Here is a 57,671-nt window from a genome sequence, read left to right as displayed (position 1 = left end):
ATAACTTCCCATAACTTGTAAGTAACGATCTATGATGAGCTCTTAGCTTATTTAGTATTAGGTCATAGTAGTTGTCCATTTTTTATTCCTTTATATGAATTGGATCTATATCAATTAGCCTGTCTTGTTGACTGATTTGTATAAACGTATTTTTTTAAGATTCATAGTGATTTTCCAAAATGAAGGAAATGTTTTTTTGGGGTTACTAAATAGGGGAAGAAATTAAAAATTTATTCAGACCAAGTGTTCTAGGTTTTCCTCGATGACTTGGAGGTGGGACTTCACTTAAAAATAGACAATCGCTATAACACTTTTTAAAAAATGATTTTTGTTCTGTTTTAGCTAAATAACTAAGCATATAACAAACCGAATGAAACGCTTCATCATCGTGATGATTTATCATCCTTAGCCCATTAATACGATAATTATTCCGCTGGCAATCATACAAATAACCTTTAGTCAGTTCATACCATGCACGTTCCAGTGCAACGTAAATAGGATAGTATTTTTGTCTTTTTTGACCATTTACATAAAAAACAGAATGAAAATGGATATGTTCATTCTGATTAAATTCCATAACAACAGCATACCCTACAATATCAAGTTCAAGTTGCATAGCTTGATAGAGGAAGTACATTATTTCTTTTTTGGTTGTTTCAATATCAGTATTGAACTCATCATCCTTAGCATAATGAATGTCGATTCGGATTGGTAAAATTTTTGAGTATCTATCTTGTAGCTTATTTAGGTGTGTAATTAGTTTCTGATTGAGCTGTTTATTAATAGTAAAGTTTTTATTTTGCATGTAGTTGCCCTTATCAAATTAGAGTTATTTGATAAGGAGCAAGATTATTTTTTTACTGTTTTAGTAACTGATGGTTTACTCAGATAGGGTACTACTGACTTCTATATAATAATATTAATTAACCTTAATTCAGTATATATTCAATTTTTCGTTGTTAATACAAGTAAGTAAGTCTAAAATTTGCTTCAAAAATACTTCATTATATATTCATTTTTACTTCTTTTTTACTTCTTTTTTACTTCATTAATTTAGGTGGATAGAAAATGGAAAAAACAATTATAACTAGAGACCATGAAGGTAAATTAATTGTACATACGAAGAATTTTTACACTTGTTTTATTATTTATGATTATTTAATAAATAAAGTAAATGATTTTTATATTGTTCTTAATGGACAGAAAATAAAAAGCATGTTACCTATTAATTTTTGTAAATTAATTAATGAAAATCTCTATTTAAAGGTTATAAAGGAATCAGATGAAAAAAAAATAATATTATTTAAACAGTATATTGAGAATAAATTAAAAGAATTACAGCAATATTACGAAAAATATCATTTCAACAAAATTGATTTTTCATGGTTAAAAAATAATAAAATGGCATGTATGGACCTTTGGTATAAATTACGTACAATATATCAAAATCATATAATATTACCTGCATTTACTGATAATCCTACTAATCAAGATGGGAAATCGATCGATTGGTTACCTAAACATAAGAGGTATATTACACAGTACAGAAAGTATATTGATATTGTCATCTGCTATTTTTTTGAAAATCAAATCCAAAATCCAACCTCTCACAAAGAAAGGTTGGATTCTATTCAACTGATGTTTAATTATCTTGCATATCATGAGACAACTCGCATAAGAATAGATACATTTTATAAATGTTATGCTTTCGATTTAACAAATATCAATCTAGAGTATTTCTATCCAAATGATTTAATTGAATGTTATAAAAAAGATTGGATAAAGATATATAATTCAAAAAATACTCTAAATTGGATAAATAAATCTAATGAGGAGCAATGTCGTTGGATATGGGAATTTTTGCAAAAAGAACACTCAATTACAATCCTTCAGCATAAAAAGAATTATAGACTTAATCAAAATTTTTGTTTTAATTTTTTTGAATTTACTAATAATGAAGAACGCTATTTAGCTATTTTTACTGCTATATATACAGCTCCAAAAGATGGAATAACAGACAAATTACTCAAAACAATGAAAAAACTATGGTTGCAAAAAGAGAGAAGATCTTCAAATAGAGCAAAAAATAACAAAATTTTAAAAAAACAATGTAAGCGTATTACGAAAGATACAGCAGAAAACAATGAAAATGATTTAAATAAAATAGTATAGATTTAAACTTATCTAATAATAGTAATTAGGCAAGCAATTCTCTATAACCCTTGCAAACAAAGGCTTTAAAGCCATTTTATGGATACACGCCATTATCGAACCAAATGTATCCGGGTTTGTATCCGATTTTCCACTTGATTTGGGGTAATTTCAGTTGAATTCGGTTGAGTAGTGAAACAAGGTGAAAGGCTTATTTGAAAAGGCTTTAGATATAAAAAAACCTGCTAGAAGCAGGTCTTAGAATTTGGTGATTGGTGCCCGGACGCGGAATCGAACCACGGACACGGGGATTTTCAATCCCCTGCTCTACCGACTGAGCTATCCGGGCAACAATGGATGCACATTAAACACGATTCGTGATTATCAGTCAATCCCTTTTGTAATATTTTTTTTAAAATATATATTGTTTGGTTGAAAAATAGCTAATCATCTTCATATTAAAAGATAATTTTTAATAATATGTTTTTATCCTTATAGGAATTATATATGCGATTTGTTGGCTTTATTATCTTCTTTATTTATGTTTATTTTGAACTCACCTTTTTCATAGCTGTTGCCAATTCTATTGGTATTTTTCTTGCTTTAATTTGTATTATTGCAACATCTATTCTTGGTTTCTCGTTAGTTAAAACTCAGGGTTTGAAAAACCTTAGTATTATGCAACAAAAAATAGCTAATAATCAAAGCTATAAAAATGAAGTAATTAGAAGTGTAGCTTTGCTTTTTGCCGGTTTTTTCTTGCTTATTCCAGGGTTTTTAACTGATATTTTAGGTGCAATCTTATTAATACCCCATGTACAAGATCATATCGTGGAATTTATTGTTCGAAAAATACCAATAAGATCAAAATTTTCTTCATCACAAATGCACTATCAAGAGGGTGATATTATTGAAGGTGAATTCAAACAGAAGAATGATGAATAAATAATCAGTTGGACTTTTTTTTAAATTTGTTCTCTTGAAGAATTTAAAATAATCCCCATATATTGTGCACTACATTGAAAAATCATAATTCTATGATTTCTGTTAATAATTATCTTAATTAAAAAATTAGTGCTAGGAGATAACTAATGAAAATTCGTCCATTGCATGATCGTGTGATCATTAAACGTAAAGAAGTAGAATCAAAATCAGCTGGTGGTATTGTTTTAACTGGTTCGGCAGCAGGTAAATCAACTCGCGGAGAAGTTTTAGCTGTTGGTAATGGTCGCATTTTAGAAAATGGTCAAGTACAGCCGCTAGATGTTAAAGTGGGAGATATCGTAATTTTTAATGAAGGATACGGCGTTAAAACAGAGAAAATCGATAATGAAGAAGTGCTTATCTTATCTGAAAGCGATATTTTAGCGATTGTACAAGCATAACTGACAACTAATTTAATTTATATACAGAATTTAGGAGAAATACGAAGATGGCAGCTAAAGATGTGAAATTTGGTAATGACGCTCGCGCCAAAATGCTTAAAGGCGTTAATGTATTAGCCGATGCAGTTAAAGTAACATTAGGTCCAAAAGGACGTAATGTAGTATTAGATAAATCTTTTGGCGCACCAACCATTACTAAAGATGGTGTTTCTGTTGCTCGTGAAATCGAATTAGAAGATAAATTCGAAAATATGGGTGCGCAAATGGTTAAAGAGGTCGCATCTAAAGCAAATGATGCAGCAGGTGATGGTACAACTACTGCAACTGTTCTTGCTCAAGCGATTGTTAATGAAGGTTTAAAAGCTGTTGCTGCTGGTATGAATCCAATGGATTTAAAACGTGGTATTGATAAAGCAGTTGTTGCAGCTGTTGAAGAGCTTAAAAAATTATCTGCACCATGCGCTGATTCTAAAGCCATTGCTCAAGTAGGTACAATTTCAGCTAACTCTGATGAAACTGTTGGTACTTTAATTGCTCAGGCAATGGAAAAAGTAGGTAAAGAAGGTGTTATTACAGTTGAAGATGGCACTGGTTTACAAGATGAGCTTGATGTTGTTGAGGGTATGCAGTTTGATCGTGGTTACCTATCACCATACTTTATCAATAAACCTGAAACTGCAACTGTTGAATTAGATAGCCCATATATTTTATTAGCCGATAAAAAAATCTCTAACATCCGCGAATTATTACCAGTGCTTGAAGCTGTAGCTAAAGCAGGTAAATCTTTATTGATTATCGCAGAAGATGTTGAAGGCGAAGCACTTGCAACATTAGTTGTGAATACTATGCGTGGCATTGTTAAAGTTGCAGCTGTTAAAGCTCCTGGCTTTGGTGATCGTCGTAAAGCAATGTTACAAGATATTGCAATCTTAACTGCGGGTACTGTAATTTCAGAAGAAATTGGTTTAGAACTTGAAAAAACAACTCTTGAAGATTTAGGTCAAGCAAAACGTGTTGTAATCAATAAAGACAACACAACTATCATTGATGGTGTTGGTGAGGAGTCATTAATTAATGCTCGCGTTGAACAAATTCGTAAACAAATCGAAGAATCAACTTCTGACTATGATAAAGAGAAACTTCAAGAACGCGTTGCGAAACTTGCTGGCGGTGTTGCTGTAATTAAAGTTGGTGCGGCAACTGAAGTTGAAATGAAAGAGAAAAAAGCTCGTGTTGAAGACGCATTACATGCAACTCGTGCAGCTGTTGAAGAAGGTGTTGTAGCCGGTGGTGGTGTTGCTCTTGTTCGTGCCGCAACTACTATTTCAGAACTTAAGGGTGCAAATGAAGATCAAAACGTTGGTATCAAAGTTGCACTTCGTGCGATGGAAGCTCCATTACGTCAAATCGTTACTAACTGCGGTGAAGAAGCATCTGTTGTTGTTAATGCAGTTAAAGGTGGTAAAGGTAACTATGGTTACAATGCCGCAACTGAAGAATATGGCGATATGATTGCAATGGGTATTTTAGACCCAACTAAAGTAACTCGTAGTGCATTACAATATGCTGCATCTGTTGCTGGTCTTATGATTACAACTGAATGTATGGTAACTGATTTACCTAAAGATGATAAGGCTGACTTAGGTGCCGCTGGTGGTATGGGTGGCATGGGTGGTATGGGCGGAATGATGTAATTCTCTTCGTCAGTACGAAATAATCTTATCAATACAGACCACTCGTTTATGCGAGTGGTTTTTTTATGGATTTTTTCTTTAGTTATATTTTCTCTTTATCAAATAACTGCAAAATAAAAATATACAATTAATTAAAAATACCAATAATAATTTAAATTTTTAATCGATTAAATAAAGTATAAATAATAATTTGTTATACCAGCAAAAAGCTTGCTCTATACTTGATGATTATCATTTATTCTTTAATTTTTTGATTTTGGATGACTGTTTTACTTGTCAAAATCAGATGTTAAATAGATAATAACATGATGAAAAGATGAAATTTATCTTTTCTATAAGATCAAATTATTGTTCCAAACTTTATTTTTTATTTAAAATAGAATTTAAAGTAATTAAATAATAAGTGAATATAGAAATAAGCAATTAAGGAAAGAAATAATGGGTGTAGCTCCAAGAAAAAAATTAGCCAGTACAGAAGAAAAAGACTATTCGGTTAGACAACGTGAAAAAAAAGTAAAAGTAGAAACTCCACTTGCTAATATTCAAGAAAATACTTTTTTTAAAGTTATATTTTCAGATAGCCTTTCATTGGAACAAAAAGTAGAAGAAGTTACTAATATTTTAGAATTTTCTGACAATAAGGAAATTGATCGGGCCAAAATTCAAGAATTTGATACATTTAAAGAATATCTTCAATCAATTTCTGAAGAGATGTCTAAACAACGTATTGAGATGACTGATACCGAAGTATTTGCTGAATTACAACGAGTGTATGCTGATTTTAATAATGATCTTAATGATTTTATCGAAAAAATAAAACCACTTACCGAACTCACTGATGCTTTATATAACTTACGCCAAAATGGTGAAACCCGAAATGCATTAGCTCAAATTAAAGCCGATCAAGAATGGGACGAAGAAAAAGTAACGCAAAAAGCAAATGTGCAAAGTGAAATTATTAATATTGAAAAACAAATATCTGAATTAAAAAAAGAAATAGAGTTATTACAACAGGATAAAAAGTTTTTTGGCCTAGGGAAAATTAAAGCCGCATCAAAAGCTAAAATTGTGACTAATGAAGAAAAAATAGCTAAATTAAATCAACAAATAAAAAACAAAAATAAAGAATTAGATGATATTCAGATAGAAATTACAAAGCGTCACGAGCAACGCTCTGAATCAATCGATGTTGAAAAATTAAAAGAGTTGCTAAATTTAACTTCAGAACAGCATACATTACGTCAAGCTGATATGGTTGAATCGGCATTAAAATTTGTGAATCAAGGTAAAGAGCGTTTTGGTGCAATTCGTAATCATCTTGAAAAAATGGTTAAACAGATTGAAGGACTTAGTGACAATAATGGCAATATGATACAAATTTATGCCATTATGAACGAAGCGACCAAAAAAGTAGAGAAAGTCCATCGTGAACGTAGACAAGAGCTTGAGAGTAAAGATGTTGGTGATAATTTGTTAGAGTCAATGAAGCTTGATGAAACACGCCGTAATTTGGATGAACACATTGATACTGTATCCACAGCAACTGTCGATACTATGCAAACCTATGGTGAATTAACAACTGAAGCTATTAAAATTCGTAATATGCAAGCAGCAACCAAAAAACAAGTTGAAAGTGCAAGAGCAATGCATTCAAGAGGCATCGCATCGGTTGCTTCACAACTCAGTGTTGTTGTAACAGCAGTTAACTCAGCTGCAATTAATGAAGCACAATCAATGGCCGGTAATACTTTAGCCGAAATGACTCGAGTAACAAATGATATTGCTAAAAATGAAGCTATTCGAATTGCAACTGGTCGTGATGAAATTAATAATGATTTAGAAGCAATGCTACAAAATTTAGCTGAATTTGGTGATACCCAAAAAGAAGCGACTGAAATCACCCGTGCGGCACTAGAAACAATGCGAGCAAATTTGGAAGAAATTGAAAAAATGTCCAAAGATGTTCAAAATGATACACGAGAATTTATTGCGGTGACAGGTGATGTTTTATCAGAAAAATCTGAAACCAAAAAAGATAGCTCACATACTACTTCACCCTTTAAACTATAACAAAGGAATGCACAATGTATTTAGTTAGAGGGCGTGAATATTTAGCGCAATACCCTAATTTTACTTTAGTAGGAAGGGAACATGATTTAGAGAGAATATCGTCTATTCTCATACGAAAATCATCAAATTCTCTTTTGTTGACAGGGCCTGCAGGTGTAGGTGTTTCAATGCTTAGTCTTGGTTTGCAGGCGGCTAAAAATAACCCAGATACACCATTTGATTTGATTGTAAAAAAATTATTTTGGTTAAATTGTGATGCTCTTTTTTCTAGCGGTGATAGTAATAAGATAAATAATGAGTTTCAAAGTATTTTAAAAAAGCTAATGCAAACTCCTGAGTCAGTGCTGATTATTACTGATACGGCTAATTTTTTAGAAGCAGCACATAATACAGGTAATGCTCATTTTATTAATGCTCTAAATAACGCCGATAAATCAAATAATTTTCAAGTTATCCTCGAAGTTCGTGATGATAAACTTAGTAGTGTGCTAAAGGCTAGCACGAATATGCCTGAACTTTACACACTTTACGATGTCAAAGAACCTACTGGGGATAATTTAAATTCCATTGTTACTACTGTTGCAAAGGAGTTATCTGGATACCACAAAATTGAAGTGGATAAAGATGCTATTGATGAAGCGATACATTTAACCTGTAAATATCGTGATAGTTTAGGTTTAGGTGGGGCACAGCCTCAACGTGCTATTTCATTACTTGATCGTGCGCTTGCTAGTTATCGTCAACTTACACATAAACAGCATCCAAAAATTGCTGAGTTAATGGGTAAGATCGAAAAAAGTACCAGTGAAACAGAACAATATGATTTGCGGCAGCAGCTTGAACAATGGCAGCAAGATTGGCAGAATTTAAAGTCTGAAATTAGTAAAACATATCAATATCAACGTGATGCTGAAACGTTACGCTTCAAACTGCAAGATGAAATCACTCAGTTACAAGAAGAAGAGGACAATAATAAAAATTCAGAATCAGTTGCTATAAAGACATTCGCGCAATTAACGGCTGGAGGATTTGACTCTCCAGCAGTCGCTAAATTAAAGGAAAAAATTCGACAAATTGATGCTGAAATTGCACAAAATAATGAACAACATCAAAAATTGGTGATGTTAGCCAATAAAGATTTGCGACTAAATCGCCAAGAAGTGATTGCTGAATTTAGCAAAGTTTCAGGTATATCAGCAAACAAATTAGATGAGAATGAAGTTGAAAACTTGATTAATTTGGAGGCAAATTTATTATCGCGAATTTTTGGTCAAGATAACATTGTTAAACATGTCGCCAATTCGGTAAAGGTGGCTAAAGTTGACACGCTTGAAGAATCAGGTCCTGCAATGTCTTACCTATTTTTAGGTCCATCTGGTGTAGGTAAAACTGAAATGGCCAAAGCTTTAGCGGAATATGTTTACGGTGACGAAAAATCGTTGGTTCGTTTTGATATGTCAGAATACATGGAAAAACATGCTGTTGCTAAATTAATTGGTGCACCTCCGGGATATGAAGGATTTGAAGCAGGTGGAATTTTAACAAACTCAGTTAGAACAAAACCGGTTGGAATCTATTTATTTGATGAGATTGAAAAAGCACATCCTGATGTCTTTAATATCTTTTTACAGATCTTATCGGATGGAAGATTAACCGATAATGTAGGTCGAACTGTCGATTTTTCTGATATCATGATTATTATGACCTCAAATATTGGACAATCTTACTATTTGGATCCTAACCTTTCTGACGAAGTTGCATGTGAATTAGCGACAAATGAACTGAATAATACTTATCGTTCAGAACTGCTTAATCGTTTTAATGGACGAGAAAATATTCTTCATTTTAAACGTTTACCAATGGAAGTTATTGAACGGATTATTCGTCGAGAAATTGACAAATTAAATCAATCATATAGTCATCGAGGCTATACTATCGAAATAAAAGATTCTTGTATCAGTACATTCTGTCACGATCATTATGATATCATTCGTGGTGCCCGAGGATTGCCGGGTTATATAAAAACCAATGTTAGGCCATTTATTGTTAATCATATTTTGCAGAATCCTCAAGATCAAGGAGTGTTTAAAGCAATTTATAACCAGCAGACACATAGTTTTGATATGGAATTTTACAAAAATTAAAGGAAGATAAAATAGAGTTAGTTTTCTGTAACCTTTATTAAGGAAAGTGATTGGTTTCGGACGTTATTTAAATTTGGATAAAATATATCAATCAATAAAACGTTCGAAACCTAACAGTATAGAAAGTAATTTTATTTGAAATATTAAACTGAAAGATGTTGATAAAGAGTTATTACTCCAATAGAAATAAGTACTAACCCGCCCAAAAGCTCAGCCCGTTTACCAATTAAACAGCCAATTTTATTACCCAATAATAACCCAATAGTAACCATTGTACAGGTAGCGAGTCCAATCATTGATGCAGCAAAAAAGATATTAACACTTGCTAATGCTAAGCCAACACCAACGGCAAATGCATCTATACTGGTTGAAATTGCTGTGAAAATTAGCATTAGAAAAGATTTTTTTGATGATGTTAATTCATCTTCTTGGCAATTTCCATTTGACTGTTTCTGGCTGTTATATATCATATTAATGCCTAAAAATAGCATGACAGCAAATACAACCCAATGATCCCATTGTTCAATATATTGCAACGCAATATAACCAACTAACCAGCCAAGCAATGGGGTAATAGCCTCAACAACACCAAATAGAATACCAATTTTGAATGCGCCTAAAATTGGTGTTGATTTAAGTGAAATCCCACGACAAACGGCGACAGCAAAGGCGTCGGTTGACATTGCTAGTGCTAATAATAAAATAGCCCAAAAATTCATGACATATACTCTTGCTTATAATTATTAAAAATTTATTAATATTATAATAATGGATGATGATTTATTTATTTGTTACTGAAAATAGATAATTTGCTATTTTTTTATCACCTTTGTTTTTATAAAGTTCAGCTGTTTTTATAACGTTGTTTCGACGATTAACATCATATTGAAAAAGCTGCTTAAACATTAAGTCAGCTGTTCTTTTATCATTATTTTGGATTGCACAATAACCATATTGTTCATAAGCATCAGCTTTCCAACGATGACGATCGAACTCAATACTCTGTTCAAATTGTTTTTTTGCTTCTTGATAACGATCTCGACCACATAAAAAAGAACCATAATGGATATGATATAATCCATAACCTGGTTGCATTAGAGTAATACGTTTGTAAATTATCTCGGCTTCGTTGTATTCACCAACATGTTGATCAAACATTGCCATGGCTAACATAACTTGGGGATTATTTGGAGAGTATTGTGCAGCTAATTTTAGATTATAATGTGCTACTTTGATATTTTCTTCTGACTCATTTGCTTTAGCAAGATATCCTAATCCAAGTCGCATCCTAGCCAAAGCGGCTTTTTCTGGATCAAATTCATTGTTGTTTTTCATTTGGCAACCCGCTAGTACTATCATCAAAAAATAGCTAGTTATAACTAACAATTTCTTCATCTATCTCTCCTTTTTATAAAGATTTATCCTTATGCTGTTTGCTTAACAAGGTTCTGCTTTTTGTAAAGAGTTCTTTTAGTGCGATCAACAACTTCACCAGCTAACTGGCCACATGCAGCATCGATATCATCCCCCCGTGTTTTACGAACTATTACGGTAAACCCATATCCCATCAATGTTTTCATGAAGCGATCAATTCGTGTATTTGAACATCTTGAATAAGGCGCACCAGGGAACGGATTCCAAGGAATTAAATTAATTTTGCTAGGTACATTTTTTAGGAATTGTGCAAGCTCATGAGCATGTTCAACGCCATCGTTAATTTGATTAAGTAATACATATTCAATAGTTACTTTTCCGTGATTTGCGTTTGAAGACGAAAGATAACGCAGAATTGAATCACGTAGCATAGACATATTGTATTTTAGGTTAATTGGCATAATTTCACTACGAATAGTATCATTAGGTGCATGAAGTGATATCGCTAGCGCCACATCAATCATACCAGCTAGCTTATCTAAAGCGGGAACAACTCCTGATGTCGATAGTGTTACACGCCTTTTTGATAAACCATAGCCAAAATCATCTAACATAATTTCCATAGCTGGTGCAACATTAGATAAATTAAGTAGCGGTTCACCCATACCCATCATAACTACATTAGTAATGGGCCTATCTGCTAATTTTCCGGTGACACCAATTGCATTTGATGCACGCCATACTTGGCCAATAATTTCAGAAACGGTTAAATTACGATTAAATCCTTGTTGGGCAGTAGAACAAAATTTACACTCTAGTGCGCAACCAACTTGAGATGAAACACATAATGTTGCACGATCACGTTCAGGAATATAAACAGACTCAATCAGTTGGTTATTACCAACATCAAGTGCCCATTTTATTGTGCCATCAGAAGAACGCTGTTCTATGGCAATCTTAGGAGCTTTAATTTCTGCTAAAGTCTTTAGTTGTTCACGTAGTTTTTTATTGATATCGGTCATTTGATCAAAATTATCTACACCAAAATGATAGATCCATTTCATTACTTGATCAGCTCGAAACGGTTTTTCACCAAGTGATATAAAAAACTCTCTCAATTGTTGGCGTGTGAAGTTTAGTAAATTTATTCTTTCGTTTATGGAATTAGTTTTATTAAGATTCATTGTATTGGTAGCGTCTAAACAATTTTCAGACGTATTAGATGTAGATGTTGTTAACATAAGGCCTCGTTTTTACACATTATGGCTATTTCTTTTTTTAGGAAAAGGATTATACTGTTTTTAACTTAATCTGGCTATATAGAATATTGGCAACGCTTGAAAGATGAAGAAATCAACAATGTTAAAAAAAATAGGTGGTTTAACTTTAAACTTATCTTTACTTCTATTTCCTACTTTTACCATGGCACAACAGATCACATTAAATAAACTGATTGGACAGTTTGACGAAAAAAAAGATAATGGTTTTATTGCGTTAGATTCAACTATACTACCTGTTAATAAAAAAGGAATGTATCTGCAAAAAGAGCCAACCGAACAACTTATAAAAGCCTACAATGATTTTAAAAAAGTTCATCCAGATGTTCCTTTTATCATAGTAAGTGCAACGCGGAATTACACTTACCAAAACGGTATTTGGCAACGGAAATGGGATGCTTTATCAGCTAAAATAAATGATCCAGAAAAAATTGCTGAAGAAATTCTAAAATTTTCGTCAATGCCTGGCACATCAAGGCATCATTGGGGAACAGATATTGATATTACCAGCGTTTCATCAAAATATTTTAAGTATGATAAAAAAGGCATCATTTTATATAAATGGCTTCAAAAAAATCTGCCTAAATATGGATTTTGCCAAGCTTTTAATGAAGGACGCAAAGGAGGGTATCAACCTGAAGAATGGCACTGGTCATATAAACCTATTGCTAGCCAATATATTGACCAATACAAAAATATATTGAAAAGTGATCCAGAAGTTATTATGAGATCTTTAAATTTTATAGGGCGCGATAAAATCAAGCTGGAAAGCCTAGTTAAAGAGTATGTATTAACGGTGAATGCTGATTGTTATTAATATATTTTTATTATTAATGTTTTCTCCAATAAGGCAAGCATATTGTTACAATAAGGCCTCCACCATCACGATTAGTTGCTTGGATAGTACCGTTATGCATAATGACGGTCTTTCTGGCAATTGCTAGTCCTAGACCATAACCTTTACCTAATTGTGGAGACTGAATACGGACAAATGGTTCAAAAATACTTGATAACTTATTTTCTTCAACACCAGGACCTCGATCTTTAACTTCAATTTGTAAATACTTACCTGTTTCTTTTAGTGAAACTTCTACGGCTTGCTCAGCTTTTGAAAAGCGAATAGCATTTCGGATAATGTTTTCAACAGCACGACGTATTTGTTCTGAATTACCTTTAACAATTGGATGAGTAATAGATGATAAAGTAAAATGTACTTCAATTAACTGGTGATTAGCTTCATAATTAGCATCATTGATTACTACACTTATTAAGTCTTTTAAATCAAAATATTCATCAGTGCGATTATTCATTTCAGCACGAGAATAATTTAGAATTTCGCCAATTAACTGATCTAAACGTTCTGACTCTAACTCTATTCTAGCTAAAGATGTATCAATATTTTGTTTATTTTGTTGAGCAAGTCCAATTGCTAGTTGCAATCGAGCAAGCGGAGTTCTAAGTTCATGAGAAACATCATGAAGGAGAGACTGACGATCAGAAAGTAATATATTAAGTTGCTCAACCATCATATCAAAATCTTTACCTAATTCGCTAAGTTCGTCACGCCTAGGTTTTAGTTTATTGAATAATCTGACAGAAAGATCTCCCTGAGATACCTTGAAAAAACCTTGCCTTAATAACCTCATCGGTCTAGTTAAATTCCATGCTAGAAAGAGGCTAAAAACAAGTCCAACACATATGCCCATTAATACAATGGGCAATGGCATGTTGAACAATGCCTTTTTAACATGATCCTCTTTATCCTCTTTAAATGAAACAGAATAAAGAGTTCCGTCAGGAGCGACAGTCATGCGTTGATAAGCATATGTAGGTGTTTCTAATTCATCGGTTAAAATATTAACTTGATCATTCAATGGAGAAACTAATTTTATTGACAGTAACGTTCTTTCTCGCTCAGGTAAATGTGCTATGAAATTAAGCGTTTCATCTTCACCAGCTACATGTAATAACTGGGCAATCATATCGACTTTCGTAGGCATATGATTGAGAAATCTTTGATTTTTATTTTCTACATAAATAGAAAATGCAATCCAAGTCAATTGGAAGGTAAGATAAAAGATTACCCCAAACGTGATAAGTATTTTCCAGAATAATCGATGATTCATGTCAAGCCTATTTGTTTGTTAACGAATACGGTAACCGACGGCTCTAATCGTCTCTATTGTCACATCATTTTGTGCAACTTGATGTAATTTTTGGCGAATATTGCTGATATGGACATCAACACTACGATCATAAAGTTCTCTTGCTCGACCAAGCCCAATTTCAGATAATTCTTCTTTAGTTACTACTCGCTCGCTATGTTTCACTAATAAAACTAATAAATTAAACTCGGTTGATGTCAAATCAATTACTTGTCCATTCCACGTACAAAGCCGTTGAGGTAGATCTAACATTAAACCATTAAAATGGTATTTTTTATCATCAACCATTTCGACCGAACGTTCATCAAAACGCCGTAAAACTGCACGTAATCTTGCTAATAATTCACGCGGATAACATGGTTTTGGAATGTAATCATCAGCACCTAATTCCAAACCCAAAACGCGATCAATATTATCACCCTTAGCAGTTAACATAATAACAGGCATATTACATTGTTGACGGATGCTTTTCAGGACATCAATACCATTAATATCTGGTAACATCACGTCTAAGATTGCTGCACGATATTTACCTGATAGCGCTTCATCAATACCATCTTTACCTAAATAAACACTTTTGATATTAAAACCTTCATTAGTCAAATATTCGCTAAGCATTTGTGATAATTCAATATCATCATCTATTAATAAAATATTTATCATAATCGCAATCGCCATTGTTATCTAATTATAGGTTTTTACATTATTGCAATAATAAAAAAAAAGTCAGGTTCTTTTACTAAAATATTACATATTTTAAACTATTCCTGATTATTTAATTCACTATTAAATAATGTAAAAAGGTTTAAGACATAACTATATGTATTAATATATTTTTTCACAATAACCACCATAACCATTATGCTACTTTCTAATGGTTATAAGTAGGTATTATTCAAATCTTAATTAAGATAGACTAAAATAGTCAGTTTACTTAACACTAAATGTTCCATCATTTAACATTACTAAAGTTAATATGGAGATAAAAAATAGAACAACAAGTAATCTGGCAACAATTAATTCAATTGGTAAAACATGATGTTTTACCTGCAGTTCGTTGTACAGAGCCCATATCTTTAGCTTTGGTTGCAGCTATTGCGATGCAACATAGTAGCAACAAACATTGAAAAAATTGATGCTTATGTTTCGCCTAATTTAATAAAAAATGGTAAGGTGGTAACTGTGCCAGGTACTGGTATGGTTGGATTACCTATTGCTGCTGCCATTGGCGCAATCGGTGGTTGGGTATTATGAGCCTATTGATATGGCTATTTGTAGTATGATTCGTGATTTATCTGGTATTATTTGTGATGGTGCTTCAAGCAGTTGCGTAATGAAAGTATCAACTTCAGTGTCTTCTGGATTTAAAGCAGTATTAATGGCATTAAGCCAAATTAGAGTGATAGATAAAGAAGGAAGGAATTGTTTTTTGATAGCGTGGAAACATCAATCAATAATCTTGGTACCATTGTAGTCAAAGCATGAATATTTGCTTTATGATAAAATATTAGGCTTTTAGCGATTTTAATATAAGCAATCAGCATATTTTTAAAAAAATTACTGGACAATGTTATTTTTTATGCGTAATATTTCGTCCTGATTCTATGGTGGCTATAGCTCAGTTGGTAGAGCCCTGGATTGTGATTCCAGTTGTCGTGGGTTCGAATCCCATTAGCCACCCCATTTTATTAAATAGAAAAGCTAACGGCGAGTAGCGCAGCTTGGTAGCGCAACTGGTTTGGGACCAGTGGGTCGGAGGTTCGAATCCTCTCTCGCCGACCATTTTTAAATAAAAAGCTCGTTCATTTAGTTGAGATTTTTTGTTTCAAAATAGACTATTTTTTCATCTGTTTGTTCCAATATGCACAGCGAAGTGATCCAACTAAGAAGAAAGTGTTGAGAACATATAACTTATTATAAATAAGTTGACTAATAATCCAATTATTTCAAAAAATAAAATACTGATTATTAATCATTGTGTTATGATAATTTGTTTTTCTGTTCGTTATTGTGGTTGTTTTGTCTTTTTAATATATAACGGCATGTTATTATATTCCTACCTACAAAAATTATTCTTATCTTACTTGTTTTATGGTGATATTTTGTTTTAATAGATAAAAATATCTCTTTATATAACCTCTATTTATTGGGAATAAATTATGAAAAATGTTGGTTTTGTCGGTTGGCGTGGAATGGTGGGCTCTGTGCTTATGCAACGTATGGTTGAAGAGCATGATTTTGATTATATCAATCCTGTTTTCTTTTCTACTTCTCAAGCTGGTCAAGCAGCTCCAACTTTTGGTGGAAAAACAGGTATATTACAAAGCGCAGATAATATTGATGCTTTAAAGGCATTAGATATTATTGTCACTTGCCAAGGTGGTGATTATACCTCAGAGATTTACGCAAAATTACGTGCAACAGGTTGGCAGGGCTATTGGATTGATGCAGCTTCAACGTTACGCATGGAAGATGATGCAATTATTGTTCTTGATCCTGTAAACAAAGCTAATATTCATGCTGCTTTAAATAGAGATATTAAAACTTTTGTAGGCGGTAACTGTACGGTTAGTTTGATGTTAATGTCATTAGGTGGGTTATTTGCTGAAAATCTTATAGATTGGGTTTCTGTTTCGACTTATCAAGCGGCATCTGGTGGTGGTGCTCGCCATATGCGTGAGCTATTAACTCAAATGGGCATGCTAAATGCCGAAGTAGCAAAAGAGCTACAAGATCCGCATTCCTCTATTTTGGATATTGAGCGTAAAGTGACACAAAAAATGCGTGATGGTAGTTTACCTACTGATAATTTCGGTGTGCCATTAGCAGGAAGTTTAATTCCTTGGATCGATAAGGCACTTGATAATGGCCAAAGTAAAGAGGAATGGAAAGGGCAAGCCGAAACCAATAAAATTTTGGGAACAAGTCAGATTATTCCTGTTGATGGACTTTGTGTTCGTATTGGAGCTTTGCGTTGTCATAGCCAAGCTTTTACCATTAAATTAAAAAAAGATATCAGCGTCCCTGAAATTAAAAAACTGCTTGCAGCTCATAATGATTGGGTAAAAGTCGTGCCGAATGATCGTGATCTTTCGATGCGTGAACTTACCCCAGCAGCAGTCACAGGCACTTTAACAACACCTGTTGGGCGCTTACGTAAATTGAATATGGGAAAAGATTACCTTTCTGCTTTTACTGTTGGTGACCAATTATTATGGGGGGCGGCTGAACCATTACGTAGAATGTTATGCATTTTGGCCTAATTAAAAATAAAATATAAAAAACCGATTTATCGGTTTTTTATAACAATAGATTATGGTTCTTTATCATTCAACAATGCCACTAATAGTGATCCATTAAATAAAGCTTGCTGCACTAATGCAAATGCGCCAATTGCTGAGCTATCGTTAAGGGAAGAACAAGTGATAGTCAGGTTTTTCCGTAATCCCTCTAAACTTTGAGCATTTAATGCACTATTAACAGCAGTTAATAGTATTTCGGGCGACTTGGTAAGTTCTCCTGCTAACACAATTCGTTGAGGGTTAAAGATGTTAACCATAATTGCAACTGCTCTACCAAGATTTTCACCTGCATCCTTAACTAACTTAATAGCTAGTTCATCGCCTTGATTAGCATACTGACAGATATGATATATATCACAGTTTTCTAATGTTAACTTTGATGCATAACCTTGCTCAATCATCTGTTTAGCTCGGTATTCAATTGCTTTATTTACAACTCGGTTTTCCAAGCAGCCGAAGTTACCACAATGGCAACGTTCACCTAATGTATCTACTTGAATGTGCCCAACTTCACAAGCGCTTTGATTGTGGTTTGTAAGCAACTGTTGATTAACGATAACACCAGAGCCTACCCCGCGATGTACACGGATTAAAATAGAATCATCGACATGTTGTGTTGAACCAAAATAACTTTCAGCTAATGCTAGACTTTGAATATCATTTCCTACAAAAATAGATACATTAAATTCCTTTTGCAGTATCTCGCCTAAAGCCCATTCTTCTACTTGAATATGTGGGGTGTATCGAACAATGCCATTAACTGAGTCAATCAAGCCAGGGAGTACAATAGATATTGCAACTAAGTGTTTTATTTTTTTGCTATTCAACTGAATAAATTCTTTAATTAATATAATTAGATAATCTTGAACTTGTTGTTGAGTAAAATTGGTAAGTGAGCATTTTTTTGACATAAGGCATTTAGCCCCTAAATCAAAAAGCTCTATTGTGACGTGAGATCGACTTAATTGTACGGCAATTGCTTGGTAATATTCAAACTTAGCTTCGATTGAAACTGCAGGCCGTCCCCCCGTTGATTGTTGTGCATCAACTTCTTTAATTAATTTTTTTTTAAGAAGTTGACGGGTTATTTTGGTAATGCTTGCAGGGGCTAATTGGCTGATTTCGGCCAATTGAATACGAGAAACAGGTGCTTGCTGAACAATCAAACGGTAAATCATTGCATAATTTAGCTGTTTGATTAATTCAGCGTTGCCAACTAAGTTCAGATAATTAAATTTCATATATTACTCAATATTTTTCATTAACTATCTGATATTCTAGCGACTCACTTCTCCATTAACAATAGTTTTAATTATTGTAAAGTCACGATTAAATACAACAAGGTTCGCAATTTTACCCTCACAAATACTACCAAGATCTTTATCCACACCGATTGCTTTGGCAGGATAAAGTGTTGCCATTCTTAATGCTTCATCTAATGCAATACCTACATATTCAACAGCATTTTTTACTGCATCAATCATAGTTAATGCTGAACCACCAAGTGTGCCATTTTCATCAATACAGCGGCCATCTTTATAATAAATGGTTTTGCCTGCAAATACGCCTGATTCTAAATTAGAACCTGCAAGTAACATTGCATCAGTAACTAAAATTAAATGATTTTGTTTTATTTTGTGACTATTGCGAATATTTGCCCAACTGACATGTTGACCATCAGCAATAATGCCTACATAAACTTCAGGTTCATCATAAATTGCGCCAACTACGCCAGGTTCGCGTCCAGAAATATAAGGCATGGCATTAAATAGGTGGGTACCTAAACGAATGCCATCGTTAAATCCACGACGACAATCATCGTAGTGACCATTCGAATGCCCAACAGATACATGAATACCTGCGTTAACCAATTGCTTAATGAAATGACTTTCAACTTTTTCTGGTGCTAAAGTTATAATTTTAATTACATCAGCATTTTTACATAGAAAATCAATCATTTTTTGTGATGGTTGGCGGATAATATTTTCGTCATGAATACCTTTCTTTTCAGGATTGATGTAAGGTCCTTCAAGGTGTAAACCTAGTGCTTGGTTAGGATGCAAGGTCAAATATTCACGCATCACTTCAACTGCCTTTATCATAAATTCATCAGTTGATGTAATTAATGTAGGCAAATAGCTAGTACAGCCAGAAATAAGATTTGTGGCCTGCATGGCTTCTAATGTTTCAACGCACAGTGCATCAAGCGTTTCATTAAATTGCACACCACCACAACCATTAACTTGGATATCAATAAATCCAGGTGCAACAAGTGCACCTTGTAAATTTTCAATTTTGATATCTGTAGGTAATTCGTTTTGTTTACAGACTTTTGTAATTTTATCTCCATCAATAATAACAGCGTGGCTATCAAGGATCTCATAACCTGTATAAAAACGGCAATTTGTTAATGCATACATTGAATTATCCTTTATAAAACGGTCACTTTAAGATTATCAGCTTCCATTTGTTTAAAATATTTTAGTGTTTTCACTTTAAGATCATCAGTACTTGGTTCATCACAAACAATAATTGATGCAGGATGCATTTGTAGTGCAGTGACAGTCCAAAGGTGATTAACAGACCCTTCAACACCAGCTTGTAATGCTAAACTTTTGTTATGACCACAAACTAATAAAATAACTTCCTGTGCATCCATTAAAGTTGCAACACCAATGGTTAACGCATGTTTTGGTACTTGATTCACATCATTATCAAAAAAGCGAGAATTAGCAATGCGTGTATCTTCAGTTAATGTTTTGATGCGTGTACGTGAACAAAGTGAAGATCCTGGTTCATTAAAAGCGATATGTCCATCTTGACCTACCCCCCCAACAAAAATATTAATTTTGCCGTAAGCTTTGATCTTGGCTTCATATTGACGGCACTCTTGATCAATATCTGGCGCATTACCATTTAAGATATGGATATTGTTTTTGTCAATATCAATATGATTGAAAAAATTTTCGTACATAAATGTGTGGTAGCTTTGTGGATGCTCTTCTGGAATACCAACATATTCATCCATATTAAAGGTTACAACATGTTTAAAGCTGACGTTACCTGCTTTATATTGTTTAATCAATTGTTGATACATAACTAATGGTGAACTACCTGTTGGCAGCCCCAATAAAAATGGACGATCTGCGGTAGGTTTAAACTCATTAATTTTATTAACAATGCGCTGTGCAACCCAGGCACCGACTTCTTGTGCATTTTCTAAGGGAATAAGTCTCATGTGCTGTTACCTCTTGTGATATAATTAAAAACTTTTTTCTTGAAATAAAATATGTTGTCTTTATTTTACTATATTAAACTAATTAATCAAAAAAAATGGTGATTTAAATCACAAAAAGAGAATAATTAATTTGCGAAGTAAAATAAATAATATAGAGTGGAATAATAATACTTAATTATCATCACTTAAAGATGTAAAATTTTATTACTTTTTATTATATACCCCTAATAACTATATGAGGTTAAACTTATGGGAATTTTAGCTTATATGCAACGTATCGGGCGTTCATTGATGGTACCTGTGGCAGTTCTACCAGCTGCTGCAATACTACTAGGAATTGGATATTGGATCGATCCTAATGGTTGGGGGCAAAATAGTATTGTAGCCGCTTTTTTAATTAAATCTGGCGGAGCAATTATTGATAATATGCCAATACTTTTTGCTATTGGTGTGGCTTATGGTATGTCTAAAGATAAAGATGGTGCAGCCGCACTTGCTGGGTTAGTTGGCTTTTTAGTGGTTACAACTTTACTGTCTCCTAGTTCGATTGCACTATTTAGTGGTATTGATACAAAAGCAGAAAATTGGTTAGAAAAAGTTCCTGCTGCATACCAAAAAATAAATAACCAATTTATTGGTATTCTCGTTGGTATTATTTCAGCTGAACTTTACAATCGTTTTAGTCAAGTGGAATTACATAAAGCATTAGCATTTTTTAGTGGTAAAAGGCTAGTGCCTATTATCGTATCGATAGTTATGTTATTGGTTTCTGCTGTTTTATATTTTATCTGGCCATCTATTTATGATGCATTAGTTGCTTTTGGTAAATATATTAAAGATTTAGGTTCAGTGGGTGCTGGTATTTATGGGTTCTTCAATCGTCTATTAATTCCTGTTGGTTTACATCATGCACTTAATTCTGTTTTTTGGTTTGACGTTGCAGGTATTAATGATATTCCAACTTTTTTAGGTGGACAAAAGTCAATTGATGATGGATTAGCTACAATTGGTATTACGGGTCGTTACCAAGCTGGATTCTTCCCAATTATGATGTTTGGCTTACCAGGAGCTGCGTTAGCTATGTATCATACAGCAAAAAAAGGTAATAAGGATAAAACAGCTTCAATTATGTTAGCCGCTTCATTTGCTGCATTCTTTACTGGCGTTACTGAACCATTAGAATTTGCGTTTATGTTTGTTGCGCCATTACTTTATGTTTTACATGCTATTTTAGCTGGTATTTCACTTTATATTGCCGCAGCGATGCAATGGATTGCAGGATTTGGTTTTAGTGCTGGCTTAGTTGATATGTTACTTTCTAGTCGTAATCCACTTGCTGTACATTGGTATATGCTTATACTTCAGGGTTTAGTGTTCTTTGTTGTTTATTATGTTGCATTCCGCTTTGTTATTGTGAAATTTAATCTTAAAACACCAGGTCGTGAAGATGAAGTGGAAACAACCCAAAGTGAAGCGGAAAAATCAACGCAAGGAAATACAGATACAACAAAACTTGCAGAACAATATTTAGCAGTTGTTGGAGGTAAAGAAAACCTAACCAATATTGATTCTTGTATTACACGTTTGCGTTTAGGAGTTAATGATTCGGAGCTTATTGATGAACAAGCTGCTAAAGCCCTTGGTGCAATGGCAGTAATAAAATTAGGTAAAACAGGGGTACAAATTGTGGTTGGTCAGCAAGCAGAAAAGATTGCAGATCAAATGAAAAAGTTAGTTTAGTTAATTAAAATAAGAGTTAAATCAAATTAAACCATAATCCACTCCTATTTAAGTATAATGAAAAAATAGAGTGGATTATTTATTTGATTTAATCATATACAAAATACTATTAGCTTATTTATAAATACTAGAATGTATTTATAAATAATCAGAAAAATCAGATAAAATAAATAAAACAAATAGTCTTATTGAACGATTTTTATTTAGGTATAATGCCTATTATTGCAGTGTAATATGTTGTATTTTAGTCTAGAATTAGAATCGAAAAATTACATCTTGAAGAGTTAATAATTGAGTTAATAACTGATTATTAATGACTTTACTAGGAATATTATGAGGTATTTGAATTAGATTTCTCGATTTGAGTGAAGATTCACATACGTACACATCATCAATATCATAAAGCTCAAGCATATTAAAAGTTGCAATATAATCACGCATTAAAATTTTATGGGGTTGTTGTTCTGGTAATAAATGGAATACACCATCATCAATAAAAAAAACAGAAATGTGGTTAATGACTGATATGGCCAATGCTATATCAAGAGCTTCTCGGCCTTTGGCATTTCCGTGAGGTGGTGAGCTAATAATAATTGCTAATTTTTTCATTTCAGTATCTTAAGTTAAAACTGAATAGTTCGATCTGTTGTTGCAATTGATTCACTTAGTTCTCCAAGGCCCGTTAAATGAAAATAATCCGCGAGATTATTTTTAATAACGCCACGCCTCTGAGCGGCAGCAACACAAACAGTTAAAGTTAAAGGGTATGTTTTTGCTAATTCCTGCCATGCAGAGATTAAATCAAATTCATCATTAGCGGGATCAGTATAACTGTTGCCATTATAAACACCATCAGCATAAAAAAAGATATTTTTAATGGTATGGGGAGTCTGTGACAGTAAAACTTGTGCAAATTGATATGCACAATAAGCAGATTGGGTCCCATAAGCAGGACCCATAACAACAAGAGTATAACTCAATGAATCAATCAAGTTAGTTAACTTGTTGTTCTTGATTTTGAGCTGGCTCTTGATTTTTATCATTTTTATCCCCATCAACGCCAAGCAATTCAACTTCAAAAATTAAAGTTGATGCAGGTTGGATTCCAGCTTTACCTTCTTGACCTGGAAGACTTTGGTCACCATAAGCTAAATCAGGTGGTACAACAAGTTTGATTTTTCCACCAATTCCGATCAACTGAATTCCTTCTGTCCAACCTTTGATAACAGCATTTAGTGGAAATGTTGCTGGTTCACCTCGATCATAAGAACTATCGAATTTACGTCCGTCAGTTAAAGTTCCTGTATAATGAACAATAACTGTATCTTGAGCTGTTGGATGACGATCAGAACCTTCTTGAATGATTTGATAAAGTAACCCTGATTTTGTTTGTTTTACTCCATCTTGTTTAGCAAATTCTGCACGGAATTTCTCACCAGATGCTGTATTTTCAGTTTTTTCTTTTTCAAAACGCTCTTTGCTTTCTTTTTGGATTCTTTTACCAAATTCATCTAAGATGGTTTTCACTTCATCTTTTGAAAGTTGAGAGGCATCTCGGAAAGTTTCATTAAAGCCACTGATTAAATATTCTTGGTCTGGTTTAATTTCATTTTGTTCTAAATTTGACTTCATGTATGTTGCAAATGATGAACCTAATGCATATGCTTCTTTTTGTGCATTAGTTGAAATTGTTACTTTATTTGATGAATTTTTCTCATCACAACCAGCTAATGTTAATACAATTACGCTGCTTACTAACGTCATTTTAATCAATGATTTCATTCTACTTCTCCAGATTATAAACTTTTTGGGTAATTATCTTAGTTATTATATCTGATTTGATATAAGATAATAAGGGTTTACAAATCATTTATTTTATAAATTTATAGTAATCCATTGATAATATATTAAGGAAAGCATCTTTTGCAATTTAAATCATCCTTGAGTGAAAGTGGTATCCTCAGTTATAATGTTAAAAATTTATAGTAATAATGTATAAGGATAGCTATTTTGACTACCGAACTTAATACCCTTGATGTTGAAGAAATCATCAGCCTGTTACCTCATCGTTATCCGTTTTTAATGGTTGATAGAGTTCTTAGTTACGAGAAAGGTAAAACACTAAAAGCGATAAAAAATGTTACCGTGAATGAGCCATTTTTTCAGGGGCACTTTCCAAATAAACCCATTTTCCCTGGTGTTTTGATTTTAGAAGCAATGGCTCAAGCGACTGGGATATTGGCTTTCAAAAGTATTGAAGAGCTATCACCAGGTCAACTTTATTATTTTGCTTCCATTGATAAAGCACGTTTTAAACGCCCTGTAGTACCAGGAGATCAGCTTATGCTCGATGTTGAATATATTAAAGAACGTCGTGGTATTGCATTATTCCATGGTGTTGCAACTGTCGATGGTAAGTTAGTTTGTGAAGCTGAAATGATGTGTGCCCGTAAATAATCGTTTTTTAGCATTTCCCCCAAAAACAGTATTAAGGAATAATTATGGCAATGGAGATACATCCAAGCTCAGTGATTGAAAAGGGAGCAAAAATTGGCGATAACGTCAGAATTGGTCCGTTTTGCTTTATTGGTGAGAATGTTGAAATTGGTGACGGTACTTTTTTAAAATCACACGTTGTTATCAATGGTCACACAAAAATTGGTAAAGATAACCAAATCTATCAATTTGTTTCGATTGGTGAGGTAAACCAAGATTTAAAATATCGTGGAGAGCCAACACGCACTGAAATTGGCGATCGTAATATGATTCGTGAAAGCGTAACTATTCACCGTGGCACTGTTCAAGGTGGTGAATTAACGCGAATTGGTAGTGATAATTTATTGATGATTAATGCACATGTTGCTCACGATTGTCATATTGGTGATCATTGTATTTTAGCAAATAATGCCACTTTAGGTGGGCATGTTCAATTAGATGATTATGTAATTATTGGCGGAATGACTGCCGTTCATCAATTTTGTGTGATCGGATCACATGTTATGGTTGGTGGTTGTTCAGGTGTTGCTCAGGATGTTCCACCTTATGTTATTGCCCAAGGTAATCATGCAACACCTCATGGCGTAAATTATGAAGGCTTAAAACGTAGAGGGTTTAGCAAAGATGCTTTGCAGGCGATTCGCAATAGTTATAAAATCCTTTATCGAAATGGCTTAACGTTTGAAGAGGCAAAAGTTGAAATTGAAACCATTGCCAAACAACACTCTGAAATCCAATTGTTTATTGACTTTTTTGCCCGTTCAACGCGTGGCATCATCCGTTAATGGCTAATGAAACACTAATCATTGCATTAGTCGCTGGAGAAGCCTCGGGCGATATTCTTGGCGCAGGATTGATTTGTGCGCTAAAAAATTACCATTCTAATATTGAATTTGTAGGTATAGCGGGTCCGAAAATGCAAGCCGAAGGCTGTAAAGCTTGGTACGAAATGGATGAATTATCGGTCATGGGAATTGTTGAAGTATTGGGGCGATTACGCCGTATTTTATCTATTCGCCGAGATATCACTAAACGCCTAGTTAAACTCAAGCCCGATATATTTATTGGTGTTGATGCTCCCGATTTTAATCTTTCCCTAGAAGGAAAATTAAAGCAAGCTGGCATTAAAACAATTCATTATGTTAGTCCATCTGTTTGGGCTTGGAAGCAAAAACGCGTTTTCAAAATTAAGCGTAATACTAATCTTATTTTAGCCTTTTTACCTTTTGAAAAAGTCTTTTATGATAAGTTTGATGTTCCTTGTCGCTTTATTGGGCATAAGATGGCGGATGATATTCCTTTAAATCCAGATCAAACAGCTATGCGTCAACAATTAGGTGTTCCCTTAAATAGCCTTTGTTTATCATTATTACCGGGTAGCCGTCATGCTGAAGTGACATTATTATCAGCACCTTTTTTAAAAGCAGCAAAGCTATTACGAGAGCGTTATCCTAATATACATATTCTAGTACCTTTAGTTAATGCTAAAAGACAAAAAGAATTTGAACAAATCAAAGCTCAAGTTGCACCAGAACTTAAAATACAGTTACTACATGGTCAAGCCCGTGAAGCGATGATTGCGAGTAATGCAGCAATCTTAGCATCGGGGACTGTGGCATTAGAATGTATGTTAGCTAAGTGCCCAATGGTAGTTGGGTACAAAATGAAAGCATTAACTTTTTGGTTAGCTAAAAAATTAATTAAAACGCCTTATGTGTCTTTACCTAATATTTTAGCCGGTAAAGAGATTGTACCTGAATTGTTGCAACAAGATTGCACACCAGAAAATATTGCCAACCGTATTATCCCTTTTTTAGAGGGAGATAATTCAGAACTAAAACAGACATTTTTATCTTTGCATAATCAAATTCGTTGTAATGCTGATGAACAAGCTGCTAAAGCTGTACTTGATGTATTAAAGGAGCCACATTGTTAGAGTTTACCTATCCAGATGTCACTTTAATTGCAGGTGTTGACGAAGTTGGGCGAGGTCCACTTTGTGGCGATGTTGTTACCGCTGCAGTTATTTTAGATCCTAACAAGCCCATTAAAGGCTTAACTGATTCTAAAAAACTAACCGAAAAAAAACGAGAACATCTATTTGATATTATCAAACAAGATGCTTTAGCTTGGAGTGTTGCAAGAGCATCTGTGGACGAAATTGATAAATTAAATATATTACATGCTTCCATGCTTGCTATGCAGCGAGCTGTATCTAAATTACCTATTAACCCCAATTTTGTATTAGTTGACGGTAATCGTTGCCCCGATTTTGGTATACAAACACAAGCTGTAGTTAAAGGCGATTTATTAGTGCCAGAAATCAGTGCTGCGTCTATTTTAGCTAAAGTTACACGCGATCGTGAAATGGTTGAGCTTGATAAATTATATCCACAGTATGGACTTGCTAAACACAAAGGTTATCCAACTAAAGCGCATTTAGCTGCAATAAAGGAACATGGTATTAATCATTTATACCGTAAAAGTTTTGGACCAGTTAAGAGTTTAACATTATTTTAATTCACGATTGTTTATCAACCGTTGTCAGCAATGGTGAGTTAAAAATAGAAACTGGTAAAATGACCATTTCTTGATAAGGAATTTTGTTTCCATAACATTTTTTCAATTTCTTCTTCACGGCAGACGATGAAAGATTAAAATCTTTGATAGTTTGTAATTGGCCAATTTTCAATTTAAGTGCCTTATCATAAATTATTTTCCAAACTACTTGTTTTTATTTAGCAATTTCGCTATTAGGGTCTGTTGAACTTTTGTATTCATATATTAATCAATAATACATTGGTAGCCACATAAGTATAAATGCCAGCAATAACATGCAGGCATAATTGCTTTCTAATTTATCATATCTTTTTGAAATTGAACGATACTGCTTAATTCAGTCAAACGCATTTTCAATTAAATGGCGATATTTATACAGATATCAATCCATGCTATTAACAGAAAGGTGGATTTTAGTTGAGTTTCCTCCATAGCTTTTTCCTATCTGTTCTTAATGCTGAGTTGCTGCATTTTCAGCTATGTTGATGCGCTCGTATAATAGAATCATCGAGGAAAGCCCATTCGAGATTAGCTATACTTAATAATTTTTTGATAATATATTAATATGCCTTTTCTAGACCATAAATTAAAACGTCTATAGACTGTATTCCATTAACCAAATATAGTTGATTAATCTCGCCAAGGAATACCCGTTCTCATTCGCAACAGTATTCCTTCAAATGTCATTATGCCATTTAAAAAATTACCATCAAAGATAAACCCCCATTCATTATTACTCGTTAATGGCTATCTTACTTATAAAATTGATACTAGAATAGCAACTAGATTTATTAATAACGATCAGCGATAATCTTAACCCAATCTTACTAATAATTAGTGTTGTTATGTTTACCATTTATCATTCAAATCAAGTCGATTTACTCAAAACATTATTGAGTGAATTGATGCGCAGGCAACCATTAGAGGATGTGTTTACACCTGATATAGTCATGGTGCAAAGTCAAGGCATGGCACAATGGTTGCAAATTGCGTTAGCGGATGAACTTGGTATCGTGGCTAATGTTGATTTTCTTTTTCCAACTCAGTTTATTTGGCAACTTTATCAAGTCTTGTTACCAGAGGCGCCAATTGAAAATAGCTTTAATGTTGAATCAATGAGTTGGCGTTTGTATTATTTGTTACCTCAAGTTATTAAACAACCTGAGTTTAGCGCACTTAAACATTATCTTGATATTGATAAGCAAGATAAAAAACGGTATCAGCTTGCAACGCGTATTGCACGATTATTTGACCAATATTTAGTTTACCGTCCAGATTGGCTAGCAAAATGGGAGGCAAACCAGACTGTTGCCGAATTGAATCATCATTCTGATGAAACGTGGCAAGCGGAGTTGTGGCGAAAACTAATATCAATTAGCCAACCTTATCATCGCGCTAATATTTATCAACAAATGCTTGAAATGTTATTAAATAATAACTTTGAACGTTCACGTTTAGATGCATTACCTAACCGTATTTTTATTTTTGGTATTACTTCTCTTCCTCCTATTTATCTTTCGCTACTTTCAGCACTTGGGCAACATATTGATGTCCATTTAATGTTTAATAATCCGTGTAAATGGTATTGGGGCGATATTGCTGAAAAACAGTTGTCAGATATATTAAATACACCCGATAAAATACCCAATCCTCTGTTAACCTCATGGGGAAAACTTGGGCGTGATAATCTATTTTTGTTACAAGAATTTAATAATAAGCAAGATATTGAAGCGTTTGCCGATCAGGATCGTTCTTGTCTATTACATGCTATTCAGCAAGATATTTTAGAACTGTATCAAACCGATTTTGATAATAAAACTTTTGCCGTAACAGATAAGTCGATTTCGTTTCATGCCTGCCATAGTGAACAACGTGAAGTTGAGGTATTGTATGACTACCTGCTATCGGTTTTTGATGCAGATCCTACGCTGGAGTTGCGCGATTGCATAGTTATGGTATCAGATATTGATAAGTATGTTCCTTATATTCGAGCCGTCTTTGGTAATGCTGTTGAAAAGCGCTATTTACCTTTTACTATTTCAGATCAAAAAGCACGAAATATCGATCCTATCGTTCAAGGCTTTTTTGCTATTTTAAATTTTCCAAATAGTCGATTTACAGCAGAAGAACTATTTAATTTACTTGAAATCCCTGCTATTGCCGAAAAATTCGCTATTAACGAATCTCAATTAACCTTGTTGCGAACTTGGATTGTTGAGTCAGGCATTCGTTTTGGACTTGAGAGTGCACATAGTTGGTTATTTGGGCTTGAGCGGTTATTACTCGGTTACACGATGAACAGTGAACAAGGCGGTTGGCAACAAATATTACCTTATGATGGTGCAACAGGTTTAGATGCCGAATTAATAGGCCAATTAGCCGAATTTATTAAAGTTGTAAGTAAGTGGTTTGCTATCTTAAATGAAGAAAAACCGCTAATTAATTGGCAACCTTGTTGCCTTGAATTAATCAATGACTTTTTTGTAAGTAATGTTCAACGTGAATCCATTTTATTGATGATCGAAGAAGAATGGCAAGAACTGATTAATAGTGGATTATCGGCTTGTTATACAGATAATATTTCTATCACTATTCTACATGATGCTATGCAATCACGCTTAGAGCAAAATCATTTAGCGCATCGTTTTTTAGTTGGTAAGATAAATTTTTGTACCATGATGCCAATGCGTTCTATTCCATTTAAAGTTGTTTGTTTACTTGGTATGAATGACGGCGATTATCCAAGAACGTCTCTTCCACTTGATTTTGATTTAATCGCACAACATCCAAGACGAGGGGATCGTAGCCGTCGCACAGATGATCGTTACCTTTTTTTAGAAGCAATTTTATCTGCGCAAAAACAGTTGTATATCAGTTATATTGGTCGCGATATGAAAGATAATAGTGAACGTTATCCTTCTATACTTGTTGATGAGTTTTGGGAATATATTGGCCAATATTATGGCAAGGCTAAAAATAATACAGATGGCACTACAAATAGCTTAGATTTTTTACGTGTAAACCATACACGCACACCGTTTAACCCCAAAAATTTTTTACAAGAACCCAAAAGCTATGCCGATGAGTGGTTACCTGCAGCATTGCAACAAGGTGAAAGTCAGTTATTTATTAGTGAAATACCAATTATTAGTGTAGATAATATTAATCTTGATGAATTAAAACGATTTTACCAGCACTCTATTAGGCTATTTTTACAAAAACGGTTTAATTTTTATATAAATTATATGGATGATACCTTACCAGATGCCGAAAACTTTAATCTTGATAGCTTAAAGCGCTATCAATTAAACTTACAGATTTTAAATGAATTAATTGCCAATAGATCGCAACAATCAGATGATTTCTATCAACGATTAGCGTTAACAGGTGACTTACCAGATGGTGCGTTTGGTGAAATTATTTATGATAATCAACTTGAATCACTGCAACCTTTGGCCAATAAAGTTGACCAAGAACGTTTAGTTATGACAACGCAAGAAGTTAATTTAACCATTTCATCTAATGATCAACATTACCAATTACAAGGTTGGTTAACTCACATTCAAGACGATGGTATATTGACATGGCGACCGTCAAAGCTTTCGATTCGCGATGGTATTTCGTTGTGGATTGATCATTTGATTTATTGCATTTTAAATCCTAATAAAATTGATAGTCAAAGTCGTATGTATGGTCGGGACGATAATGAATGGCGATTTTCACATTTAAATGCAGATCTGTCCTTAACTATATTAACTAATTTAGTTGAAGGCTATTTGCAGGGGATCAATGAACCATTATTAATGCCATTAAAAAGTTCGTGGAGTTGGTTAATTACAGCTTATGATAAAAAAACAGGTCAGATTATCGCTAGTGAAAGAGCTATCAATCAACTTTTAAATTCATGGCAAGGCGGATTTAACCAATCCGCCGAGTGTGACAGTTATTATACTCGTCTTTATCCTGAGTTAACCGATACACTGATTGAACAAATTATATTTACTGCTGAGCGATTTTTATTGCCAATTTTATTACATCAAAAAGCAGTAAACTAGGAGGCATAATGTTTATTGACACGCATTGCCATTTTAATTTTCCACTGTTTACACAGCATATTGCTGAGTCGATACAACAAATTCAACAAGCGAATATTACAGGATTAATTATCCCTGCTGTTTCTGCTTCACACTTTAATACAATATTACAGCTTTCTGAAACTTACGATGAAATTTATGCAGCATTAGGCTTACATCCGATTTATCAACATACTCAAGCTGATCTACAGCAATTAATAAGTATACTAAAAACTAAATCCCAAAAACTTGTCGCCATTGGTGAAATTGGCTTAGATAGACACGATCTAACCATCGATTGGCAAGAGCAACTTGCTGTTTTTAGGGAACAATTATCGCTTGCTAAACAGTTTGATTTACCTGTTTTGATTCACTCTCGTAAAACGCATGATATCATGTATCATGAACTACACCGAGCCAATTTACCTTGTCGTGGCGTCATACATGGATTTTCAGGTAGCTATCAACAAGCAATGCAATTTGTTAAACTCGGTTATTATATTGGTGTGGGTGGCATAATTAGTTATGAACGTGCTAATAAAACTCGCAATACAATTGCTCAATTACCGCTTGAAAGCCTAGTGCTTGAAACAGATGCCCCCGACATGCCATTAAGTGGGCGTCAAGGTCAAGCAAATCGCCCTGAATATATCACTGAGGTTTTTAAAATATTGACACAATTACGCACTGAATCACCAGAACACATACTTAACACAATTTTAACAAATACCTTGACGCTATTTAGTGGAATCAATAGAATAAAAATCTAACAAGCAACTAAAATAAATTTACTATTATTATGAAGTTATTTTAGTAAACCAACGACAGTAGGTTTATATGGCTAGACAATTGAATCAACTATTTGCTCAATCTATTTCCTCCCTCACCCGATTATTTCCTTTGTGGGCAGTTTTGTGTGCGGTTATGGCCTATTTTTCTCCTGATACTTTTACACCTATACGTCCCTATACATCACAATTACTCATGTTTGTGATGTTCACCATGGGAGTTACATTAAGTATTGATGATTTTAGACGTGTAGTCACCAAACCTAAAGCGGTGGTTATTTGTACTTTGTTACATTACATTGTTATGCCGTTAACTGCTCTAATTTTATCAAAACTGTTTACAATGAGACCAGAACTATTGGTTGGCATGGTGTTAGTTGGAAGCGTAGCTAGCGGAACAGCATCAAATGTGATGATTTATCTTGCCAAAGGTGATGTTGCATTGTCTGTTACAATTTCATCTGTTTCGACACTTGTGGGGGTAGTTATAACACCACTGATAACACTACTATTAGTTGGAACAACAGTTGAAGTCCCTGTTTGGGGAATGCTTGTACATATTGTACAGATTGTACTAATACCGATTATATTAGGATTAATTGTTCACCATTTCTTAAATGCTATTGTTAAAAAATGTGAGCAATTTTTACCACTTTTATCAATGATTTGTATTTTATTAATTATTTGTATTGTAGTAGCAGGTAGCCATACTCAAATTGGCCAAGTGGGGGGCACTGTTATTTTTGCAGTTGTGATTCATAATGCGTTAGGATTGCTTGGTGGTTACTGGGGAGGACGTTTATTTGGATTTGATGAATCAACCTGCAGAACCATGTCACTTGAAGTAGGAATGCAAAACTCTGCCCTTGCAGCTACTTTAGGCACCACCTACTTTTCGGCTTTATCGGCTCTGCCTGCTGCAGTATTTTCTGTTTGGCACAATATTTCAGGTTCATTACTGGCTGGCTATTGGCAAGGTAAACCAGTAAAGAATAAGAAAAAATCCAATCATTAACAAATAATATTGTAAAATAGCATTCATCAGCTCTCTTTCTTAATCAACTCTAAGTAAGAGAGCTTAATTTTCTGAGCTTATATCCAACCGCTCCACTAGCATTTAAATTAATTTTAGGCCAAATTAAAATGAATAGCGAATTACAGTTACCACCGTTTGTCTATCGTATATTACCGTGGATTGCGGCGTTTGCATTCTTTATGCAATCACTTGATACCTCGATATTAAATACAGCCCTCCCCACTATGGCTAACGACCTCAATGAGTCTCCATTAAATATGCAATCAGCCGTGATAAGTTATGCTTTGACCCTTGCATTATTTATTCCTGTTAGTGGTTTTTTATCAGATAAATTTGGCACTAGAAATATTTTTGTCATGGCCGTTTCACTATTCACACTGGGTTCATTACTTTGCGCTTTATCTAATTCATTATTTTTTTTAGATATATCACGAGTAATCCAAGGCATTGGTGGCTCCATGATGGTGCCTATATCACGTTTAGTATTGATAAAATCTTTTAAGCGTAGTGATTTTTTAGCTGCGTTAAATACAGCCACGATTCCTGGATTAATTGGTCCCGTTTTAGGACCAGTATTGGGAGGATATCTAGTTGATATGGTAAGTTGGCACTGGGTGTTTTTTATTAATTTACCCATTGGTATTTTAGGTATAATAATTAGTTGGAAATACATGCCTAACTTAAAAGGCCAACACATGCCTTTTGATCTATTAGGCTTTATATTTATTGTTATTAGCTTTATTAGCGCCACTTTGAGTGTAGAGATTTTAAACCAAAATCAGACATATTATTGTCCATTACTACTTGCGACAATTAGTCTACTTTTTTTATTTATTTATCGTGAATATGCAAAAAAGAAACAAACTCCATTATTCCCACTATCGCTATTTAAAATCCGTACGTTCAAAATAGGAATTATCGGAAATTTAATTTGCCGATTAGGTATATCAGGAGTGCCTTTTCTTATTCCACTATTATTACAAGTGGGATTTGGTTATTCAGCTATTTTTGCCGGCATTATGTTGATGCCAATGGCCATTGCTTCAATTTGTACTCGAATCTTTATTCCACGTATTTTAGCACGTTTAGGTTACCGTTTCGTACTAGTTACTAATACAATTTTAGCTGGCATAATGATTATTTTAATGTCCGTATTAAATTTATCGACACCACTTATTCTTATCAGTTTATTGCTATTTTGTATCGGTGGAATCAACTCCATGCAATACACGTCCATGAATAGCATAACCTTAGCTAATCTAGAAAACGACAATACAAGTAGTGGCAATAGCTTAATGGCAGTAAATCAACAATTAGCAATTAGTTTTGGTACCGGATTGGGTGCTGTTTTATTACGCTTAATTAGCACCACAACAAGTACTATTCACTCATTTCAGTTAACATTTGTTATACTTGGTATGATTACCGTTTTATCAAGCATTATTTTTGCACAATTAAAAAAAGAAGACGGACAAAATCTAACCAATCATCAGCAAGAAATAAGGAGATAAATCTATGTTCCAGTACCAAATCATCCCAGTTACAGCTTTCCAAGAAAATTGTAGCATCATTTGGTGCGATCAAACCATGGAAGGTGCATTTATTGATCCCGGAGGTGAACCCGAACTGCTTATAAAAGCGGTTGAAAAGCTAGGCGTTAATATTAAGCAGATTTTATTAACCCATGGACATTTGGATCATGTCGGTGCTGCAACTATATTGGCTAAACATTATGATGTGAAGATTATTGGACCAAGCCAAGAAGATGAATTTCTATTAACAAGTTTACCACAACAAAGTACACAATTCGGTTTTCCTTATACTGATAGCTTTTTGCCTGATCGTTGGTTAAAAGAAGGTGAGCAGATTCAAGTTGGTAATATTAGCCTTGATGTACTTTTTTGCCCGGGTCACACTCCGGGACATATTGTTTTTATTAACCATTTGGATAAGCTGGCTTTTGTCGGCGATGTATTATTTAAAAGTAGTATAGGAAGAACTGATTTTCCACGAGGCAACCATGCCGATTTAATTTCATCAATCACTAATAAATTATTACCACTTGGGGATGACTTTATTTTTGTACCAGGCCACGGACCTATGTCTAGTTTTGGTCATGAACGAGTTAGTAATCCTTACTTAGTTTAAGTAACAAATTATTTTAATTATCACACTCTTTATTTTAGAGTGTGATAAAAATATCCTATACTCCACTCCAATGTAAACAAATTAAAAACAAAAAAGTTTACAACAATAATAATTGCGCTATTATAGTTCTACTATTTATATAAAAGGTAGAAAATAATGAAACTTCAACCGACTTCGTATTATCCAACATTTATCACTACACTTGTAAATTTATCTTCTTGGCAACGTAAATTATTAACCACAACAAGTGCAGCATTACTTTTAGGATTAGCCGCTAACATTAGTATTCCAACTTACCCTGTTCCATTTACATTACAATCATTGGCTGTATTGTTAATTGGTGCTTTTTTAGGTCGTAAACTAGGTGCATTAGCAATAATCCAATACCTTATTTTAGGTGCAATTGGGTTACCGCTATTTGCCAATGGTAGTGGTGGAATTATGGCGTTAGCATCACCATCTTCAGGTTACTTATATGGCTATGTATTTAGTGCCTATTTAGCAGGGTTTGCAGCAGAAAGAGGTTATGATCGTCACTTTATTTTAGGTTTAATTGCATTCGCTTGTGCGCATCAATTGTTATTTGTATTTGGCGTTGTCTATTTAATGGGCTATTTACACATCACGCTAATTGATGCTTTAAAAGTGGGTTATCTGCCATTTGTTGGGGTGGATGCGCTTAAATTTATTATTGCAACTTGTGTAATGTTTTCGCTATGGCGCTATCGTGCAAAAAAACAATAATATCCAATGTGGAGATATAATCTTCCAAAGCCTAAAAAAAAATAATGCTTTTAATGGCGCTGTAAGCCTTTCAGGTGCATTGTCAAAGATAGATGAAAGAACCAAAAGTATTAATCATGTTGGTTTATATATTGGAAATAATACCGTTATTGAAGCAACGCAAAACTATGGCGTGATTGAACAATCGTTTACTAATTTTATTTGTGCAGCTAAGCACAATATCATTGGTAGAATCCATGATTTAGTTGTTATTCAAAATGCATTAAGACGGGTAAAGAAATGCTTGGGTTCACCTTACAATCACAGCTTTCATCCCAATGCAGATGGGTTTTATTGCAGTGAACTAATTACTTATGCCTTTAAAACTGAGCAAGGTAATGATTATTTCGCATTATATCCAATGAATTTTAAAGATTTAGCGACAAATGAGATTTTATCTTATTGGGTTGATTATTATCGCGATCTAAATCAGATTATTCCACAACATGAACTAGGATCGCACCCACAGCAATTACTTAGACAACGCCATTTATTCAAGACAATCCTAACACTTGAATGATAATAAAAGGAGGAAATTTTACACAAAAAAACATTTAAAATAATTTAACTATTGACATAGCGCCATTAAATCTATAATATGCGCGCTACATTTCGGTTCCTCCATAGTTCAGTCGGTAGAACGGCGGACTGTTAATCCGTATGTCACAGGTTCAAGTCCTGTTGGAGGAGCCAATATACCAAATATAATAAATTATATAGATGCTCCAAGTACTTTTTACAAAAATTTTTATTCTATTAATATCAGAAGTTCATACTGTATTTGTAAACGAATTCAACACCGAAGTATAACAGAATAAAAACTAGCTATAGTTTTATCAAGCTTAAACAATTCTAAAGATTTTGTTAGATATATATTTAATTCATATAGTTAACGTATTATCTATATCTAACGTGGACTTTTGCGTATATATTTAAGACTCGCTTTGCCATCAGGCATAAAATAAGTCCCATACTTAACTAGTCCACCTTCTTTAAAATGACAAATAAGTTCATAACCAAGCACCATTGAATCACTGCTTTCTTCTGCAATATTAACCTTAATTGATGCAAGTCTTGGTTCATAAAGAAGCAGTGTTTTCTCAATGGCTCTCATTAAAACATAAGCCGATGACGGTAAAGCTTGAAAGATCGTTGACATATCGGGTAATCCATAATCTGGCATGTGTTTTACAGTACCTGCTCGGCTATTTAAAATACGTTCAATATTATCCATTACACTGATAATTGTCTGTTCATTTTCACTTACATCTTCAAGGGCTATGCCTGATTCAAAATAACCATAAAGCTGGTCATATAATGAAGCACTCATTTATTTTTCTTCCACCAATTTTATTGTGTATTGACTTGCGATTATTTGACGTGGTTGAGTAATATTTAAGTCTCCACGTTTTAACACTAGTCGCCAGCTATTATCTTTTAAATCTGGTTCTTTATAAAGCGCAGCAATACCTACCGCCTTAGCCTTTTTATCAAATGAAACATCAATAGAAATAGCGGTATCTGGCTTTAATACTATTTCTTTACTTTCAATTAATGAATCTTTTAGTTCATCACTATCTTGATCAACTAACTCTTGATAAGCAACAGAATTAAAAACGTCAGCTTCTTTTAATTGATAAATTCGAATTACAACTGGCGAGGATCTTCCTTCGTCATCTATATTTAACTCAGCTCTTGCTATAATATCTAGATGTAAAGTTCTTACATCCCATTTAAAAATAGAGTTGCTCAAATCAGTTGCTTTTTCTGAGACACTTTGCGCAATACCGCATCCTGTTAGACACATAGTTAATAAGATAGTAATGAATATATTAATTATTTTCATATTTATTTCCTTTCTTTATATTATGCTGCATAACTAATGCCGTAATAGCAGCCTAAATTTACAGCGACTTCATCTTGAAGAGATTCACCATCTACTGTTTTTTTAGTAAATGATGCAGTTTGCCCTAATCGGCTATTTTTAGATGCCAATTGACTACGAGGTAAAAATTGGCGCTGAATATAGAGCGTCATTTTGGCATCCACTTGATATCCCAGATAAGCGCGTAATAGAGCCAATAAGTCATAGTATAATTGCCCACCAGGTAGTAAATCTGCAATCTGGCTTTCATGTTGTGGAGTAATTGCAATATGGACGGTTTGATTACATTCTCTAAAGCGAGATCCTAATATAGCACCACCATCTAAAGCAGCTTGTTCATGCCGTTTTCCCCCCAACTGTGCGGGGTTATCAATGGATTGCCAAACAGGATGAAACTCACTTACAACAACTTTTGCATCATTGACTAACACTCGCACTAACCCAACTATACCTTCGGCTGTACGTGTTTTTTGTGTAATTAAACCTAATAATGCTAAAAAACGAGATAGTGGTGTACCAATTTGTTTACTCGTTCCTTCAATACCAAATCCCGTTAATCCAAGTAAACATAGTGATATCGGATCTTTTCCGCCATCTAAAAAGCTTGCCGGATAATGATATTTCAACCAAATCCGATAAAATTGGGTTATTATTCGATGGTTAAATATATCTAAAAAGTCGGTCATGGTTTGATAGTTTTCTTCACGGCGAATAATATTATCAAGTAAGCCGAGTGGTAATGCAGCATCAACACCATACAACCCTAAAAATCGAGTTCTAACTGTAGTTGGCCGATTAATATAAGGCGCTCTCTCTATATATTTCAATTCACTTGCCGGAAAAGACATATCGATAGATGGAGCAAAACGTAAAGGATCCGCTGTTGGGGTTTCGTGTTTACCCAACACAGGACCATCTGCATAAATTTGTTCAATTAACTGACAAAAACGATAAAAATTCATTTTTGGCAGGTTCTTTTCAAGAGCCTGCATTAAAGGACTGCTTTCGATGCTTTGCTGTGATTCCATACAATTTTATTTCCTGTTGGTAAAACTATAATCGCTAATTGCGTAAATAAGTTAACATCGGCATATAATGCAAAAAATTGGTGTAACAACTCACCAAAAAGCATCACATCACCATCACCTGTAAATTGGTAACTGTTAATTGTCACCTCAATTTCTATACCGCGTTGCAACATCCCTTTTTCAATACGTTTGATCATTCGATGAGAAACCTCTACTATTCCCTCTAAACGGCGGCGATTTAATTCGTTATCAGTCCAATCATATAAAGCAAGTGTTCCACGCAACACTTCCGCATTCATTAATGACAGATAATTAGGTGCTAAATGCGATAGCACCCGCCAATAAAAACGATCTTCTGTTGGTGGATAACAAGGTAACGTTGGAGAGCATAAATTTCTCACTTTTGCGATAAAATTTTGCGAATGACACAGCTCATGAATTCGAGCATTGCGTAATGCTTTACGAGGTAACATGCCATTAGTACCAGTGATGCGTAATGATAAAGTTTCTGGCTCAAGCTCATCCTCTTTATCCCAAATCTTACCGCCCAAAATCAACCAAGTATCATGTAAACCCGATGCACCTTTACGAACTCGAGTATGATAATACCTTTCTGGAGCATCATGCCGTAACATACCACCTCGATGTTTAAAGCTCGTAAAAGGGACATAGTGGTAACGTCCATTACGAGTGATAGACTCGACATGCTCAACAGAATGAACCTCTACATGTCCACTTTGACGCAATAATGGACGAAGCAAATATTCACTTTCTAATTGATTAACAACAATAGGATCAGCTTCCATATCGAATAAATTAATGGCTGGTACACAATGCAAACGAATATTGCTATGGTCAAAAGGCATATCACTTGGCCAAGTTTGGTTAAGCAATAGTTCGATATCAATGTAATCACATTGTTCTGGAATAGCATGTTTCTCTAACCCATGCAAATCAACAAACATAAATTTTTCACGAAATGCAAAATACTCTAATAATAGTTGATACCCAGCAAAAGCATTATCAGGTTTTAGCCACAAACGCTCATCGTCACCAAAACCGACTGGGGTTATTTTACCTTGCAAATTTATGCGTTTTTCAGGTTGGGTTGCATAACGCAAGTATATTGAAGCTACCTGCTGTGTTAACGCATAATATAACGCTGATGCAATCGGTCCATCTGCATTTAAATATAATCGTAGTTGGGACAAGTCAAGTAGTTTAAGATCAGCTAACTCACCAAAACGGAGACGAAGAGTAATCATGCTTCGACCATCATAATTGATACCTATTTTTGCTTGACTGATTTTTATTGGTTGTAGCGTCACAGCTTGTGTCGTACGATATGGGCACTGTGTACCTGCCTGACCAAGTGGTTCTGTCTGTACTTGTAATCCTTTGGGAATCACTTCTGGGCAAGATAATGTCATATAATTTGGCGTTAATTCAATAATAGACAATGACGGAATTAACCGCAAATAGTGTGGCCAAAGTAGGCTTACTAAACTTTCAGTAAGTTCAGGTAAATCATCATCAATTTTTTGGCGTAGCCGCCCAGTTAGAAAAGCAAAGCCTTCAAATAATCGCTCCACATAAGGATCACGATCACCAACGCGATCTAAATTCAGTTGACTTGCTCTATCAGGATGAATTTTCGAAAATTCTTTTCCTGCATCTCGCAAGTAACGCATTTCTGATTCATAATAACGTAAAATTAAATCATCCATCGTTTATCTCTTTATTTTTTATATTATTTAGTCAGATTATTTTTTATCGTTGATAAAATTACATCACACTTAATGCCCTTGCTGGATCTAGATGAATTAGCTCTTGTTGTAATAACTCAACTAACTCTAACAAATGTGGCTTGATTATCTCTTTAGATTTCGTTTTTTGCTTGATTAATCGCAATAAACATCGCTTAACCTCAAACACCAATTCTTGCTCCCACTGTAATAATGTCAAGGATTGTTGTTGATTATTCAAACCAATAAATAGCTTTAATGCAATATCTTGCTTGCCAAGTTGCTCAGCAACTCTTGCCTGTGTATATTGCAATAAAAAGCGTTGTTTAGGGGAACGTAGCAATGGCAAGTTTTGTAGCCAATAAAACGCTTTTTCTAAACTTTCGGCATGAGCTAGTTCTAAAGCTTGTTTTTCAATTTCATTCCAATCATCAGCAGCAGATACTGCAATGGGTTGCATACTGTCACCTTCATCTAAATGATGAATACGAGCATTATTTGCAATCCAATCTAATGTTTCATCATCAGCAAATGGCATACCATTTTCAAAAAAGAGGTGCTCAACACCATTTAACCGCTCTAACATCAACCCAATATCGGTTAAATAAATATCCGCCCATGATTGATAAGGCTGTCCCATTTTTTGTAACGACATTACCGTTGCCCGTTGCAAATCTAACCAAAAATGATTAGCGCTTTCCATAAAAGCAGCTTCAACACGTTCAAAAAGCTCTGACCATTGTTGTTGAAGGATTAAACGGCTAATATGCTGTTTAAGCTCTGTTCTTGGGGCTGGTAACCGTGTTTTTCCCCGATGATCAGCTGGAGGTAAATCAATAATCGTATCCCATCTTAGCACCCTTAAAAAGCGACCAGCGGCAAGATAACCATCAGGCTTTTCACGCAAAAAAGTCGCCATTTTACGGGCCAGATCGAGCAAATCACGTTGAGAACCAATCTTCATTCCAGTTATATTTTTAGGCGAATCTAATTGTGAAGAAGGTTCTGGGGTTACTGGAGTGGCTTGTGCAAAATTGGCGGTTTTAGCTGGTTGACTTATACCACTATTAAAAAAGTGAACTAATGCTGATAAATCGGGCGAATCAATAGGTTGATTAGGATCATCACTAACAAAAAGTTTTTGGCAACTATGATCAATTTGATTTAACGCAACAATAATACGCGTCAAGCAAAGTTCAGGTATAGGGCGTAATTGAGTAAGTTGATCAACAAATTTTGCATTAGCAAGCCATTCTACCGCATTTTTACGAATATTATGCCGTGATGGGTAAATTGATGAACCAAATTTATTCAGTAACCCAGCTAACAGCTCAACGCCATCAGCAAAGCCATCCGCACCATCTACATATAAGCGTGCCAAACAATAATAAGTTGCAACACGAATATCTTTACTATTTTGTTTTAATATCGTTTCACTTTCAGTAATAATCAGTGGGTAATTAACCCCAGACAATTTTGCGATCTCTTCTTTAATTTCTTGGAATGTGTCGTGATAGGTTAAATCCTCTCCTGTAGGCTTGTCTGGTGTAATGGGTTGCAACCAGTCATTCCAACGTTGGTTTAACTCCCTTGTCATAGATTGACTAGGGGTTTGTTGCCCTAAAAAACGGCTTAATAATTGGCTAAACATAATAATAATCCAATATTTTAATTAATTGTTATTCAAATACCGTTTTCGGTAAAGTAAAATTACGTAACTTCAATAATGTTAATGGACCACCCCCTAACTGAGTACGTAAAATAAATCTTAATTTACGTTGATCTGGCGCTTTCCAAACAATTTCATAACGGCTTGAATCCAACGGTTTGACAGAAGCTGAACCAAGTAAACGGATCCACGCCCAATCACCACTATAGTATTTATAAAGCCGTAATCCTGACGTATCACTACTCCAGCTTAGCTGTGAATAAGGTGAGTATCCATCGCCTGGCCAATTAAAGCGTTTCCAAGTAGGAGACTGATTAAAATACTCCAGCTTTTGCTTATTAACCACCAATTCTGTCCGAGTAATTTTGCTACCACTACGAGGCATGATATCAAATGATAAAGCGACATCCCCTGTTGTGAGCAGTTCTGCTGATAATTCATTAAATAATTTTAGCGCATCAAGAAACTTAGGTGAAAAATTAAGACCTTGAGCATTGACTGAATTGATAACCCAACTTCCACCTTTCTTTTCCAATACTCCATTTAGCTCACTGGTGATAAAACTATCAATAATTCCTGTATCGGCACGTAAAAAACGGGCTAGCTCAGCCAATGATGCTTCGTTGTCAGTATTTTTAAAAGGATAGCGACCAGCAAAAGATTTTTCCCATTGACTAACAATGTAATTTTGCCAAACCTCATTAAAACTATTGGCCGCTGGCGCTAACACCACTTGCCATGATTGTTCTAGCGGTCGTTTAAATAAGCTATAACCAAATCCAGACCACTCTTCACCTAAATTAGCGGCAATTAAGTTTCCATAATCTCGCGTTTCGGTTAAATCAATCGAAGTACCTTTAAAAACACTTTTCGCTAATCCTTGCATCATCGCTTGGGGATCAGCACTATTGGCTATATTTTGTAATTTTAAACGAACTTGAGTAATGCGTAACAAATAGGTCTGCAAAGAAAGTCCATTCGTATTGTTATTATTAAGTAAACTGGTAACAGGTAAAAATGTTGCTGTTAATGGTCCAGAGGCCTCGTTATTTATCGGCAACCCTGTCTTTGATTTATTTCCAATCAACTCTTGGGCAGAACGAATTAAATTATCGGATAAACCATCACCTGAATAAGCGACTTCAGACTGATACTTAACCACGTTGATTAAAGCAATTAAAGGAGACTGGCGAGTATCAGCCAGTAATGTCAGTTGCTCAATAACATCTGAAACATTATTAGATGAATGCCACTGAATTGTATTTAAAAAGTTTAACCATGCAGCACCATATTCACTAAAATAACGGTCGGTTAGTTGTTTTTTTAACGTATCAGGGGAAATTGAAGCCGTTAAATCATTTTCTCCATCACTCAATACCCAATCAATTTGTTCTTTTCGATATTTTGCCACCTCAGCAATTTCATCTTTAATAGTATTATCCCAAGCTTTGCGAGTATAAACGCCAGGAATCTCGGTATCCGTTGAAAACAGCATTTGACTGTCTAACCCTTCCAGTAACTGATTCAAATTTTGATTTGCATAATGCTGGCTAGCTCGTTGAATCATCTCTTGATAAAGCGTATTAACAGCATTTTGTACACCAATTTTATTAATTAAAATTTGTCTAACGTCTTTAACTAAACGAGTATCATTACTTTGTGCCCAATCAGGATGTAAATTAAGCATCTGTCCCCAAAAACGAACCAAATCAGGCATAAGTCGTTGCCAATCTCCATCGCTCACACCTTCTGGCGCTCGCCATTTAGTTGTAGCAAACTGGCTTAAATAAAGCCCATCACTCTTATCTGGGTGTCCCATCATTAAATAAGCTTTTAATACATCATATGCAGAATCGACTAATTTTTCCCGACGAGAATCGCCTGGTGGTAATTCAGTCAATAAGTTCAAATAATCGGTCATGATATTATGAAATGGCGTAGCAATATTACGTGAATTTGTTGCACGATAGGTAAGCCACATTCTTTTAAGTACCTCATCATTATGATTTAAGCCAAACCGATTAAATAAAGGTGCACCATGTTGTTGACGATAAAGTAACTGCTCTAAATGCTGTTGTAACTGATGTTGTATTTGTAACCGTGAAGTATAATCTTGTTTAATGGAATCATCGGCTAGCTTAACAAGTTCAAAACTATCATCAATAAGCGATGCATTTCGAAAATACGAAGTACACAGCGCTATACACATTACGCCCATAAGTGAAAGTAGTGCATAACAAGACCAAATATCCCATTGGATCCCCATGCGTCGCCCCATTTGCGAATTAGCATCATCTCGAATTGATTGCCATGTCGGAGTTATGGCTAAAGAATGCTCAAAAATAGGCATATTTTCATCATTTGACTTTGATTGAGGAGGAGCAAAAAATAGTCCTCGAACATGAGGAGAATAAGGAAAAGCAATTAGAGAGGTTAAATAACGTCTAATATTCGTGATATCGCGCTTAACTAAATTCTGACTTAATTTGAGCAAAAACGAATAACAAGTATTATCTTTAAGCTGTCTTACGCCACGTTGACTACACTCTTTTGCTAATTGATTAAGAGATACAACAACCGATTCCATGTCATCTTGTTTTAACTCAGTGAAAAGCACTCCAACACTCTGCTCTATCCGTCCTGTTTGTGACCATTCACTCGACTGCCCTGCAACTAAATAAAGTGGTGCAGACCATTTTAAAACTTTATTACGAGCTTGTAGCTTTAATACTGCCTTTTCAAGTAATAATTGTTGTTGGCGGTTATCATCAAGATAATGCTTAGGTACAACCCAAATAACTGCATCAAGCGGTTTGCTAAAAAATGGTAAAATACGCGAGAAGTATTTTTTTAAGGTTTCTAACCATTGTGTATTTGGCTCATCTTGAATATCGCCACCGTACACCATGAGCGTATTATCAGACAATTGCCATTGATCTTGTGACAAATTAGGTAACAAATGCTCAACGTCAGAGTGATGCCCCAAAACTAAACATTTACAAACTTTATAACGCCAAAAGAAGCCATAACGATATCGACACTGTTTTTGAATATCCAGAAATTCAGCAAATGGAATGACTTTTTGTTGTTTTTGCTTTTTATTTTCTTTTGGGTTAAGTTTCTCATGCTTAGCTTTTTCTTGATTCCATAATTTGTATCCCATTGTGAAGATAGTAGGTAAAAATAACAAACCTAATATCAGTAACATTACTTGCACCCAAATGGTGGTTTTTTCCTTCATTGTGTCATAACCAAACTTATCACCAAAAAAAACAAGTGCTAAGGTTAATAATATGGCACCTAAAAATATAAGCAAAATATAACCAATGTTTTTCCATTTATTTTTCATTTACTATTCCCCATTTACTGCTGTCACGACTGAAAGTAACCATTGATTTTGGTTTATTGCAGCAATTAAATTATTTTTTTTTGTTTGAATTACCGTTTCGCATGTCAATGCTAGTGAAAGCCAGAATGAAAAATCTGTTTGATTACCAACAATACTTTCTAATTGATACATCTGTTCAGGTGAAATGTTCCATTCAGCCAACTGTTTAGTAACATCTACTTGTTTTTTGTTATCAAGATTTGAAAACCAAAGTTGTTTTATCTGATGAATGGCTGGTTGGATTTCGGCCATCTGTTGAACGCCTAAAGGCATATCCGAGGTTATCATTGGCCTTAAAATTTCAATTTTTGCTATGTCAATTGCTAAATCTTGATAGTATGCCTTATCCATCAATAAAAAAGCACACAAGAAAGCCGTTCCTGAAGAGTTAGCGTTATTAATAATAATTAAGTGTATGACTGATTGAGAACTATCAATCCATTCATTTAATTTATCAATATCACTATGATTCATAACATGGTGGGATACTGTATAAGGTTGTGCTATTTTTACACTACCACAGACATCATTAAACTTATTTTCAATAAGATTATATGATTCAGGTGACGAGTAAACAATAACATTGATCGGCTCCTTAATAGGAAGTTGAGATAACACATCTCGCATTGACAAAAATAAACTTTCAATAGATTCAATCAAATCAAATTTTTCTTCAAATGCTAATGATTTATTAATTTTAGAAGTCGCATCCGGATTATTTGTCAAAAGGTCTTTTAGTTTGAGTTCATTTGGTAAAACATACAAACTATCAAGAACAACTAATGATTGCATTGCCCAATTTTGCCAATTTTGCTCAACATTCTTTTGTTCATGTAGCCATAGTTCATATTCTTCTTGCGCCAGCCCATAAAGATAAAGCCGAATACTAAGTGCAATACTCTCTATTACGGTCGAAATCAATATAATGCTTAACCAAAATTGCCATTGCAAAAAATAATTGTTATCAGTCCATAATAAAGCAAGCACAATACTTGAAATTAAAATCAATATGATAAAAAAGAATAGCCACCATCCACGATGTAATGCTTTAGGTGCTTTTAAGGTATCAATGATGATAGGTTTAGGCCAAGACATAATATTATTCCATTATTGCAGAGTTAATTGTAGAAAGAACTTTACAGCCACATTCACATAAACACTGATCAATGACCACAAGCTTACCATCAGAAAAGCCCATTTTAGCTCCTTCAATAATTTTATTTATGCCATGATCTTTTTTAGGACAACTGACTAGATCACCAATCAAAGCGACAGGTTTTCCTTCAATTATTGTCTTTGAGGATGCAGATATGACCGAACCACCATGTGTTGTTGGATCGCCTAATCGAACCACATTTTTACCCATTGTTTTATTCCTTTATATTTTATATTTGAATAACTTTTAATTTTTTATGAAACAATACATTCCTATTTGTCATAAACTTATTGCCTAAACTTGATAAAACCAGTTTGGTTGATTTCCTCTATGTTGCAACTTCGTTTACATTTTTATTTTATATTTACACAATATTTTATCAGGAATTAAAAATTACTCTAATTACCCTTTTTATTAATCAATATATAAAGATATCTTGTAGAAAGAAAATCTTTCACTATCAAATGTTATTTACTTTAGAATTAACCTTAAATAACAGCTACCTTTATTATTTACATCGCTTTCTTTTTATTGTTAACCGCTATTCCCTTTTTTGCCAAGTGCGTTGGCTTATAGTAAAAAGATATCATACTTTCCCCCCCTGATTTAGCTCGTCTAATATCTAGAGTGGCGACATCATTATATTGGGTGGAATATTTACTCTACACGAAGAAATTGAGCAAAATATTGTTTGTTTATTATATATAAATTAATATTATAGGTATCTTACCGACCTAAAAGCATAAAAATTTACCTCCTGTAAGTGTAACATGTGTTGCTTAATTTTTTTATATAATATAAAAAAATCCAGAGCACAAAAAGTATCCTATTCTAATATCAACAAAAATAATATTATTCAACGTAAATTCACCAGATAAAAACAGAACAATTACTATAAAAATACATACAATAAAAGCTAATCTTCAAATTTTTTGAATTTGATTTTAATACGTTAATCTTTTGTTCTAGTAATGCAAATAAAACCATCGCCTAAGTAAGGTAAAATCGGTGGTGTGGCATGATGTTGTCAGGATTTATAGACCATTTGATTTTGAATTTTATAAAATGATTTTAGGTTCATATCAGTACACCATTTTTCTTATTCATTTTTTTAATAATAAAAAGGATTATTATCATCCAATTTGTTTATATAGTTAATTGATCCTCGCCAAAATATTAGACAGTGCCCGCCTCTATCATTTTTTCGTTTTGGTAATATTGTTGTTCATATTGTTCAGGTGATACCCAGCCATTGGCTGAATGACGGCGTATCCGATTATAATAGATTTCAATATATTCAAATAGTGCTTTATTAGCCTGCTTCCTCGTTTTATAGTAACAGTCATGAATAATATGGGTTTTGAGTGTATGAAAAAAACTCTCAACAACCGCATTATCAAAGCAGTTTCCTCTTCGACTCATGCTTTGCCTTAGTTCATATTGTAACAATAATTGCTTGAAATCAGCACTGCAATATTGGCTTCCTTGGTCACTATGAATGAGTACATTTTTAGGAAAGTGACGCCGAAATAAGTATGCTCTAATTTTCCTTGTACCTTTTTACGACCTACATAACATTGAAAACTTTTGCCTTCTAGGGTAATACTGCCTGATGTTAACGACCCGATTAAAACACCAATAAGTTCAAATGCTGCGACAATCATTAGCCCAATCATTGCTAACAGTCCGATATCATCAGAGCGTAGCCCTTTCGGGTCATCCTTTATTTGCAGGTGGTTGACGGTGCCTTTTAATAAACTGTATTTAACCATTTAAAAATCCTCTTTCATCCATATCTTGTTCAATTAATGCTAATGCTTCATCAAAATCAATAGTATAGTTGGTATTGCTATTAGCTTGTGACTCATTTTTGTTAATATCAAACATATCCTTTAATACTTCAGTTTCAAACGCGGTGGTTTGCTGTTGTGGGGTCTGATAAATATGACTTTTATTATGAGGCATTAAATATTTATCGGAACGCAAGGCGCAACGTTTAAGCCAAGTTTCAAGATTATCGTCAGATAGCATAGTAACCGCAAAATCTAATATCATGACGACTAAACCTGCCAGGCCAGCAAACCTCCATAAGACTAACTGAAAATGAAGAATATTTTGCATAATTTTTCTTTCAAGTTAATTGCACCAATCCTCTGCATTTATATTTTGGTATGTCCACACTTTTTAGTACCAAAAAGATAAGGTCATCGATTTTTTTTGTATTCAATCGGCGACTGGTAATTTAATGTTGAATGAAGTCGATTATAATTAAACCAATCCACATAGTGATTAAATTCCAATTTAAGTTGCGCCAGTGAATCAAAATATGACTGACCGACTCTTTAGTATAATCTTTGGCGACTTCGCTTAATTTCATTGAGTTATCAGAATAATCTTTTTTCAATTTTTTACGGATTTCAGGTTTAATTGCACTACCTAACCACAATATAAATTCACCAATATACATTAAAATGTCCCCTGAACTGCTTGATAAAACTCACTTAGCTCCTCGGTTAAGTCATCAAATTGATCGCGTTTAGGATCTTTACTAAAGCAGCTTTGATCTAACCTTACTAATTAATCCCCTGAGTTCTCTTTTATAGGCTTTTCAGCTTGTTTTGCTATTTTTGTTTTTCTTTTTCGGCTGGCTTTTTTCTTGGGTCTTTTAAATTGACCATAGTCAATAAGTTCGCCTGTTTCGTCATCAATCACGCCCCACTCTTGGCTACTATCTAAAATCGCCTTTTGTACCTCGGGTGGGTAATCTGATAGGGTGGTTTCTTTTGGTAGAGGTTTACCCGGTTTACCCGCTTGCCTGATCACTTTTGGCCAACGAGGCTGCCAGCATAGGCATTCCGACATAAAGTAACCCACCGTATAAAATGGCAATAAGATTAAAAAGACGGGGATTAACATTAAAAGTATGATCACACTGGGATTATTTTTTGCCAGATGGATCATAGGGCGAATATGCCCCTCAACACCGTGAAAAGGCATGGGTAAGTGGGTGCTTAGGCGTGGTTTAGGCAGGTTTTTAGGACCGTCTTCCATATAACGGCGGATAAATTCCCACTCGTCTTTATAATCTTGAGGATCATAAGTGTTTTTGCCTACGCCCACGGACTGTGCAACTGGAAAGCCAGTTTTATAAGGGTGAAAGGAGAACACATTAACTAAGTTGGTACCGCCCATATCCGAACCAGTCTCGCCAAAATTAGCGGGCATAATATGTTCCCATTTAAACACCGCAGTACCGCCACAATATTTAGGGCGTTGTACATACACTTGTCGTGTTACCCGATTAAACCGTACCCGAATATGGCGAAGCGTGAATAACTCCAAGCGACAGATATAACGGAAGTAACGGATGCATAAATACAATGAAACTAAAAAAATAATTGACAAAAATATTATTGCAAATATTCCAGAAACAATATTTACTCCTCCATCTTTATATAATTGTAAAGCAATTTGCAAACTAGCATTACAACATGAAAAAGAAACAAAAAATATAGCTAAAAAAATCCAAGTAATAATCCCCCGAAAATTTTCAAACATCCCCCCCCGTATCTCTAAATAGCGATCGTTATAGGCATAATAAGGCCCTATCGGGCGTGGATTGTTACTGACCGACTCTTTAGTATAATCTTTGGCGACTTCGCTTAATTTCATTGAGTTATCAGAATAATCTTTTTTCAATTTTTTACGTGTTTCAGGTTTAATTGCACTACCTAACCACAATATAAATTCACCAATATACATTAAAATGTCCCCTGAACTGCTTGGTAAAACTCGTTTAACTCTTCAGTTAAGTCATCAAATTGATCGCGTTTAGGATCTTTACTAAAGCAGCTTTGATCTAACCTTACTAATTAATCCCCTGAGTTCTCTTTTATAGGCTTTTCAGCTTGTTTTGCTATTTTTGTTTTTCTTTTTCGGCTGGCTTTTTTCTTGGGTCTTTTAAATTGACCATAGTCAATAAGTTCGCCTGTTTCGTCATCAATCACGCCCCACTCTTGGCTACTATCTAAAATCGCCTTTTGTACCTCGGGTGGGTAATCTGATAGGGTGGTTTCTTTTGGTAGAGGTTTTCCCGGTTTACCCGCTTGCCTGATCACTTTTGGCCAACGAGGTTGCCAGCATAGGCATTCCGACATAAAGTAACCCATAGTATAAAATGGCAATAAGATTAAAAAGACGGGGATTAACATTAAAATCATGATCACACTGGGGTTATTTTTTGCCAGATGGATCATGGGGCGAATATGCCCCTCAACACCATGAAAGGGCATGGGTAAATGGGTACTTAGGCGTGGTTTAGGCAGGTTTTTAGGACCGTCTTCCATATAACGGCGGATAAATTCCCACTCGTCTTTATAATCTTGAGGATTATAAGTGTTTTTGCCTACGCCTACGGACTGTGCAACAGGAAAGCCAGTTTTATAAGGGTGAAAGGAGAACACATTAACTAAGTTGGTACCGCCCATATCCGAGCCAGTCTCGCCAAAATTAGCGGGCATAATATGTTCCCATTTAAATACCGCAGTGCCGCCACAATATTTAGGGCGTTGTACATACACTTGCCGTGTTACCCGATTAAACCGTACCCGAATATGGCGAAGCGTGAATAACTCTAAGCGACAGACATAACGGAAGTAGCGGATGCATAAGTAAGTGGAAACTAAAAATATAATTAAAAAAAATATTATTGCAAATATACCCGAGGCAACATTACCACGCTCATGATGATATAATTTGAGTAAAATATTTAATCCCAAATCTCCACTAGAATAAGGAATAAAAAATATAGCAAAACTAATCCAAGTAATAATCCCCCGAAAATTTTCAAACATACCCCCTCGTATCTCTAAATAGCGATCGTTATAGGCATAATAAGGCCCTATCGGGCGTGGATTGTTACTGACCGACTCTTTAGTATAATCTTTGGCGACTTCTCTTAACTTCATATCACCACTAAAATAGCCCATTTTCAATTTTTTACGAGTTGCGGTTTTAATAGCACTACTTAACCAAAATAAATATTCACCAATATACATTAAAATGTCCCCTGAACTGCTTGATAAAACTCACTTAGCTCCTCGGTTAAGTCATCAAATTGATCACGTTTGGGATCTTTACTAAAGCAGCTTTGATCTAACCTTACTAATTAATCCCCTGAGTTCTCTTTTATAGGCTTTTCAGCTTGTTTTGCTATTTTTGTTTTTCTTTTTCGGCTGGCTTTTTTCTTGGGTCTTTTAAATTGACCATAGTCAATAAGTTCACCCGTTTCGTCATCAATCACGCCCCACTCTTGGCTGTTATCTAAAATCGCCTTTTGTACATCGGGTGGGTAATCTGATAGGGTGGTTTCTTTTGGTAGCGGTTTTCCCGGTTTACCCGCTTGCCTGATCACTTTTGGCCAACGAGGTTGCCAGCATAGGCATTCCGACATAAAGTAACCCACCGTATAAAATGGCAATAAGATTAAAAAGACGGGGATTAACATTAAAATCATGATCACACTGGGGTTATTTTTTGCCAGATGGATCATGGGGCGAATATGCCCCTCAACACCGTGAAAAGGCATGGGTAAGTGGGTGCTTAGGCGTGGTTTAGGTAGGTTTTTAGGACCGTCTTCCATATAACGGCGGATAAATTCCCACTCGTCTTTATAATCTTGAGGATCATAAGTGTTTTTGCCTACGCCCACGGACTGTGCAACTGGAAAGCCAGTTTTATAAGGGTGAAAAGTAAACAAGTTAACCACATTAGTACCGCCCATATCCGAGCCAGTCTCACCAAAATTAGCGGGCATAATATGTTCCCATTTAAACACTGCAGTACCGCCACAATATTTAGGGCGTTGTACATACACTTGCCGTGTTACCCGATTAAACCGTACCCGAATATGGCGAAGCGTGAATAACTCTAAGCGACAGACATAACGGAAGTAGCGGATGCATAAGTAAGAAGAGACTAAAAAAATGACTGTAAAAAATACCATTGCAAATATTCCAGAACCGATTTTATGATTATCCCATTCATTATTGTATAATTTTAAAGCCACTTTAAGTGCGAAATAACCTCCTGATGCTGTAATAAAAAATATAGCAAAACTAATCCAAGTAATAATTCCCCGAAAATTTTCAAGCATACCTCCTCGTATCTCTAAATAGCGATCGTTATAGGCATAATAAGGTCCTATCGGGCGTGGATTATGACTGACCGACTCTTTAGTATAATCTTTGGCGACTTCGCTTAATTTCATTGAGTTATCAGAATAATCTTTTTTCAATTTTTTACGTGTTTCAGGTTTAATTGCACTACCTAACCACAATATAAATTCACCAATATACATTAAAATGTCCCCTGAACTGCTTGGTAAAACTCGTTTAACTCTTCAGTTAAGTCATCAAATTGATCACGTTTGGGATCTTTACTAAAGCAGCAACGATCTAACCATTTTTGTAATGCATTATCGTCAAAAATTATCATAACGACACACACAACGATAGTAAATAAGGTTGCAAAAAAACTTACCACGCCAATTACTATAGCTACCCCTCGTTGCAATGCTATCCGTCCTAAAAATAATCCCCATTCAGCCATAGCTACCCAAATAGTTCGCTTAATACTTTCATTTACAATTCTTTCTAGCCATGGAACTAAAGAACCTAATGCTGCTAAGAATTGCGATATACTAAGCGCAAAGGTTGCCATTGCTCTAGCATAATATGCGATAGCAATCACGCCATTATTTTTATCTAGAGCGGCATTACCATCCATAATATCAAAGCACACCGACATTCCTCCTGCCATTGCCGATAAGGTCGCACCCCATAAAAATATTCGTCCAAAGGCATTACGCGTTGTAATTGCGGTCATCGATTTTGGATTGTTACCAATACAATATTCAACAACGCTGGTTCCTATTTGGAAGACTGAGGCTACGGTTGTCATCCCTGATGCAACAAGTTCGGCACGCTCTCGCCAATTTTTCCATTTGCCTTGTGTAATTTTTCGGATTGTGTCATAAGCGCTAAACCCGAAAACGATCATGGCAATTCGAGTATTAACCAGATCGGCATTTTGAAAATGTTCTTTCGCTTTACGGGTTATTTTACTAGCGCCTTTTGCTGGGTCAGCGGTAAAACTTTTTCCACAAATATTAATGCGTAAACCATACAGCTTTCGCGCCTCTTTATTAATTCTAGACAAAATCATATTTCCAAAAAAGTTAAGAACTCGCTGTTCAGCCTGTGTTGAAGTTACCTTTAAAAAATATCGTACTAAATCGGCAAATGAAATTGATAATAATGCAATAGGCAAGCCGCGTGTCGCCAAGTCATCAATTATGGGACCCGTTTGATTAATATGGTCTGTGATTTTATTAAGTAAATCAACAGCGGTATCAACCGTTGATAGGTGATCAGTATTTGTAATAGGATCATCAGTAATGATGATTTTTTCTTGTAAATCCAAATACTCATTAATTGTATCGATTATGCTTGTAATATTAAAACTATATGCACGCCAACATAAATTTTCACGGGTAATTTTGGAGGCACTCCACCACTTATCAAATTGTTTTCTTACAGAAGGCGAGCCGCTTGCACCACAGATACATGCACTGACTTGCAGAGTAAACTGAATGCCATCGAGTTTTTCGTTAGAGTCATAAAAATCCAGCGCTCGCAGCAGGTGTTTAGACTTTAACCACTTTATATAATCTTGACTATGATTTTCTGCCTTTTGTTCGGCAAATTGACTTTTTTCATCAAAATTTTTTTTAAAGGTATCGAGCTTTTCTTGCGATAATCGGTTCCAATATTTTTCTTCAAATTCATCTTCCGAGGCTTCTTGGGTATAGATATTATCAATGTTTTTCTCATACCGTTCTTGATCTTTATCAAGATTTCTAAGAAAAATTTCTTTCATCTCATCGGATAGTTCTGGATCTGATCCATATATTCTTAAGCTGTCATAATATCGATTTTGCTCGTTTATCATTTGTTTAATGCGCATTTGACGGAATGAATCTTTAAGTCCATAGAGCTGTCTATAAATGAGTAAGCGGTGTTCGTTAGGAATGCCTTCATTATCTTTAGTTTCCATCCAAGGTTTAATATTTTGTTGTAATGCTTGATTGCGACGATTATTTAAGCTTTGAGTGATGCCGATAGGATCGTTGACAACAATGGCTGCACCTTGGCGTTTCTTCAGCTTTTTGTATATCGACAAATAACGATAAAAATTCTTACCTATGGATGCATCATTAAAATTTGTACGCTTGGAGTAAACAAATTCTACATTCTGTTTTTTTTGATATGCTTGATATCGCTCACCTGATTGATTACTCCAAAAAGGCGTGTTATTTAAAAATTTCTCTTGAATTGCTAGCTTTTCTGCTGTCGAAAATTCTAAAATATTGGGTGAAAATTCATCTGGTAATATTGATTTAACTCCATTGCGAATTTCATCGGGCGTTATGCCGTAAAGTAAATAGAGATCCTGATCTTCATATTGATCTAATCGCCTTGCACTGATTTTATTAGGTGTAAATATAAAATAGATCTTAATGATATTTTCGCTTTCTTTAAAACTAATATACGATGCATCGGCTCCATCAAATGCAATATTGCAGGTATAGGTAGGGGGAATATTACTTACATTTTCAACATTTTTATGTTCAATCAAACACCCCTCTGGGCTAGAGGTAAATACACGCCATTTTTTGCCCGTGTTACGATGTTCTAAAACGTATAAATAACCTTGTCTAAGCGTTTGTAAACAATACTTAGAATGTGCTAATGGTATATCTTTAACTATTTTTTGCACAAAATTGGGTAATGGTGGTATATCGTTATGCGATAGGTAACCAGCGATAGACAAACGAGTTGGTAGCACAAATAAATTACCCTCTTTGTCTTGACAACTAGGACAACGTTTACCTGGATTTTGTTCATTTGTCTTCAATAGCCCTAGTAAATTATCAAGCGATGCCATGTTTTATTCCTTCTTGCCATTCATTAAAATATTGTTTAATTTTATTAATATCCTTATTATTAATAAGGTTAGCACATAAATCTTTATCTATTGATTGAAAAAACAATGGTGGTTGAGCCATGATATAGCTAACCATATAATTGAGCATGTGTTTATCAGGTTGCGTGTAACTTGCCATATACACCCATTCTAACAGCTGATTTAATGTTTTTTTCTGCTCTGTGGTTAATGTGTTATTTTGTTGATTTGTTGTAATGTATTCGTAATAATTATATGTCTGTGCAATATTAAGTTGTTGCCATTGGCGAGAGCTTATTTGATAGTTAATATCAGATAAGATTATTTCTGGTTTATGATGTAGTTCAATATAGTTATCATGCCAATAATACCAATACTCAATTACACCGAATAAGTTATCTAATTGTTGTTGATCAAAAATTCTAACTAAATGATTTAAAACTTTGGGGTCATAAAAACGAAAAAGATAATAGCTTCCATCATAGCGCATAAACATGGCATTACTAATTTGTTTTTGAATATAATTAATAGGATATCGTGAAAATAAGATCGCAATCGCTGCAGATTTTTTATCATTTAAGTTTTGAATAATATCTTCTAAAACCGATGTTGGCTTCGATTGCGTACTTTCGGCTATTGATTGTTTGGATATTGTGCAAAGCTGTAAGCATTCATAATCTGTCGATACGGTATCTTGCCTATCGCGAACAGGAACAATTGACTCAAAATCAAAATAATTTTTTAGAAAGAATTCATCATTGATTTTGGGATCAACTAGTAAATGTAATTTACCAAACTGCATTATGTGCTGAATAATTATTTGAGTAATTTGGTTATCAGGTATTAAATTTTTCATTATTTTCTTTCCACAAAAATAGCATGTTCATTGGTTGAGTTTTCTTGAACCCCAGAACAAATAGGTGGTAATTCTGATTTAATGTCCATATTTGCCACCCCCATCTTCTGCATCACATTACATTTAAGATAAATATTATCCTGTGTGCCAAGTTCAATGCCTTCGCTGCTGATTTTGATATAAGAGCCACCGCAGATAAGGGTGAGGTTGTCTTTGGCGGTAATAGTAACTTTGCCATCGACACTATCCACTTTGATATCTTGTTTGGCAGCCATATTGAAGTTGGCGTTTTGGGCTTGCACCTCGATATCGCCTTGGTTGGCAAATAGTTTCATCCCCGATTTTTGGGCAAATAAGCCAATCGCCTCGCCCGATGAGAGGGTGACATTTTTTAAGGCGTTGATGTCGGTTTGGTTTTCGCTGGTTAAGGTGAGGCTGTTAGCTGTTGTCAGTTGAATATTTTCAGGACTAGTTAGGGCGATGCCTTCTTGCGCATA

At 34.5% G+C, this 57,671-nt stretch carries 51 protein-coding genes, 4 tRNA genes and 3 pseudogenes; 25 read left to right on the top strand and 33 right to left on the bottom strand.

Annotated features, from left to right (window positions below):
• Positions 1-205: 205 nt before the first annotated feature.
• Positions 206-805, bottom strand: coding sequence for a hypothetical protein (locus ACGH6Q_RS04515; protein WP_411592083.1), 600 nt, complete (start codon positions 803-805; stop codon positions 206-208).
• A gap of 263 nt (positions 806-1,068) precedes the next feature.
• Between ACGH6Q_RS04515 and ACGH6Q_RS04510 the strand changes: the two genes are divergently transcribed.
• Positions 1,069-2,172 (top strand): hypothetical protein, encoded by a 1,104-nt coding sequence (locus ACGH6Q_RS04510; RefSeq protein WP_411592082.1) that lies wholly within the window; start codon positions 1,069-1,071, stop codon positions 2,170-2,172.
• Positions 2,173-2,424: 252 nt separating this feature from the next.
• Here the strand turns inward: ACGH6Q_RS04510 and ACGH6Q_RS04505 are convergent.
• Positions 2,425-2,500: transfer RNA gene (locus ACGH6Q_RS04505), tRNA-Phe, on the bottom strand.
• A gap of 158 nt (positions 2,501-2,658) precedes the next feature.
• On the opposite strand from ACGH6Q_RS04505, the gene ACGH6Q_RS04500 reads away from it, so the two are divergent.
• The 5 genes from ACGH6Q_RS04500 (at position 2,659) to ACGH6Q_RS04480 (ending at position 9,444) form a co-directional block, all read left to right on the top strand.
• Positions 2,659-3,096 carry an FxsA family protein gene (locus tag ACGH6Q_RS04500; protein ID WP_411592081.1) on the top strand — a complete coding sequence of 146 codons (438 nt, stop codon included), beginning with the start codon at positions 2,659-2,661 and terminating at the stop codon, positions 3,094-3,096.
• 146 nt (positions 3,097-3,242) lie between these two features.
• Complete coding sequence (locus tag ACGH6Q_RS04495; RefSeq protein ID WP_034915350.1) at positions 3,243-3,536, top strand: co-chaperone GroES; 294 nt, start codon at positions 3,243-3,245, stop codon at positions 3,534-3,536.
• Between the two features lie 47 nt (positions 3,537-3,583).
• Positions 3,584-5,230, top strand: coding sequence for a chaperonin GroEL (groL, locus tag ACGH6Q_RS04490; protein WP_174799282.1), 1,647 nt, complete (start codon positions 3,584-3,586; stop codon positions 5,228-5,230).
• A gap of 438 nt (positions 5,231-5,668) precedes the next feature.
• The gene (locus ACGH6Q_RS04485) at positions 5,669-7,300 is read left to right on the top strand and encodes a hypothetical protein (RefSeq protein ID WP_296317563.1); all 1,632 of its coding nucleotides are present in this window, start codon (positions 5,669-5,671) and stop codon (positions 7,298-7,300) included.
• A gap of 14 nt (positions 7,301-7,314) precedes the next feature.
• Entirely contained in the window at positions 7,315-9,444 is a 2,130-nt protein-coding gene (locus ACGH6Q_RS04480; protein ID WP_296317561.1) for an AAA family ATPase, read from the top strand.
• Between the two features lie 143 nt (positions 9,445-9,587).
• Here ACGH6Q_RS04480 and ACGH6Q_RS04475 read toward each other — a convergent pair whose 3' ends face one another.
• The 3 genes from ACGH6Q_RS04475 to ACGH6Q_RS04465 all read right to left on the bottom strand — a co-directional run bounded on the left by ACGH6Q_RS04475 (position 9,588) and on the right by ACGH6Q_RS04465 (position 12,002).
• Positions 9,588-10,163: a manganese efflux pump MntP family protein gene (locus ACGH6Q_RS04475; protein WP_296317559.1), complete on the bottom strand. Its 576-nt coding sequence runs from the start codon at positions 10,161-10,163 to the stop codon at positions 9,588-9,590.
• A gap of 61 nt (positions 10,164-10,224) precedes the next feature.
• Entirely contained in the window at positions 10,225-10,839 is a 615-nt protein-coding gene (locus ACGH6Q_RS04470) for a hypothetical protein (RefSeq protein ID WP_411592079.1), read from the bottom strand.
• 29 nt (positions 10,840-10,868) lie between these two features.
• Positions 10,869-12,002 carry a bifunctional tRNA (adenosine(37)-C2)-methyltransferase TrmG/ribosomal RNA large subunit methyltransferase RlmN gene (locus ACGH6Q_RS04465; protein ID WP_411592134.1) on the bottom strand — a complete coding sequence of 378 codons (1,134 nt, stop codon included), beginning with the start codon at positions 12,000-12,002 and terminating at the stop codon, positions 10,869-10,871.
• A gap of 175 nt (positions 12,003-12,177) precedes the next feature.
• On the opposite strand from ACGH6Q_RS04465, the gene ACGH6Q_RS04460 reads away from it, so the two are divergent.
• Positions 12,178-12,912 (top strand): M15 family metallopeptidase, encoded by a 735-nt coding sequence (locus ACGH6Q_RS04460; protein ID WP_065590754.1) that lies wholly within the window; start codon positions 12,178-12,180, stop codon positions 12,910-12,912.
• Positions 12,913-12,925: 13 nt separating this feature from the next.
• Here ACGH6Q_RS04460 and ACGH6Q_RS04455 read toward each other — a convergent pair whose 3' ends face one another.
• Together ACGH6Q_RS04455 and ACGH6Q_RS04450 are read right to left on the bottom strand one after the other, a co-directional pair.
• Complete coding sequence (locus tag ACGH6Q_RS04455; RefSeq protein ID WP_208610473.1) at positions 12,926-14,095, bottom strand: ATP-binding protein; 1,170 nt, start codon at positions 14,093-14,095, stop codon at positions 12,926-12,928.
• Between the two features lie 144 nt (positions 14,096-14,239).
• Entirely contained in the window at positions 14,240-14,920 is a 681-nt protein-coding gene (locus tag ACGH6Q_RS04450) for a response regulator transcription factor (RefSeq protein WP_034910896.1), read from the bottom strand.
• A 329-nt stretch (positions 14,921-15,249) separates the two neighbouring features.
• Between ACGH6Q_RS04450 and ACGH6Q_RS04445 the strand changes: the two are divergent.
• From ACGH6Q_RS04445 to asd, 5 genes and pseudogenes are all read left to right on the top strand, one after another.
• Positions 15,250-15,502: pseudogene (locus ACGH6Q_RS04445) on the top strand (serine dehydratase subunit alpha family protein); the annotation flags it as partial.
• 22 nt (positions 15,503-15,524) lie between these two features.
• Positions 15,525-15,734 (top strand): L-serine ammonia-lyase, iron-sulfur-dependent, subunit alpha, encoded by a 210-nt coding sequence (locus ACGH6Q_RS04440; protein WP_238786468.1) that lies wholly within the window; start codon positions 15,525-15,527, stop codon positions 15,732-15,734.
• A 133-nt stretch (positions 15,735-15,867) separates the two neighbouring features.
• Positions 15,868-15,943, top strand: a tRNA-His gene (locus tag ACGH6Q_RS04435).
• Between the two features lie 22 nt (positions 15,944-15,965).
• Positions 15,966-16,042 (top strand) — tRNA-Pro (locus ACGH6Q_RS04430).
• Positions 16,043-16,419: 377 nt separating this feature from the next.
• Positions 16,420-17,523 (top strand): aspartate-semialdehyde dehydrogenase, encoded by a 1,104-nt coding sequence (gene asd, locus ACGH6Q_RS04425; RefSeq protein WP_411592077.1) that lies wholly within the window; start codon positions 16,420-16,422, stop codon positions 17,521-17,523.
• 50 nt (positions 17,524-17,573) lie between these two features.
• On the opposite strand, the gene ACGH6Q_RS04420 is transcribed toward asd, so the two are convergent.
• The 3 genes from ACGH6Q_RS04420 to nagB are packed head-to-tail and all read right to left on the bottom strand — an operon-like array spanning position 17,574 to position 20,800.
• Positions 17,574-18,803: an ROK family protein gene (locus tag ACGH6Q_RS04420; protein WP_411592075.1), complete on the bottom strand. Its 1,230-nt coding sequence runs from the start codon at positions 18,801-18,803 to the stop codon at positions 17,574-17,576.
• 36 nt (positions 18,804-18,839) lie between these two features.
• Positions 18,840-19,982, bottom strand: a complete 1,143-nt coding sequence (gene nagA / locus ACGH6Q_RS04415) for an N-acetylglucosamine-6-phosphate deacetylase (RefSeq protein ID WP_411592074.1) — start codon at positions 19,980-19,982, stop codon at positions 18,840-18,842.
• 11 nt (positions 19,983-19,993) lie between these two features.
• The gene (gene nagB / locus ACGH6Q_RS04410) at positions 19,994-20,800 is read right to left on the bottom strand and encodes a glucosamine-6-phosphate deaminase (RefSeq protein ID WP_034910836.1); all 807 of its coding nucleotides are present in this window, start codon (positions 20,798-20,800) and stop codon (positions 19,994-19,996) included.
• Between the two features lie 249 nt (positions 20,801-21,049).
• On the opposite strand from nagB, the gene nagE reads away from it, so the two are divergent.
• On the top strand, positions 21,050-22,540 hold the full coding sequence (nagE, locus tag ACGH6Q_RS04405; protein WP_034910834.1) for an N-acetylglucosamine-specific PTS transporter subunit IIBC: 1,491 nt from the start codon (positions 21,050-21,052) through the stop codon (positions 22,538-22,540).
• Between the two features lie 255 nt (positions 22,541-22,795).
• Here the strand turns inward: nagE and tusC are convergent, their stop codons facing one another.
• From tusC to fkpA, 3 genes are read right to left on the bottom strand one after another with little or no spacing between them, the layout of a single operon-like run.
• Positions 22,796-23,149: a sulfurtransferase complex subunit TusC gene (gene tusC, locus ACGH6Q_RS04400; protein WP_296301218.1), complete on the bottom strand. Its 354-nt coding sequence runs from the start codon at positions 23,147-23,149 to the stop codon at positions 22,796-22,798.
• Between the two features lie 14 nt (positions 23,150-23,163).
• Positions 23,164-23,529, bottom strand: coding sequence for a sulfurtransferase complex subunit TusD (gene tusD, locus ACGH6Q_RS04395; RefSeq protein ID WP_366941233.1), 366 nt, complete (start codon positions 23,527-23,529; stop codon positions 23,164-23,166).
• A gap of 4 nt (positions 23,530-23,533) precedes the next feature.
• Positions 23,534-24,322, bottom strand: coding sequence for an FKBP-type peptidyl-prolyl cis-trans isomerase (gene fkpA, locus ACGH6Q_RS04390; RefSeq protein WP_411592072.1), 789 nt, complete (start codon positions 24,320-24,322; stop codon positions 23,534-23,536).
• Between the two features lie 228 nt (positions 24,323-24,550).
• On the opposite strand from fkpA, the gene fabZ reads away from it, so the two are divergent.
• The 4 genes from fabZ to rnhB are packed head-to-tail and all read left to right on the top strand — an operon-like array spanning position 24,551 to position 27,556.
• On the top strand, positions 24,551-24,997 hold the full coding sequence (gene fabZ / locus ACGH6Q_RS04385; RefSeq protein WP_034910827.1) for a 3-hydroxyacyl-ACP dehydratase FabZ: 447 nt from the start codon (positions 24,551-24,553) through the stop codon (positions 24,995-24,997).
• Between the two features lie 44 nt (positions 24,998-25,041).
• Positions 25,042-25,821 (top strand): acyl-ACP--UDP-N-acetylglucosamine O-acyltransferase, encoded by a 780-nt coding sequence (gene lpxA / locus ACGH6Q_RS04380; protein ID WP_065611494.1) that lies wholly within the window; start codon positions 25,042-25,044, stop codon positions 25,819-25,821.
• The gene (gene lpxB / locus ACGH6Q_RS04375; RefSeq protein WP_411592071.1) at positions 25,821-26,972 is read left to right on the top strand and encodes a lipid-A-disaccharide synthase; all 1,152 of its coding nucleotides are present in this window, start codon (positions 25,821-25,823) and stop codon (positions 26,970-26,972) included. The genes lpxA and lpxB overlap by 1 nt, the downstream gene beginning before the upstream one ends.
• On the top strand, positions 26,966-27,556 hold the full coding sequence (gene rnhB / locus ACGH6Q_RS04370) for a ribonuclease HII (RefSeq protein WP_034910816.1): 591 nt from the start codon (positions 26,966-26,968) through the stop codon (positions 27,554-27,556). The genes lpxB and rnhB overlap by 7 nt, the downstream gene beginning before the upstream one ends.
• 1 nt (position 27,557) lies before the next feature.
• On the opposite strand, the gene ACGH6Q_RS04365 is transcribed toward rnhB, so the two are convergent.
• Positions 27,558-27,728 carry a peptidoglycan peptidase gene (locus tag ACGH6Q_RS04365; RefSeq protein ID WP_080702313.1) on the bottom strand — a complete coding sequence of 57 codons (171 nt, stop codon included), beginning with the start codon at positions 27,726-27,728 and terminating at the stop codon, positions 27,558-27,560.
• 96 nt (positions 27,729-27,824) lie between these two features.
• Positions 27,825-28,279: pseudogene (locus tag ACGH6Q_RS04360) on the bottom strand (transposase); the annotation flags it as partial.
• A 161-nt stretch (positions 28,280-28,440) separates the two neighbouring features.
• Here ACGH6Q_RS04360 and recC point away from each other — a divergent pair.
• The 8 genes from recC (at position 28,441) to ACGH6Q_RS04320 (ending at position 37,116) form a co-directional block, all read left to right on the top strand.
• Positions 28,441-31,650 carry an exodeoxyribonuclease V subunit gamma gene (recC, locus tag ACGH6Q_RS04355; RefSeq protein WP_411592069.1) on the top strand — a complete coding sequence of 1,070 codons (3,210 nt, stop codon included), beginning with the start codon at positions 28,441-28,443 and terminating at the stop codon, positions 31,648-31,650.
• Between the two features lie 8 nt (positions 31,651-31,658).
• The gene (locus tag ACGH6Q_RS04350; RefSeq protein ID WP_297224486.1) at positions 31,659-32,438 is read left to right on the top strand and encodes a TatD family hydrolase; all 780 of its coding nucleotides are present in this window, start codon (positions 31,659-31,661) and stop codon (positions 32,436-32,438) included.
• Positions 32,439-32,505: 67 nt separating this feature from the next.
• Entirely contained in the window at positions 32,506-33,471 is a 966-nt protein-coding gene (gene panS, locus ACGH6Q_RS04345) for a ketopantoate/pantoate/pantothenate transporter PanS (protein WP_174799270.1), read from the top strand.
• A gap of 128 nt (positions 33,472-33,599) precedes the next feature.
• Complete coding sequence (locus ACGH6Q_RS04340; RefSeq protein ID WP_411592067.1) at positions 33,600-35,003, top strand: DHA2 family efflux MFS transporter permease subunit; 1,404 nt, start codon at positions 33,600-33,602, stop codon at positions 35,001-35,003.
• Between the two features lie 4 nt (positions 35,004-35,007).
• Complete coding sequence (locus tag ACGH6Q_RS04335; RefSeq protein ID WP_065561679.1) at positions 35,008-35,640, top strand: MBL fold metallo-hydrolase; 633 nt, start codon at positions 35,008-35,010, stop codon at positions 35,638-35,640.
• A gap of 156 nt (positions 35,641-35,796) precedes the next feature.
• Positions 35,797-36,384, top strand: coding sequence for a biotin transporter BioY (locus ACGH6Q_RS04330; RefSeq protein WP_051634174.1), 588 nt, complete (start codon positions 35,797-35,799; stop codon positions 36,382-36,384).
• On the top strand, positions 36,368-36,943 hold the full coding sequence (locus tag ACGH6Q_RS04325; RefSeq protein WP_296301227.1) for a YiiX/YebB-like N1pC/P60 family cysteine hydrolase: 576 nt from the start codon (positions 36,368-36,370) through the stop codon (positions 36,941-36,943). The genes ACGH6Q_RS04330 and ACGH6Q_RS04325 overlap by 17 nt, the downstream gene beginning before the upstream one ends.
• Positions 36,944-37,040: 97 nt before the next feature.
• Positions 37,041-37,116: transfer RNA gene (locus ACGH6Q_RS04320), tRNA-Asn, on the top strand.
• Between the two features lie 214 nt (positions 37,117-37,330).
• Here ACGH6Q_RS04320 and tssE read toward each other — a convergent pair.
• From tssE to ACGH6Q_RS04230, 18 genes and pseudogenes are all read right to left on the bottom strand, one after another.
• Positions 37,331-37,753: a type VI secretion system baseplate subunit TssE gene (gene tssE / locus ACGH6Q_RS04315; RefSeq protein ID WP_065590738.1), complete on the bottom strand. Its 423-nt coding sequence runs from the start codon at positions 37,751-37,753 to the stop codon at positions 37,331-37,333.
• Positions 37,754-38,269, bottom strand: coding sequence for a type VI secretion system lipoprotein TssJ (gene tssJ / locus ACGH6Q_RS04310; protein WP_411592064.1), 516 nt, complete (start codon positions 38,267-38,269; stop codon positions 37,754-37,756).
• A 20-nt stretch (positions 38,270-38,289) separates the two neighbouring features.
• A complete protein-coding gene (gene tssG / locus ACGH6Q_RS04305; RefSeq protein ID WP_411592063.1) occupies positions 38,290-39,336 on the bottom strand; it encodes a type VI secretion system baseplate subunit TssG in 1,047 nt (348 codons plus the stop codon).
• Positions 39,300-41,063, bottom strand: coding sequence for a type VI secretion system baseplate subunit TssF (gene tssF / locus ACGH6Q_RS04300; RefSeq protein ID WP_065590735.1), 1,764 nt, complete (start codon positions 41,061-41,063; stop codon positions 39,300-39,302). Before tssF ends, tssG begins: the two co-directional genes overlap by 37 nt.
• 58 nt (positions 41,064-41,121) lie before the next feature.
• The gene (tssA, locus tag ACGH6Q_RS04295) at positions 41,122-42,732 is read right to left on the bottom strand and encodes a type VI secretion system protein TssA (RefSeq protein WP_411592061.1); all 1,611 of its coding nucleotides are present in this window, start codon (positions 42,730-42,732) and stop codon (positions 41,122-41,124) included.
• A gap of 28 nt (positions 42,733-42,760) precedes the next feature.
• Positions 42,761-46,099, bottom strand: a complete 3,339-nt coding sequence (locus ACGH6Q_RS04290) for an ImcF-related family protein (RefSeq protein ID WP_411592059.1) — start codon at positions 46,097-46,099, stop codon at positions 42,761-42,763.
• Positions 46,100-46,102: 3 nt separating this feature from the next.
• Entirely contained in the window at positions 46,103-47,233 is a 1,131-nt protein-coding gene (locus ACGH6Q_RS04285; protein WP_411592057.1) for a hypothetical protein, read from the bottom strand.
• Positions 47,234-47,237: 4 nt separating this feature from the next.
• Entirely contained in the window at positions 47,238-47,504 is a 267-nt protein-coding gene (locus tag ACGH6Q_RS04280) for a PAAR domain-containing protein (RefSeq protein ID WP_296302966.1), read from the bottom strand.
• Between the two features lie 966 nt (positions 47,505-48,470).
• Positions 48,471-48,821 (bottom strand): annotated as a pseudogene (locus tag ACGH6Q_RS04275) (IS3 family transposase); the annotation flags it as partial.
• A complete protein-coding gene (locus tag ACGH6Q_RS04270; RefSeq protein WP_411592055.1) occupies positions 48,725-49,066 on the bottom strand; it encodes a hypothetical protein in 342 nt (113 codons plus the stop codon). The pseudogene ACGH6Q_RS04275 and the gene ACGH6Q_RS04270, both read right to left, overlap by 97 nt.
• Positions 49,059-49,415: a hypothetical protein gene (locus ACGH6Q_RS04265; protein WP_411592054.1), complete on the bottom strand. Its 357-nt coding sequence runs from the start codon at positions 49,413-49,415 to the stop codon at positions 49,059-49,061. Before ACGH6Q_RS04265 ends, ACGH6Q_RS04270 begins: the two co-directional genes overlap by 8 nt.
• 83 nt (positions 49,416-49,498) lie before the next feature.
• The gene (locus ACGH6Q_RS04260) at positions 49,499-49,576 is read right to left on the bottom strand and encodes an IS3 family transposase (protein ID WP_411592132.1); all 78 of its coding nucleotides are present in this window, start codon (positions 49,574-49,576) and stop codon (positions 49,499-49,501) included.
• 295 nt (positions 49,577-49,871) lie between these two features.
• Positions 49,872-51,056 carry a DUF6708 domain-containing protein gene (locus ACGH6Q_RS04255; protein WP_411592053.1) on the bottom strand — a complete coding sequence of 395 codons (1,185 nt, stop codon included), beginning with the start codon at positions 51,054-51,056 and terminating at the stop codon, positions 49,872-49,874.
• A gap of 110 nt (positions 51,057-51,166) precedes the next feature.
• The gene (locus tag ACGH6Q_RS04250; RefSeq protein ID WP_411592052.1) at positions 51,167-52,351 is read right to left on the bottom strand and encodes a DUF6708 domain-containing protein; all 1,185 of its coding nucleotides are present in this window, start codon (positions 52,349-52,351) and stop codon (positions 51,167-51,169) included.
• A 110-nt stretch (positions 52,352-52,461) separates the two neighbouring features.
• Positions 52,462-53,652: a DUF6708 domain-containing protein gene (locus ACGH6Q_RS04245; protein WP_411592051.1), complete on the bottom strand. Its 1,191-nt coding sequence runs from the start codon at positions 53,650-53,652 to the stop codon at positions 52,462-52,464.
• The gene (locus tag ACGH6Q_RS04240; protein WP_411592050.1) at positions 53,652-56,300 is read right to left on the bottom strand and encodes a T6SS effector BTH_I2691 family protein; all 2,649 of its coding nucleotides are present in this window, start codon (positions 56,298-56,300) and stop codon (positions 53,652-53,654) included. The genes ACGH6Q_RS04245 and ACGH6Q_RS04240 overlap by 1 nt, the downstream gene beginning before the upstream one ends.
• Positions 56,287-57,174 carry a DUF4123 domain-containing protein gene (locus ACGH6Q_RS04235; protein ID WP_411592048.1) on the bottom strand — a complete coding sequence of 296 codons (888 nt, stop codon included), beginning with the start codon at positions 57,172-57,174 and terminating at the stop codon, positions 56,287-56,289. Before ACGH6Q_RS04235 ends, ACGH6Q_RS04240 begins: the two co-directional genes overlap by 14 nt.
• On the bottom strand, positions 57,174-57,671 hold a 498-nt coding region (locus tag ACGH6Q_RS04230; RefSeq protein ID WP_411592046.1), incomplete at its 5' end, for a DUF2345 domain-containing protein. The genes ACGH6Q_RS04230 and ACGH6Q_RS04235, both read right to left, overlap by 1 nt.

This window comes from Gilliamella sp. BG2, assembly GCF_046635645.1.
GTDB lineage: Bacteria > Pseudomonadota > Gammaproteobacteria > Enterobacterales > Orbaceae > Gilliamella > Gilliamella bombi.
This window is presented reverse-complemented; position numbering and strand designations above follow the sequence as displayed.

What these genes read in the sequence shown, in the direction of transcription:
- ACGH6Q_RS04515 (WP_411592083.1), bottom strand. Translation starts at nt 805, where the DNA reads ATGCAAAATAAAAACTTTACTATTAATAAACAGCTCAATCAGAAACTA.
- ACGH6Q_RS04455 (WP_208610473.1), bottom strand. Translation starts at nt 14,095, where the DNA reads ATGCCTACGAAAGTCGATATGATTGCCCAGTTATTACATGTAGCTGGT.
- ACGH6Q_RS04460 (WP_065590754.1), top strand. Translation starts at nt 12,178, where the DNA reads ATGTTAAAAAAAATAGGTGGTTTAACTTTAAACTTATCTTTACTTCTA.
- lpxB (WP_411592071.1), top strand. Translation starts at nt 25,821, where the DNA reads ATGGCTAATGAAACACTAATCATTGCATTAGTCGCTGGAGAAGCCTCG.
- ACGH6Q_RS04470 (WP_411592079.1), bottom strand. Translation starts at nt 10,839, where the DNA reads ATGAAGAAATTGTTAGTTATAACTAGCTATTTTTTGATGATAGTACTA.
- ACGH6Q_RS04485 (WP_296317563.1), top strand. Translation starts at nt 5,669, where the DNA reads ATGGGTGTAGCTCCAAGAAAAAAATTAGCCAGTACAGAAGAAAAAGAC.
- ACGH6Q_RS04335 (WP_065561679.1), top strand. Translation starts at nt 35,008, where the DNA reads ATGTTCCAGTACCAAATCATCCCAGTTACAGCTTTCCAAGAAAATTGT.
- ACGH6Q_RS04480 (WP_296317561.1), top strand. Translation starts at nt 7,315, where the DNA reads ATGTATTTAGTTAGAGGGCGTGAATATTTAGCGCAATACCCTAATTTT.
- ACGH6Q_RS04245 (WP_411592051.1), bottom strand. Translation starts at nt 53,652, where the DNA reads ATGTATATTGGTGAATTTATATTGTGGTTAGGTAGTGCAATTAAACCT.
- ACGH6Q_RS04290 (WP_411592059.1), bottom strand. Translation starts at nt 46,099, where the DNA reads ATGAAAAATAAATGGAAAAACATTGGTTATATTTTGCTTATATTTTTA.
- ACGH6Q_RS04340 (WP_411592067.1), top strand. Translation starts at nt 33,600, where the DNA reads ATGAATAGCGAATTACAGTTACCACCGTTTGTCTATCGTATATTACCG.
- ACGH6Q_RS04500 (WP_411592081.1), top strand. Translation starts at nt 2,659, where the DNA reads ATGCGATTTGTTGGCTTTATTATCTTCTTTATTTATGTTTATTTTGAA.
- recC (WP_411592069.1), top strand. Translation starts at nt 28,441, where the DNA reads ATGTTTACCATTTATCATTCAAATCAAGTCGATTTACTCAAAACATTA.
- ACGH6Q_RS04280 (WP_296302966.1), bottom strand. Translation starts at nt 47,504, where the DNA reads ATGGGTAAAAATGTGGTTCGATTAGGCGATCCAACAACACATGGTGGT.
- lpxA (WP_065611494.1), top strand. Translation starts at nt 25,042, where the DNA reads ATGGCAATGGAGATACATCCAAGCTCAGTGATTGAAAAGGGAGCAAAA.
- asd (WP_411592077.1), top strand. Translation starts at nt 16,420, where the DNA reads ATGAAAAATGTTGGTTTTGTCGGTTGGCGTGGAATGGTGGGCTCTGTG.
- nagE (WP_034910834.1), top strand. Translation starts at nt 21,050, where the DNA reads ATGGGAATTTTAGCTTATATGCAACGTATCGGGCGTTCATTGATGGTA.
- groL (WP_174799282.1), top strand. Translation starts at nt 3,584, where the DNA reads ATGGCAGCTAAAGATGTGAAATTTGGTAATGACGCTCGCGCCAAAATG.
- ACGH6Q_RS04265 (WP_411592054.1), bottom strand. Translation starts at nt 49,415, where the DNA reads ATGCAAAATATTCTTCATTTTCAGTTAGTCTTATGGAGGTTTGCTGGC.
- ACGH6Q_RS04250 (WP_411592052.1), bottom strand. Translation starts at nt 52,351, where the DNA reads ATGTATATTGGTGAATATTTATTTTGGTTAAGTAGTGCTATTAAAACC.
- ACGH6Q_RS04495 (WP_034915350.1), top strand. Translation starts at nt 3,243, where the DNA reads ATGAAAATTCGTCCATTGCATGATCGTGTGATCATTAAACGTAAAGAA.
- panS (WP_174799270.1), top strand. Translation starts at nt 32,506, where the DNA reads ATGGCTAGACAATTGAATCAACTATTTGCTCAATCTATTTCCTCCCTC.
- ACGH6Q_RS04440 (WP_238786468.1), top strand. Translation starts at nt 15,525, where the DNA reads ATGGCTATTTGTAGTATGATTCGTGATTTATCTGGTATTATTTGTGAT.
- tssJ (WP_411592064.1), bottom strand. Translation starts at nt 38,269, where the DNA reads ATGAAAATAATTAATATATTCATTACTATCTTATTAACTATGTGTCTA.
- tssG (WP_411592063.1), bottom strand. Translation starts at nt 39,336, where the DNA reads ATGGAATCACAGCAAAGCATCGAAAGCAGTCCTTTAATGCAGGCTCTT.
- ACGH6Q_RS04255 (WP_411592053.1), bottom strand. Translation starts at nt 51,056, where the DNA reads ATGTATATTGGTGAATTTATATTGTGGTTAGGTAGTGCAATTAAACCT.
- tusC (WP_296301218.1), bottom strand. Translation starts at nt 23,149, where the DNA reads ATGAAAAAATTAGCAATTATTATTAGCTCACCACCTCACGGAAATGCC.
- tssA (WP_411592061.1), bottom strand. Translation starts at nt 42,732, where the DNA reads ATGTTTAGCCAATTATTAAGCCGTTTTTTAGGGCAACAAACCCCTAGT.
- ACGH6Q_RS04235 (WP_411592048.1), bottom strand. Translation starts at nt 57,174, where the DNA reads ATGAAAAATTTAATACCTGATAACCAAATTACTCAAATAATTATTCAG.
- ACGH6Q_RS04465 (WP_411592134.1), bottom strand. Translation starts at nt 12,002, where the DNA reads ATGAATCTTAATAAAACTAATTCCATAAACGAAAGAATAAATTTACTA.
- ACGH6Q_RS04350 (WP_297224486.1), top strand. Translation starts at nt 31,659, where the DNA reads ATGTTTATTGACACGCATTGCCATTTTAATTTTCCACTGTTTACACAG.
- ACGH6Q_RS04420 (WP_411592075.1), bottom strand. Translation starts at nt 18,803, where the DNA reads ATGAAATTTAATTATCTGAACTTAGTTGGCAACGCTGAATTAATCAAA.
- ACGH6Q_RS04475 (WP_296317559.1), bottom strand. Translation starts at nt 10,163, where the DNA reads ATGAATTTTTGGGCTATTTTATTATTAGCACTAGCAATGTCAACCGAC.
- tssE (WP_065590738.1), bottom strand. Translation starts at nt 37,753, where the DNA reads ATGAGTGCTTCATTATATGACCAGCTTTATGGTTATTTTGAATCAGGC.
- nagA (WP_411592074.1), bottom strand. Translation starts at nt 19,982, where the DNA reads ATGTATGCATTAACAAATTGCCGTTTTTATACAGGTTATGAGATCCTT.
- fkpA (WP_411592072.1), bottom strand. Translation starts at nt 24,322, where the DNA reads ATGAAATCATTGATTAAAATGACGTTAGTAAGCAGCGTAATTGTATTA.
- ACGH6Q_RS04510 (WP_411592082.1), top strand. Translation starts at nt 1,069, where the DNA reads ATGGAAAAAACAATTATAACTAGAGACCATGAAGGTAAATTAATTGTA.
- tssF (WP_065590735.1), bottom strand. Translation starts at nt 41,063, where the DNA reads ATGGATGATTTAATTTTACGTTATTATGAATCAGAAATGCGTTACTTG.
- ACGH6Q_RS04270 (WP_411592055.1), bottom strand. Translation starts at nt 49,066, where the DNA reads ATGGTTAAATACAGTTTATTAAAAGGCACCGTCAACCACCTGCAAATA.
- ACGH6Q_RS04330 (WP_051634174.1), top strand. Translation starts at nt 35,797, where the DNA reads ATGAAACTTCAACCGACTTCGTATTATCCAACATTTATCACTACACTT.
- nagB (WP_034910836.1), bottom strand. Translation starts at nt 20,800, where the DNA reads ATGAGACTTATTCCCTTAGAAAATGCACAAGAAGTCGGTGCCTGGGTT.
- ACGH6Q_RS04240 (WP_411592050.1), bottom strand. Translation starts at nt 56,300, where the DNA reads ATGGCATCGCTTGATAATTTACTAGGGCTATTGAAGACAAATGAACAA.
- ACGH6Q_RS04285 (WP_411592057.1), bottom strand. Translation starts at nt 47,233, where the DNA reads ATGTCTTGGCCTAAACCTATCATCATTGATACCTTAAAAGCACCTAAA.